This is a genomic window from Desulfobacula sp. (genome assembly GCF_030611305.1).
Classification (GTDB): Bacteria; Desulfobacterota; Desulfobacteria; order Desulfobacterales; family Desulfobacteraceae; genus Desulfobacula.
In genome coordinates, this window is sequence record NZ_JAUWQB010000019.1 from 1 (window position 1) to 48,623 (window position 48,623).

Consider the following 48,623-nt stretch of genomic DNA (forward strand, 5'->3'; position numbering starts at 1 on the left):
TGATAGTTATCGGATGAGAGAAGAGAAAAAGCAATTATAATTTAACCAGGCTGGCAGTTCAAAAACAACGATCTGCCAGTTTTTTTTGCATACATTTTCAAAGCAGGGATTTTATGACATTTTCACGCCGCCGCTCACAAATTTTGTGGGCATACGCTCCTCTTCGAGCCGAGGACAAGACGGACATTAATTTAAACCGGAGAATAGTTTAAGACTTGCTCAGGGCCGTTTCAATCTCTTTAATTACTTTTTGTGCAGCCATGGCAGGATCGTCGGCATCCCTTATGGGCCGGCCAATGACAATCAGGTCACTGCCAAGGGCAACTGCCTCGCCAGGTGTAGTTATCCTTTTTTGATCATCATTTTCAAGAAGTGTCCAGGAAGGCCTGATTCCCGGTGTTACGGCCAGAAATTCATTTCCAAAAGTTTTTTTCACCTGCTGGACCTCTTTACCGGAGCAGACCACGCCTTTGCACCCGGCGTCATATGCCATTCTTGCCCTGTACATGACCAGAAGACTGGGATCTTTTACAAACTTATCTTTAAATCCGGAAGCTTCAACCGTATTGGCATCATTATCCGTTAAAAGGGTGACACCCAGAACGCCTGTTCTTCCCTGCCCGCCCTGCACAGCCTTTTCAAGCATATTTTTTGATGATGAACAATGGACTGTTACAAGATCAACTCCTAAGTTTGCAACCCTTCCCATGGCTTTTAGAACAGTAGCTGAAATATCATGAAGCTTGAGATCAAGAAATATTTTTGCACGGCTCTCTTTTTTTACCATTTGAACCACGGAAGGCCCCTGATCAATAAACAGTTCCAGCCCGATTTTAAACATTCCCACCTTTGCATCAAGGAGTTTCACATACTCTTTTGCTTCCTTTACAGAAGCAAAATCCAATGGAAATACAATATAATCCTTACCTGTTTTTTGCATAACCAAATCCTTATCGATTAATTCAGAATCATGAATATGGCAACACTGATTTTAAAAGAAATATTCATTATCTTACAGAATTTCTATATATTATCTGCATAAACAACGCTGTCTCGCCCAATTTTCTTGGCATGATATAAAGCTGTATCTGCTGCCGCCAGCAATACGTCAGAATTTTCAACACCCGTATATTGGGACACCCCGATACTGACAGTAATTGAGACATTCCCTTTTTCAGTGGAGATTTCACTGTTACAAACGTACTCACAGATCCGTTCAAACATGACGTCCTGTTTTAACCCTTTAGATCCAGAAGCCACAACCAGGAATTCTTCACCCCCAATCCGGCCCACATGGTCATTTAACCGCAACTTGTCCGCGACCAATCGGGTAAAAGCAATCAATACCTCATCACCAATTTGATGGCCATAGGTATCATTCACCTTTTTAAAATAATCAAGATCACACACGCCAACGCACAGACCGGTTTTTTCCCGTTTCGCCCTGGCAATCTCTTTTTCCAGCAGTTCCATAATTGCCCGGCGGTTGTAAATATTGGTTAAAGGATCATGCATGGCTTCATGTTTCAGTGATTTGTATGCATCGACAAGTTCGAATTGGAGCTTTACCATCCGTTTGCCGACATTGATTCTGGCTCTGAGCTCTTGATTATCATAGGGTTTTGAAATAAAATCGTTTGCACCTGCTTCAAGGGCCTTGACGATATCCTTTTTCTCATCTTTTGACGTCAGAACAATCAGGTAGGGTGGATCGGAGGTATCGATTTCACGTATCCTTTGACAAACCTCAATCCCGTTTATTCCAGGCATTTGCCAGTCAAGGATAGCAAGTCTGGGCGCATCTTTAGATTGCATGACATCCCATGCTTCTTTTCCATCGCACGCCAAAACCAGAGTAAAGCCCCATTTTTTTAAAACTGACTCCAACATGATCCGGGAAGTCCTGTCATCTTCGGCAATCAATATTTTCATCAGATCATTTCCTCCATTGTCTTTCTCAATTTATCAAATGCTTCCTCCAATTGGGGCACAAGAAGGATAAGCATACCTAAATCCCCGGCTTTTCCGGCTGTTTCGATGTCATAAGCAATTTCTCTGAGGGCATCAGCTCCAACATTACCTGCTGCACCTTTGATTTGATGTCCCTGTTTTCCTGCATCCTCTGTGTTTTTTTGATGAATAAACCCTTTAAGCGATTCCATCTGTCTTGGTATATCCTCTAAAAAACCTGAAATAACTATTGCAGCCAGCTCTGCATCACCCAGCAAACGATCCATAAAAGCATCTTTATCAAATACCATCAGATCATTTTGTACAATTGTTTTTTGATTCAATGTCTTGTCAGGCGCAAGGTCCAAAAGCGCTGCCACCGACTTCTCTCTGGGTAACCAGCGTTCCAGGGCTTCCAAAAAGAGTTTTGCATCTACCGGTTTAGAGACATAGTCATCCATGCCGGCTGAAATGCATTTATCCCGGTCTTTTTTCATGGCGTGAGCGGTCATTGCGATGATGGGTATTCTTTTTTTACCGGATTCAAATTCTTTTTCCCGAATTTGACGTGTGGCTTCAAGACCGTCCATTTCCGGCATCTGCATATCCATTAAAACAAGATTATAAAAAGATTCTTCAAGTGCTTTTACGGCCTGGACACCATTTGATACCGTTTTTACACCAATAAAGCCAAATTTTTTTAAGAGGCCTGTAGCGACCTGCTGATTTGTAATGTTATCCTCGGCCAGGAGGATACGAATATTCTTTCTTTGCAGTTCTCGAACCGTGTGTCGGGTGATAATGCCACTTTCCTGTTGGGGTTTGGAATCACCGGATATAATAGTTGACAGGCAGTCAAACAGGTCTGAATGGCCCACCGGTTTCATTAAGTAGGCTGCAAATCCTGCTTTTTCAAATAATTTGGCATCCCCCACCTGCCCCATTGAGGTCATCATGATCAGGTGAACTGATTTGAGGTTATCATCTGCTTTAATGACCTTACCTAATGACAGACCGTCCATTCCAGGCATCTGCATATCTAAAATAGCAACTTGAAAGGGATCTTTTTCATTGTCTGCCTGATAGAATTTAAGCAGGGCGTCAGATCCATCCACTGCACTTTTTACCCTGCACCTCCAGGAACCTAACTGGCCCTGAAGTATGTCACGATTGGTCTCATTGTCATCCACCACCAGGATATGGTATCCCTTCATGTCAGGCATGTGCACCGGCATGACGGGCTGTTCGGGCTCTTCCTGTTTTTTAAAACAAGCTGTAAACCAGAATTCAGATCCTTTGTCAACTTCACTGTTTAAACCGATTTCTCCCCCCATCATTTCACAAAATTTTTTGGAGATGGTCAGGCCCAGACCCGTGCCCCCGAATTTCCGGGTAGTGGAAGCATCTGCCTGTCTAAAACTTTGAAAGAGCAAATCATGTTTTTCTTCAGGGATACCGATACCGGTATCTTTTACGGAGAATAAAAGTTTAACCTCTTTTGGGGTCTCTTTTTTCAGGTACGACCGAACTGAAATTTCCCCTTTAGCGGTAAATTTGACAGCATTGCCCACAAGATTGGTAAGAATCTGCCGAAGCCGTCCGGGGTCACCCCGGATCAGGGCAGGCACGTCCGGGGATGCGGCGCAAATAAATTCCAGATTCTTTTTTTGAATACGTAAAGACATCATGGATGCAAAATTATCAAGCAGGGAACGCAGGTCAAAATCGATGACTTCCATCTCAAGCTTACCGGCTTCTATCTTTGAAAAATCAAGGATATCATTAATCACGATTAAGAGGGATTCTCCACTGTTCCGCACGATGTTGGCATAATGACGCTGGTTACTGGTAAGACCTGTATCCAGTAAAAGACCGGTCATCCCGAGGACGCCGTTTAAAGGGGTGCGGATCTCATGGCTCATGTTGGCAAGAAATTCACTTTTGGCAGCGTTGGCAATTTCAGCTCTTTGAGCCATCATGTTTGCCCGTTCAATGGCTTTTTCAAGCTCCTGGTTCATCTGGTTTAATTCATCCTGTACTCGTTTTTCCCGGGTGATGTCCTGAAAATTAACCACAATGCCGTCGGGCTTGCCATGGGCATCCAGAAGCAGTGCCGCACCGATCCGGACTGCAATCGTACTGCCGCTTTTGGTTGTTCGCACCGTCTCAAACCCGAACAAGCCCTCCCCTTTTAAAACCCTGGCAACGGCTTTTTGCGCTGCCGAATTTTCTTTATCCGGAACAAAATCAATCCGATTGCCCAAAAGCTCATCCGAACTCCATCCAAACACACGGGTAAAAGCAGGATTAAGATATGACACCTTGCCTTTTACATCATATACCAGCACCGGGTCTACAATGGTTTTCATCAAAGTTCTAAGCCTTCCTTCGCTTTCTCTCAGTGCTTCCTCGATTTTCCTGCGTTGTGTAACATCTGTAAGCACAGAAATTTTTTGATCCTTTAAAAAAGTGGACCTGAATTCTATGTGTTTTGACTGGCCATCTTTACATCTAATCTTGAATTCTCTATGCTTTCCAAGATATGAATGATTGCTGTCATTGCTCCATACTCCAGAGACCTTCTTGCGATAATTTTTATCTGGATAGGCTTTCTTAAACCAGTCCTCTTTGGTGGGAATATCTTTAAGCGTATATCCTGTAATTTTTGTAAAAAAAGGATTTACATAAAGGTATTCACCATTGTTATCAATCAATGTAATTCCATGGGGTGTGCTTTCAAGAATTGTCGAAAGGGTTTCTTTCTCTTTTTGTCGGGCCTTTTCTTCCTTTTTGCGATGGGTGATATCCCGCCAGATAGTATGAATTTTATGGTTACCTTCCTGGTTGGAAATCGTCGTTAGAAGAACCTCTACAGGGAAAACTTCTCCATTTGCTCTGATGTGATCCCATTCAAACAGATGACTGCCGTTTTTCAGCGCAAGACCCATCATTTTTTTTGCTTTTATGAAAGAGTTTTCGCCATCCGGTTGATTGTCCGGGGAAAGTTCTGAAGGATGAGTTTTAAGAAGTTCTATTTTATTTTTATACCCCATCATATCCACTGTTGCCTGGTTGCAGTCAACAAATTTTTCATTTTCGATTATCAAAATAGCATCCTTTGATTTTTTAAACAGGATACGATATTTTTCCTCACTTTCTATAAGCGCTTGTTCGGTCTTTTTGGGGTCGGTGATGTCATTTCCTGAACTTAAAGATCCAACAATGTCACCATTTGAATCTTTTAAAATAGCGTTGTGCCAGGCAATAATACGCCTTGTTCCATCTTTTCTTAAAACCAAATTTTCATAATACTCAATCGGTTCAACAACACCTGCCATTAATTGATGAAAAATCGTTAAAACTTCTTCCTGAAACCGTTCCGGCAGACAGGTTTTAAACCAGTTTTTACCGACAAGTTCTTCTTTTCGATATCCTAGAGTTTCCAAGCCGTATTCATTAATAAGCGTGATGTTCCCTTCTTTGTCAAGAGCAACAAATAAGACCCTGGCAATAGAAAAATATTTTCGGGCCTGGTACTCACTGTTATGGCTGAAAACCTGCTGTTCTAATTCTTTTACCCTGAGCTCCAGTGCTTCGTAGCTTAGCTTTTTTTTCATACAAAAATTCCATGTATTAAAAAGTGAAAAAATTGCTTATTCTCTCCTATAATCTGGTTAGAGGCTTTAGTCAACAATCTCACCAGTTTATTCTTAGCTTTACAAATCCGCCAATCATTGATACTGATTCAAATTATGAATCAGGACAAATATATACTTACCATGCTGGTAGAAAACGAACCCGGTGTAACAGCCAGAATTGCAGGACTTTTTGCCGGACGAGGCTATAATATTGAAACCATCTGCGGTGCCCCCACAGCCAATCCAAAAATGTCCAGAATCACCATTACAACAAAAGCCAATCCTCTCCAGCTCGAACAATGCAAAAAACAGATTAAGCGCCTTGTAAATGTCATTAAACTCAGAAACATGACAGGAGAAAAAGCTGTAAAACGTGAGATGGCCCTTGTTTGCGTTAAAGTAACGCCTGAAACCCTGAAAAAAATAAAAAAAATTATCACAGCCTTTGACGGCCGCATGATGGATGCGGGTCAGCAATATTATATTTTCGAAGCAACCGGCAATGAGGATACGATTGATGAGCTTCTTGCCCTGCTTGAACCGTTTGGCATCAAGAAAGTTGCAAGATCAGGAGTACTGGCCCTTTATAAAGAATCCAAGGGGGGAAAATGACCTGTTCGGACAAGCACGAAAGCCTCAAGAATTTGCCAGGCGTTGATCATATTCTGGAACTTGTAAAAAAGGACGATCGCTTCCTTGATATCCCCCGAAGTGTGATTCTTGATTCCGTAAGATCCGCCCTTGAAAATATAAGGAAAGATATTCTGGCGGATATTGAAACACCGACAACCGATGAAACCATCCTTATGAAGATGCAACTCCTTGCAAAAGAGAAAATCCGGCCCAGACTTGTTAGTGTCATCAATGCCACCGGCGTAGTTCTCCATACCAATCTCGGTCGGGCTCTTTTATGTGACGATGCATTGAAGAATATAATAAGTGTTGCCCAATCCTATTCCAACCTTGAGCTGAAAATTAAAACCGGCAAAAGAGGGATTCGATATGAAGCGGTGGATGAACTGATCTGTGAATTGACCGGTGCCCAGAGTGCCATTGTTGTAAACAATAATGCCGGCGCAGTATTACTGGCGTTGAACACCGTGGCCAAAGACACACAGGTTGTTGTATCCAGAGGCGAGCTTGTTGAAATCGGCGGGTCTTTCAGAGTACCGGATGTGATGTCAAAAAGCGGATGCATCTTAAAGGAAGTGGGTACCACAAACCGAACACACCTCAAGGATTATGAAAATGCAATATCGGATAACACAGGGCTTTTTTTAAAAGTTCATGCCAGTAATTATAAAATTGAAGGCTTTACTGCCAGTGTTGCCTTAAAAGACCTGGTATTACTTGGAAAAGATACAAACATACCGGTTATGGAAGACCTTGGATCCGGAACCTTAATTGATTTCTCAAAATACGGTCTTCCCCCGGAGCCCACGGTTGCAGATTCTGTTCGTTCCGGCGCAGATGTTGTAACATTCAGCGGGGATAAACTTTTGGGAGGGCCCCAGACCGGAATCATTGTCGGGCGAAAAGAGACCATTGATCAAATCAAAAAAAATCCTTTAACCCGGGCCCTGAGAGTTGATAAACTGACCCTTGCAGCCCTTGAATCAACATTAAAACTTTACAGGGATGAGGAAAAAGCCATCCGGGAAATACCCACCTTAAGAATGCTGACCCTGTCCTTTAAAGATATTTGTAAAAAAGCCACCTTGTTATTCAAAACTATTGAGGATGATATCGGGTCCCTGGCTGATATTGATTTTGCGGACCTGAATTCAAGGCCGGGCGGAGGCTCCTTTCCCGAACTGAATCTTCCGACCCGGTGTATCACCATTCAACCTAAAAACATGTCGGTATCCAAACTTGAAATCAACATGCGTCTGTCAACACCGGCCATTATCGGCAGAATAGAAAATAATAAATATATTTTGGATCCCAGAACGATTCAAACCGGCCAGGAAGTAGTCATCTCTTCAACCTTAGCCAAAGTACTGGTAAAAAAATGACAAGCAAATTCTCTTCAAAAGAAATTCATTTTCTGAAAACCGATTCTGATGGTTTCAACCTAAAACCGCCTGAAACCTATTTTAGTGATCTTCTTCTGGAAAAAACGGTTCAGATCAAAACTTTTGAGAAAAGACTTTCAGAAGCAAAAATTCCTGGAAAAAAATTTTTATGTGCCATACTCCAGATTTCATCGGATGTATCAGACTCTCTTCAGGAAAAAGCAAACGATACGTTTGAAGCCTTCTTTAACTCATTTTTGGATAATGAAAGAGGAATCTGGGAAACCTTAGGAGAAACTTCGTTTGTTCTGGCATTCTGGGACTATGATAGTGAAAAAAAAGCCTCTCGGCTTATTGTTTCATTAAAAAATAAAATGTCGGCTGCCCTTAAGGCAGATATTCTTGTAGGTGTGGCAAAATTTCCCTATCATGACTTTTCAAAATCTCAAACCTTTGCCAATGCACTCAAAGCCATAGATCATGCTGCCTTTTTCACGCCAGCCGCTCTGATACATTTTGATGCCACATCATTAAACATCAGTGGAGATCGACTTTACCAGCTTAATAAATCCGATATGGCAATCATAGAATATGAAAAAGGCCTTGAAATAGAACCCAATGACATTAACCTGATCAACAGCCTCGGGGTCTGTTTCGGTGTCATGGGGAACCTTGATAAGGCAAAACTTGAATTCAAAAAAGCCATGACGATTAACCCCAATGAACTCATGGTAATTTACAATATCGGCCTTCTTTATCAAATTGAAGGTGATCTTGACAAAGCCATCGTCTATTTACGAAAAGCCCATGGCATTGATCCTTGTATTTTTGAAGTTGAACTTCTCCTTGGGCATCTGCTCATAAAAAAAGAACAGCCGGACCAGGCCATGCCTCATCTGGAAACGGCCAGCCGGATAAATCCGAAATCAGGCCTGGCTTTCAGAATGAAAGGTGAAATTTATCTTAATAGAAATCTTCCCGGAAAAGCAGACCGGGAATTTAACAGGGCCATTAAACTGAATCCTTCTGACGCAGTTTCTTTGTCCGGATATGCAAAATCCCTGGAACTCCGGGGGAAAAACCTGAATATCGCTCTTACCTTTGCAAAGAACAGTATTACCTTTGAACCGGACAATAAACTGTTCAAGGAAAGATTAAAAATTATCCAGGAAAAAATTGAAGGCACTACCCCTCACAAAAAAAAGAATAAAATAGCATAATTAACCTATTGAAAAGAATAAACAACCATGAAAAAACTTATTCAACAATCTGTTGATGAGAGTATCCGAGCAAAAAAAGAATTTTTTGCCGGGAATATTGAAAAAATAGAATCCTGTGCATCCATGATGGCCCTCACTCTAAAAAAAGGCAGGAAAATACTCTTATTTGGTAATGGCGGCAGTGCGGCAGACTGCCAGCATATTGCCGCTGAATTTGTCAACAGATTCCAGATGGAGAGAAGACCGCTGCCGGCTATTGCGCTTACCACGGACACATCCATTATCACCAGTATCGGCAATGATTATTCCTATGAAGATATCTTTTTCAAACAACTCCAGGCTCTCGGGAAAAAAGAGGATATTGCCCTTGGCATCTCAACTTCGGGAAATTCCCCAAACGTCATCAAAGCAATGCGGGAAGCAAAACAAATGGGACTTTCCATCATTGGTTTCTCTGGAAACAAGGGAAAATTAAAAGATTTGAGCGATTTTTCCTTTTGTGTTGATTCCAACACCACAGCAAGAATACAGGAAGTTCATATTCTGCTGGCTCACATTTTGTGTGACCTTACAGAAAGGATTCTTTTCAATGAAAGATCCATTTAAACCCTTAGATTACAGCAAATTTAAAGCCCATTCCATCAAGGACAGGCACAGCAAAGTTGATATAAAGGATTTTTCAACACCATGGAAAAAAGGAGGCCGCCTTTCAGCATTTCTTGATACCCTGCCGTCCATCCTGGCCGGCAATGATCTTCGCTGTGTCATAAAAGCTATCAGCCTTGCAGCCAAAAACAAAAGACAGGCCTGCTTTGCCATGGGCGGCCATGTCATAAAAACAGGCATGTCCCCTATAATCATTGATTTGATGGAAAAAAATGTTTTTACTCTGCTCTCCATGAACGGATCCGGCATTATCCATGACCTTGAAACTGCCATGGTGGGAAGAACCTCCGAAGATGTGGCCCAATCACTTGGTGACGGCAGCTTCGGCATGGCAAAAGAGACATCAGCTTTTCTCAACCAGGCCATCAAAAATACAAAAAAACAATCCATTGGACTGGGAAAAGCAGTGGGAGACATGATCCTCAAGGAAAACTTTAAATATAAACATCTGAGCCTGACAGCAAAGGGGTCCGCCCTTGATATCCCCGTCACCGTCCATGTGGCCATTGGTACGGATATCATCCACATGCATCCTCATTTTGATGCAGGGGCCTGTGGAGAAGCGTCTCATTATGATTTTAAGCTGTTTGCCTCACACATCACCGATCTGGAAAAAGGCGTATTTATCAATGCCGGCTCTGCCGTCATCCTGCCGGAAATATTTTTAAAGGCTGTCACCCTTGCCAGAAATCTCGGATTTGTGCTGGATGATTTTACAACTGTCAATCTTGATTTCATCCGCCATTACAGACCCATGACCAATGTAGTGAACCGCCCTACCCTTGGAAAAGGCAAAGGCTTCAGCATTGTCGGACACCATGAAATACTGATTCCTTTGATTGCCGCTGGCGTGATTGAATCCCTATAAAAAAGACCTGGTGAAAAAATTCCGTGTGCCTGTTAGAAAAATGAATCTTTCCTTGTGCTCATTTTGTAAACACGTTAAGAATGGCAAAGAATCCTGGTAAAAATGATCAGGATTCTTTTTTTTTAAATCTAAAAATGGAGACATACTATGAACCGTACCGGCGGACAACCTGGCAGCTTGGATTTTACCGTGGACAAAAGCAATCTCTATCGTGAAGAATCTGTCACAGATCTCAAGATCGCCAACATACAGCGGCTGGTACCTGTGCATCTTGACGGATCAGAAGACAGCAGCAGAGAAACCATTTTTCTGGGAAGAACCCAGCTTAGCACCCCCCAGGGCCCTATACCCATACAGGCAAAACTTGCGGCCAAAACACTTGAAGAAGCCATGGACACATTCCCGAAAGCTATGGAAGCTGAAACCCAGAAGGTAATGGAGAGTTTTAGACAGATGCAGGAACAGAAGAAAAAGGCAGAAGAATCAAGAATTATCATGCCGGGAATGAATAATTGATCTTTATAATTTCCAGCAATATAAGCTGTGTTGTAAATTGATAGTAAACCCTTTTTTCAATTTACATGAAATTCCCCTGAAGTCATAAAAATACTGACTTGAAAATCCTCAATTAAATCCTTATATTGGTTTGTTTAAATAAATTAGGAAAGAGGTGGGGTTAAAAAAATGCCAATCTATGAATATAAATGCAATACGTGTGGAGAAAATTTTGAGACCCTTGTTATGGGGGGCTCAACACCTGAATGCCCGTCATGTGACAGCCAGGATCTATCCCGGCTGATGTCTGCCTGCGGGTTTATTTCAAAATCATCCGGGCCTGGCGGTGAGACACAGGTTAAATCATCTGCTTCATCAGCCTGCGGCAGCTGTTCATCTTCCAGTTGTTCTTCCTGCGGGGTTGGATAGGCTTCCATGAAAAAAAATATACGTATTGGTACCAGAGGAAGTAAGCTTGCTTTGTGGCAGGCTAATTTTATCAAATCAGAAATCGAACGCCTCTTCCCGGATCTTAATGTTGAGCTGAAAATTATCAAGACAACCGGGGACAGGATCACGGACAGACCCCTTGCCATGGTGGGCGGAAAAGGATTGTTTGTCAAGGAAATCGAGAATGCGCTCTTAAATAGCGATATTGATCTTGCCGTTCACAGTATGAAGGACATGCCGGGCAAACTGCCTGAAGGCCTTATCATTGGTGCTGTCCCAAAAAGAGAAAACCCCTTTGATGTTCTCATTTCAAAAGATAATCGCTTGTTAACCGATTATAAAAAGGGTGCTAAAATAGGCACTTCAAGCCTCAGGCGTGCTTCCCAGATCAAGCATATCAGACCGGATGTGGCAATTGTTTCCATCCGGGGCAACCTGGACACCCGGATCAAAAAACTCAAATCCGGTGAATATGATGCCATTGTGCTTGCGGCGGCAGGTCTTCGACGTCTGGGACAGGAAAGTGAAATCACCGAATACCTGGATGAAACTATTATGCTACCGGCTGTGGGACAGGGAGCACTTTGTATTGAAACCAGAAAAAATAATGGTGATATCGCATTAATTATGGAAACTCTGGACCATCATGACACGCGGATCTGTGTGACAGGAGAACGGGCATTTTTAAAACAGATAGAAGGCTCCTGCCATATCCCGGTGGCCTGTTTCGGCAAAATTAAAGATAATCAAGTGGTGCTGACTGCGGTCGTTGCCTCGGAAGACGGCAAAGCGTTAATTAAACAACAAATTGTTTCCCCGATGGATAAAGTGGAAAGCCATGGTCAGACGCTAGCCGACCAGGTCCTTGAAAAAGGCGGGAAAAAAATACTGGAGCATTTGAATTCAAATGACGGATAAGACGGGCACGGTATATCTGATTGGCGCAGGTCCGGGTGATCCGGGTCTTTTAACCATTAAGGCAAAAGAATGTATCGAACATGCAGATGTTGTGGTCTATGATTATCTTGCATCTCCTTTTTTACTGGATTACGCCAAAAAAGATGCCCGGATTATTTATGTGGGGAAAAAAGGCGGGGACCATACCCTTTCCCAGGATAAAATCAACCTGTTGCTGGTGGACAAGGCCAAACAGGGGCTTGATGTGGCCAGGCTGAAAGGCGGTGATCCATTCGTATTCGGCAGGGGCGGTGAAGAGGCCCAGATGCTTTTGAGCCACGGGGTGCCCTATGAAGTGATCCCGGGTGTTACCTCGGCGATTGCAGCACCTGCCTATGCAGGGATTCCGGTAACCCACAGGGATCACACCTCTTTTGTATCATTTATTACCGGTCATGAAGATCCTACCAAAAAAGATACTTCCATGCAATGGGATGTATTTGCAAAATCCAATGCAACCCTTGTATTTTTAATGGGAGTTAAAAATCTTGAAAATATTGTAAAAAATCTGGTTAAACACGGTAAACCATCAGACACCCCGGTTGCCCTGGTCAGATGGGGTACTACTGCCAGGCAGCAGACCGTCACCGGGACGCTTAAAACAATCGTTAATCGGGTTAAAGAAGCAAAACTCACATCTCCGGCCATTATTGTTATCGGTCATGTGGTTTCTTTAAGAGACGAACTTTCCTGGTTTGATAAAAAACCCTTATTTGGAAAACGGATTGTGATTACCAGAGCCCGCGCCCAGGCAAGCGACCTTGTGTCAAAGCTTTCAAAACTTGGAGCCCTGTGCATTGAAATTCCAACCATTCAAATTGCTCCACCTGAAGATACAGCCCCTTTAAAAGAATCCATTAAAAACATAAAGGATTATGACTGGCTCATCTTTACCAGTGTCAATGGTGTTAAATACTTTTTTGATACCTTCTTTGATATGGGCAAAGATGTGAGAGCATTGGGACACCTTAAATTTGCATGTATCGGTCCTGTGACAAAGGAACGGTTAAAAGATTACGGCATTATCAGTGATATCCTGCCTGAAACCTATAGAGCTGAAAGTGTGATTGATGCATTTTCAACCGTTGGAATAAAGAATAAAAAGGTATTGCTGCCAAGGGCAAAACTAGCCAGAACCATTCTGCCTGAAGAATTGACAAAAATGGGGGCTCAGGTTAATGAAGTCGCTGCTTATGAAACCCGGCTCAATGCGGATGGAAAAGAAGAGCTGATTTCTCTTTTGGGAAAGAATGAAATTGATGCAATAACCTTCACAAGTTCTTCCACGGTATCCAATTTTATATCACTGCTTGAATCTAAAGATGCCAAAGAACTTTTAAAAGGAATTATAACAGCCAGTATCGGGCCTATCACCTCAGACACGGCAAGATCCTTTGATATTGAACCGGACATTGAAGCCAAAGAGTATACCATTCAAGGTCTTGTGGATTCTTTGTTAACTTACTATGAAAGCAAAAAATAAAAATGATTGCCGGAAACCGCACCATTAATTATCTTCGCATCTCAGTTACTGACAGGTGTAACTTCAGGTGTCGATATTGTATTCCCTCTTCCCCATTCTCAGTGATTGAACATAAAAAAATTGCCCGGTACGAGGAGCTTTTGCGGATCACAAAACTTGCCTGTGAACTTGGCATAACAAAAGTCAGGATTACCGGAGGAGAACCCTTTGTAAGAAAGGACATCTTTTCATTCCTGGAAAAACTGTGTGCCATTGAAAGCCTCAAAGATATTTCCATTACCACCAATGGATCATTGCTGACCCGGAAAAAAATCGAAAAGCTGGCCTTTCTTGGTATAAAACGGCTCAATTTCAGCCTGGATACCCTGGACCCTGTTAAGTTTGCCCAGATCACAGGCAGGGATAGGTTTAAACAGGTTTGGGAATCCATTTTTACTTCCCATGAACTGGGGATATCACCTGTAAAAATCAATGCCGTTACTTTACGGGGAATTAATGATGACGAGATCGAAGATATTACAGCCTTGACATTAAAATTCCCGTTTCACATCCGGTTCATTGAATACATGCCCATGGGAGATTCTGCAGTCGAAAAACAACAGCAGATATTAACCAGCGAAATTAAGAAAAAAATTGAATCCAGATTTGGAGAACTTGTGCCTGTCAAACGAACTGCCAATGATGGCCCTGCAAAAAAATTTCAAATTTCAGGTGCTAAGGGAATTGTGGGCTTTATCACCCCGATCAGCTCTCATTTCTGTAGTGAGTGCAATAGGTTAAGACTGACATCAAGGGGGACATTACGCCCCTGCCTCTTAAATAACTATGAAAAAGATATTTTAAATCCGCTTCGTAATGGTGCGTCTGATGACGAGTTAAAAAAAATTATCCTTTCTGCACTGACAAAAAAACCAGCCTTTCACGGGTTAACTGATCAGTCCTCCAAAAACATACCCATCAGTCATATGACATCTATTGGCGGATAATTATTGATTTTTTGCCCGAAGCAGTCTGGAAGCCTCCTTATTCGACCCCAATAAGACAGACAGCCATTTTGTGGATTCGCTCCCGCCCAGAGCAATTTTGACGCCCATGGTCAAGGGAACGGAAAGCAGCATGCCCACCGGCCCCAGCACCCATCCCCAAAAAGCCAGAGATAAAAATACCACCAAGGCGGAAAGCCCGGTCCCCTGCCCCATGACCTTGGGTTCAATCACACTTCCCACCAGTATGTTTACAATTAAAAAACCCAAAGAAGCGATGCCAGCAGCCAATGGCCCCAACTGGATGAGGGTAAGGAGAACAGCCGGGACAGCAGCAATGATAGAACCGATATTGGGAATATAATTTAATAAAAATGCAAACACACCCCACATGACGGGAAAATCGACTCCCTGAACAGCCAGCCAGATGAAAATCACAATTCCTGTAGCAAGACTGGTGAGGCTTTTTATTCCCAAATACTTGTTCACGCCGGCTGTAATTTCAGCGTATTTTTTAAGATCTGTATTTTTATCATTTAAAATAGCCCGTAATTTATTGGGAAATCCGGCAGCCTCTGAAAGAATAAAAATAAAAGTTAAAAAAATAAAAAACGTATTGGTCAGAACACCTCCCATCCCATTCAGTGTGTTTGCAACAAGTTTAAGAATATGGCTTGGATTAAATATTTCGGTCAGTTTTTCTATTTCAAGTTCAACACCATACCTTGACAAAAATTGCAAACTTTCAAAGATCAAAGTTTTTAACCGCTCCTGGTAAAAAGGAATATTGCGTGAAAAATCTGCTATTGATGAAGAGACAAGTGTCACTAAAAGCATTTGTATGGCTATCACACCCAGCATCAGGATAAGGATGCCAACAAGGCTTGGAATACCTTTTTTTTGCATCCAGAACAATGGGGGCACACAAATTATGGATAAAAATACAGCCAATAAAAGGGGGACAACAAGCACTGCAGCAGTTTTCATTCCGGCAACAACAATAACAAATGCGGCAAACTTAATTAGGGGGTCATTGCGATAAGGCATTACTTCCATAATGATTATACCTTTTATTATCTTTGATTTTAACCACTTGTATTCAAACTCAATTACAAAGTCAAGAAAATGAAAATATATTTATATGTTTAAACAACACTGTTTAAATGATATGGTTTTATCTCAAGATTGAGGGACTCTTTATAGGTTATGATTTTTAAATATTCGGGGGCAAAATTATGCCAAAATATGTCGGTTCGATAGATCTTGGGACAACCAGTATCAGATTCATTCTCTTCGATAAAAAAGGGAATATTGCTGGTTCAGCGCAGAAGGAGCACCAACAGATTTTTCCAAAACCAGGTTGGGTTGAACATGACCCTGTTGAAATCTGGAAAAACACATGTTCTGTCATTGAAGAAGTGATAGAAAAAACAGCAATTTCTGCAAAATCGATTGATTCGATTGGAATAACCAATCAAAGAGAAACCAGCGTCGTCTGGAATCAGAAAACAGGAAAACCATATTATAATGCGATTGTCTGGCAATGTACAAGAACAGATGATATCTGTAAAAACCTTGCCGCAGAGACCGGGAAGGCGTTTTTCACTGGAAAAACAGGTCTGCCCGTGGCAACCTATTTTTCGGGGCCGAAAGTAAAATGGGTCCTTGACAATATCCCTGATGCAAAAAAAGATATCTTTTCAGGCGATGTTCTGTTTGGAACAATTGAAACCTGGGTTATCTGGTGGCTGACCGGAGGGCCGAAAAAAGGGTCACATATTACAGATGTTTCCAATGCCAGCCGGACCATGATGATGAATATCAACTCCCTTGAATGGGATAAAGAACTTCTGGATGTGCTTGGTATCCCCATATCCATACTACCGGATATAAAGCCTTCCATAGACAGTAATACTTGGGGAAGAACAAAGAGGAACGGCCCTTTCAAAGGTGAAATATCTGTTTGCGGTGCACTTGGTGATCAACAGGCAGCACTTTTCGGTCAAACCTGTTTTTCCAAAGGAGAGGCTAAAAACACCTATGGTACGGGTTGCTTCTTGTTGATGAATACGGGGAATACTCCCATTATCTCACAGCACGGTCTTTTGACCACTGTCGGATATCAGATCAACAATGAAAAAGTCGTGTACTGCCTGGAAGGCTCCATTGCTATTGCCGGAGCTCTGGTACAGTGGATGCGGGACAATCTGGGTATTATTAAATCTGCTTCACAAATCGAAGATTTGGCAAAAACAGTGGAGGATAATGGCGATATTTATTTTGTGCCTGCATTTTCCGGGCTGTTTGCCCCATACTGGCGATCAGATGCAAGAGGCATTATTACCGGGATAACGAGATTTGCAAATAAAGGCCATCTGGCAAGAGCAGTTCTTGAGGCAAACGCCTATCAAACCCGTGATATCACCACTGCGATGAAAAAAGACTCCGGGGTAGAGCTTACGCTGCTCAAAGTTGACGGTGGAATGGTATTGAATGAATTGTTGATGCAGTTTCAGTCCGATATTCTAAATGTACCGATTATACGGCCATCGGTAATCGAAACAACTGCATTGGGTGCTGCATATGCTGCAGGACTTGCCACTGGATTCTGGAATAGTACCCAGGATTTGAAGGCAAACTGGTCAGAGGGTAAAAGATGGCTTCCCTCCATGTCTGAAAAAAATCGCAACGATCTGTATTCCAGATGGGAAAAAGCCGTTGAAAGGTCTTTTGGCTGGGTGTGATTTTTATGTTTGTAATCATGAATTATTAGGATAAATATATCAGATGGTTGATTAAAAAATCACATTATAACACGCTGTGATTTAATAATGACTCCATAATCATATTGCACTTCCTTTAAAAAAGATGTCCCCCATTCTATACCCTATTCCAGCGGAAGGGTTTTAGTGATGTGGTTAAGGCCAGTGCAACCATACATAGGGCTGCCAGAATCAAAAAAACAATTTTGTAGCTATGGGTTACATCGAATATGTATCCGGCCACGAACGGACCAATAGCCCCGCCAATGGTGCTGCAAAAAATGACAATCCCGAAAAGAAGACCGTGAGTTTTTGTCCCGAAAAGCCTTGCGATCAACGGTGAAACCAAAGAAAAAAAACCTCCATGGGCAAACCCATATAAAGTTGCGAATAAATAAAACATCCATAATGTTTTAACTGCCTGCAGCCAACATAGTGCTGTTAATAAAAACAAAAGGCAGATAAACAACGCCGATTTCTCACCGATTCTGTCCCCGGCCCCACCCATCAGAAATCTGCCCGAAATACTCACCCCGCCAATAGTCGCTAAAAGTCCCGCTGCAACTGCCACCGGAATGCCAAGATCAATGGCATGTTGAACAATATGTATCAGGATGGTGTAAACACAGATGAGGATGATGAAATAGATTGCACAAACCGTCCATAATTGTTTGGTATGAAGCGCTTCCTGAAAAGTCAGCCCCTCTTCAGTCTTATTTAAATTCTCCGTTGTATGACTGTTTCTATTGTCAATAAATTGTGCTTTTTGAATCGGATCTCGCACCAGAAACTGAGCAATAAATATTACAGAGACCATGATAATAACTGCTAACACTGCAAATGAGGTGCGCCACCCATAACCTTTTAAAAGCCATGTAATGAAAAAAGGCATGATGAACATTCCAACTCCGGTACCGACTTTGATGATGCCGCTCATCATTCCTCGTTTCTTTTTAAACCATCTTGCCACAGTTGACAAAGGTATAACATCTATACCACCGAGTCCGATACCAGCAATCAGTCCATAGAATAGATACAGCTGCCAGACAGAATTAACTTTTGTCATCAACAAAAAGCCCAACCCAAGGAAGAAACCGCAGGCACTCATAATGAGTCTGGGTCCGAACCTGTCGTTTAGATTTCCCAAGAGAATACTGGCTAAACCATGCACCAGGAAACATAAAGAGGCTGCACCTGAGATAGTCGCTCTCGACCAGCCGAATTCACTTATTAAAGGAACAAAAAATATACCAAAACTGTTACTGGTACCCCAGACAATGGCCTGGATAAAAAAGGAGGCTACGATGATCGTGTAGCCATAAAAAAGGGATGGTTTCTTAATTTTTGTCAACGCTGTCTCGTTTTCATTCAAGATCTCCTAAACAATGCGAAGCTAATATGTCACAAAGAAGGACTTTTTTTCAAGTAAAAAACAAAAAATAATTCCATGATGTCAGAGTTTGGTGGTTTATTTAAAATTTAAAAAAATATACCTGCAATTACCTTGATCAAAATCACGATTAATATTGACTTTCAATGCCATGCAACTTAAAAAAAGGAAATGGTAAAAATAATAGATGTGCAAAAAAACATATGACAATTCCACATTCAGTTTTGGAACGACTCAAAAATAACGAAATCACTGCCAGAAAATTTCATGAAATTGAAATCAGTATTTTGACCATTTTAAATTTCCGGGATTTTATTAAAAAATTGTTGTTCGAAATCAGTTCAAAATTTTCTGTTCCTTATACATGGCTCTCCATTATTGAAGAAAGCTGTATCTCCAAATATATTCAAAATTCAAAATTCTTAAGGGCATCAACAGCATTAATACCCGAAAAAATTTTTTCAGATATAACCCGAAACCGGCTGAAACCATTACTGGCCAACAAAAATCTAAACGAATTCCGTGCATTGATCCCTGAAGCATCGGAATATAAAATCGGTTCCATTGCCATTGCACCCATCACTCTGGATGGCGAAATTGTAGGAAGCATTAATCAGGCTGATAAAAATATTCACAGGTTTGAACCGGGTATTGACACATCTTTATTGGAACAACTGGCACTTAAAGTATCTTTATGTCTTTCCAATGTGACAGCACATGAACAATTAAAGTTTCTTGCATTCCATGATCCATTGACGGGTCTTTTAAACCGGGGGGTAATGGAAAGAGCTCTTGAAAGAGAATTTAAACGGTCCAAACGGTATCACATTGATCTGACAGTTCTCTTCCTGGATCTGGATGATCTTAAATCCATCAACGATACCTTTGGCCATGATAACGGGGATATGGCATTATGTCATACTGCAAATTGCCTGAAACTCCACAGGCGGGATTCTGATATTGTGGCTCGATTTGCGGGCGATGAATTTGTGGTCATTCTGCCTTCCACAAATAAAAGTCAAGCGAAAAACTATATCAACCGAGTAAAACAAAAACTTGCAAGCGACCCTTTGTCTGCCAACAACACCACTTTTTATGTCAAATTAAGCCATGGCCTTTCTTCTGTGTTTGAAAAAGGAATGGATTCATCGGCAATTCTTTTAAAAACAGCGGATAAAAGACTTTATCAAGCCAAACAGAACAAGTAATTTTCACTCAGGCTTTCTTTCTATCATGTCATGGTTGAAACTTGGAAAAATCTGAAAAATAAACGCAAAAATCCCTGGCAACTTTTATCTGCCAGGGATTTTAATATTTTTTTAACTCTTGAGCTGAAATTATTAATCGAAAATCAATTCAATCTGTACCATTGGGGCAACATCCCCTTTTCTGGGGCCTAATTTGATGATCCTAGTATAACCACCCTGTCTTGACCTAAACTTCTCTGAAACTTCATTAAAAAGGGTATGAACAACATCTTTTTCCCGAATTACTGAGAGAGCCTGTCGTCTTGCATGCAAATTCCCTCTTTTGGCAAGCGTTACCATTTTATCTGCAATCTGTCTTAAGCCTTTTGCTTTTGCTTCGGTAGTTTTAATTTTATCATGTTTGAACAGAGAAGTTACCATGTTTCTGAACATAGCCTTTCTATGGCTTGAGGTCCTGTTCAATTTTAATACTGATTTTCTATGTTTCATGGACGTATTCTCCTTCCTGATCGTTCTCATCTTCTGGTGGTTCAAAACCTTCAAGATCCATACCAAGTGAAAGATCCATGGAAGCAAGGACTTCCTTTATTTCATTTAAGGATTTTCTACCAAAATTTTTAGTTTTCAGCATTTCACTGTCTGTTTTTTGTACCAATTGATAAATGGTATGGATTCTGGCATTTTTCAAACAATTGGAACTTCTGACGGATAGTTCAAGCTCATCCACAGGTCTGTAAACATTCTCGTTAAGACCAAGATCTGAATCATTTGAATTTTCATCAACATGATCGGGTTCCATAGCTTCATCAAAATTGATAAATGGATTCATTTGCTCTTTGAGAATTTTTGCAGCATATGCAATCGAATTATCCGGGGTTACGGAACCATCCGTCCATACTTCAAGGGTAAGCTTGTCATAGTCAGTTTTATGTCCGACTCTAGTTGTTCCTACCACATATTTCACGCGCTTAATGGGAGAAAACACACTGTCAACAGGGATGGTTCCAACGGGAGAATCCTCATCCTTGTTAACAGAAGAAAGAGCATAGCCTTTTCCGGTTTTTGCAAGCAGGGTCATGTTTAATACACCCTTTTTGGAAAGGGTGGCAATATGCTGCTCAGGGTTAAGGATCTCAACCTTACCGTCCGGGCTTACAATGTCTGCACCCGTGACTTCGCATTCACCCTTGGCACTCAATGTTAATATTTTGTCTTCCGTGTCTTCAACCCTGAGCTTCAGCTCTTTCAGGTTTAAAATGATTTCGGAAACATCTTCTCTAATATCTGATATCACACTATATTCATGAAGAGCGTCATCAAATTTAACCGATACAATGGCTGGGCCATATATGGATGAAAGAATAATACGTCGCAGAGAGTTCCCGATAGTGATACCATATCCTCTTTCAAGGGGCTCACATACGAATTTACCATATGTTGAAGTTGTTGTAACATCAAGCTTTTCCGGCCTGATCATCTCTCGCCAGTTCACATATGCAAGTTTTTCAGATGACATTTATATCTCCTGAATAAATATTTGGATAAACCATATACTGGATTACCTATTTTGAATAAAGCTCTACAATTAATTGTTCCTGGATAGGAAGAGTGATATCTTCACGTGCAGGAACGCCAAGAACTTCGCCTTTAAAATCTTCTTTTTTTATTTCAAGCCATTGTGGAATACCGCGTCTTACAATGGCATCCAAAGAATCTGAAATCGTCTGAATTTTTTTACTTTTCTCGCGAAGTTCGATCACATCACCCTTTTTAACCTGGTAAGACGGAATATTTACCTTTTTACCATTTACTATAAAATGATTGTGCCTTACAAAGTGTCTGCCCTGATTTCTGGAATTCACAAATCCCATTCTAAAAACAGTATTATCAAGGCGTGTTTCTAAAAGGCTTAAAAGGTTTGTGCCGGTGATTCCTTTTTGTCTATCCGCCTTTTTGAACGAAAGCCTGAACTGTTTTTCTGATATCCCGTAAAGCCTTCTGACTTTCTGTTTTTCTCTGAGCTGAATTCCGTAATCTGATAATTTGCTCCTTCTCTGTCCATGCTGTCCAGGGGGATATCCTCTTCTATCAAAACTGCACTTATCTGAAAAGCATCTATCGCCTTTCAAAAAAAGCTTTATATTTTCGCGTCTGCATTGTCGGCAAACAGAACCTCTATAACGTGACAATGTTTTTCTCCTTTATCAAACCGGTAAACTTATACTCTTCTTCTTTTTGGCGGACGGCATCCATTATGGGGAACCGGGGTAACATCTTTGATCATGGATATAGTGAATCCGAGCGCATGCAATGCCCTTAAAGCGGATTCTCGACCAGGCCCGGGTCCTTTAACATATACACCAATATTTTTCATGCCGTGTTCCATAGCTTTTGCACCGGCATCTTCTGCAACCAGTTTAGCAGCAAAAGGCGTACTTTTTCTGGAACCTTTAAATCCCTGTACACCTGAACTGGACCATGAAATGGTATTTCCATTTTCATCGGCAATTGTGACGATTGTATTATTAAACGTAGATTGAATATGCACAATGCCTGTAGAAATATTCTTTCTTACCCGTTTTTTTGATACATTTTTTTTAGACTTTTTTGCCATAATTAATATACCTTTTGTATTATCCTAGTTTTTCTTTTTAACCGCAGTCCTTTTGGGACCTTTTCTTGTTCTAGCGTTTGTACTGGTTCTTTGACCATGACAGGGAAGGCCTTTACGATGACGTAATCCTCTGTAACAACCCAGATCCATGAATCTTTTAATATTCATTGAAACTTCACTTCTGAGTTCACCTTCAACCTTATACTCCGCATCAATGACTTTTCTGATGTCGTTAACCTGTTCTTCGGTCAGGTTATTTGCTTTTGTAGTAGGATCAATGCCTGTTTTTTCAAGTATTAGCTTTGATCTGCTTGCCCCTATTCCGTAGATATAGGTTAAAGCTATCCATGCATGCTTATCTCTTGGTAAATCTACTCCTGCGATACGTGCCAAATTTCTTTCCCCCTATCCCTGCCTCTGTTTATGGCGTTTATTAATACAAATAACTCTTATGACACCACGTCTTTTTATTATTTTACAATTTCTACAGATTTTTTTTACCGATGCTCTAACTTTCATCCATTAACTCCTAACCTCAAATATTTATATCCTATAAAATCAAATATTTATTTATATCTATATGTAATTCTGCCTCGGCTTAAATCATAAGGTGAAATTTCTACCGTCACCCTGTCCCCTGGTAAGATCTTAATAAAATGCATTCTCATTTTGCCTGAAATATGAGCCAACAATACATGCTTGTTTTCAAGCTCAACTTTAAACATGGCATTGGGTAGTGTTTCAAGTACTTTCCCGTCAACTTTAATGGGTTCTTCTTTTGCCATAGTTTTATTAATCTCCTTTAGTTTGCGCCGTTTAAATCAGGATCTGCCTTTTACTCTTTTGGAACCGGATCTTCCCAAAAAGCCTTCATAATTGCCTGAAATCAGGTGAGACTCAATCTGGGAAATGGTATCAATGGACACCCCCACAACAATCAAAAGAGCAGTGCCGCCAAAATAAAACGGAACATTAAACTTACTCATCAAAAAGGTTGGCAGGACACAAACAGCGGACACGTATAGGGCTCCGCCAACGGTAATTCTTGTCAACACTTTATCAATGTATTCAGACGTTCTTTTACCCGGTCTGATTCCAGGAATATATCCGCCGTTCTTTTTCATATTTTCAGCAACATCTTCAGGGTTAAATTGTATCGCTGTGTAGAAAAAACAAAAGAAAATGATAAATCCTACATAAAGAAGATAGTACCAGATCGTTCCCGGGCTGAACATGGCTGCCACGGTTTTCATCATCGGCATATTGATAAATTGTGCCAAAGTAGTCGGGAACATAATGATAGAGGATGCAAAAATAGGCGGTATAACGCCGGCTGTATTTATTTTCAACGGAAGATGCGAGGTTTGCCCCCCATACATTTTTCGACCCACAACACGTTTGGCATAATGCACCGGTATCCGTCGCTGTGCCTGCTCCATATAAATAATAGCCGCAATAACAGCAACCATGAGAACAGTGAGGATAATAATTATAAAAATCCCCATTTCTCCAGTTGTCATAAGCTGTAAGGTATTCCCCATAGCCGATGGCATACTTGCAACAATACCTGCAAAAATAATCAGGGAAATACCGTTTCCGATGCCTCTTTCGGTAATCTGCTCTCCCAGCCACATGATAAATGAAGTACCGGCTGTAAGCGTAATAATGGTGACAAGTCTGAAACCCCAGCCGGGGTAAGGAACAATCGGAACTCCGGCAGGAGATGTCATGGATTCAAGCCCGACACTGATACCCAATCCCTGGATAATACTCAAAATAACCGTCCCATATCTGGTATACTGAGTCTTCTTTTTACGACCTGCATCACCCTCTTTTTTAAGCTGTTCAAGGTGCGGTACAACTACCGTCATCAGCTCTAAAATAATCGAGGCGCTGATATAAGGCATAATTCCTAATGCGAATATGGAAAATCTTTCCAAGGCGCCACCTGAGAACATATTAAACATGGAAAACAACGTCCCTTCAGCTGCGGCAAAAAAAGAAGAAAGCGCGGCACCGTCAACCCCGGGTGTGGGGACATGAATCCCGACACGGTAAACAAACAGCAATGCGAGTGTAATGAAAATTTTTCTTTTAAGCTCAGGAAGTTTAAATAAATTCTGGTAGCTGTTCTGGATCATTTATTGGTTCCTTACATCACTTCTCATAATAGTTATTCTATACTTCCACCGGCAGATTCGACTTTTTCTTTGGCAGTCTTGGAAACAAGAATATTTTTTAAGGAAAATTTCTTATTTATTTCACCCAGACCAAGAATTTTAACACCGTCAACACGGCCTTTTACCATGCCAGCTTCTCTTAAGGCATCAATATCAATCGTTGCACCATCTTCAAATCTGTCCAGATCTTTTACATTTAAAACCGCGTTATTGGTTTTAAATATATTGAAGAAACCTCTTTTGGGAAGCCTCCTGTAAATCGGCATCTGGCCGCCTTCAAATCCAGGCCTTACACTACCGCCTGATCTTGCTTTCAGCCCTTTGTGACCTCTGGTGGAAGTTTTACCCATCCCAGACCCCGGACCTCTGCCAACTTTTTTTCTTTTTTTTCTGGAACCTGGTGCAGGTGCTAAATCATGAAGCTGCATATTACACCTCCTCCACTTTAACGAGATGAGACACTTTTTTAACCTGTCCCAGAATAACCGGGTCAGCATTATGCTCAACAGTATGATTCATTTTTCTCAACCCTAAAGAGCGAATAATTCGACCATGTTTGGCAGGTCTTCCTATCGTGCTTTTAACTTGCGTGATTCTAATTCTATCAACCATTTTGTAACCTCTTATATATCTTCAGGTCTAAGACCACGACGTTTTGCCACTTCTTCTTTTAAACAAAGTGATTGAAGGCCTGCCATCGTTGCCCGGACAATATTCTGGGTGTTATGTGTTCCAATACATTTTGTCAGGATATCAGTTACTCCGGCTGCCTCAAGGACCGCACGAATCCCGCCACCGGCAATCAGACCGGTACCAGGGGAAGCCGGTTTAAGCAATACCCGGCCAGCGCCTGCTTTACCGACAACTTGAAAAGGAACCGTCCCATTAAGCAAAGAAATTTTAACCATATTTCTTTTTGCCTTTTCCATGCCTTTTTTAATTGCTTCGGGTACTTCCTTTGCTTTTCCAAGACCGTAACCAACGCTGCCTTCACCGTCGCCAACAACGACAAGTGCACTAAAGCTGAAGTTTCTACCGCCTTTTACAACTTTTGCAACACGATTGATTCTGACGACCTTATCAATTAATCCATTATCTTCCATCTGCTGTCTTGCCAAGGGTTTTTCCTCCAAAATTTAAAAATTCAATCCGGCTTCACGGGCTCCGTCTGAAAGCGCTTTAATGCGCCCATGATATAAAAATCCGTTCCTGTCCAGGACTACTTTTTTAATTCCTTTATCAAGAGCTCTCTTGCCGACGAGGTTTCCAACTGCCTTTGCAATTTCTGCCTTTTTGCCCTCTGCCTTGTTTTCCCTGAACTCCTTATCAAGAGTAGAGGCCGATACAAGTGTGCTGCTGCAGGTATCATCAATGATTTGAGCGTAGATATGCTTTGAACTTCTGAATACACTTAATCTTGGGCGATCCTGGTTACCAAAAATATTTTTTCTGATTCTTTTCTTTCTTTTAAGCCTTGATTTAAGCCTTGGTGATGTATTTCCCATAATCTTTATATTCCCGCCTTTTACGTGTGACCTTCAGGTTATTCCTTACCTGCAGTCTTGCCAGCTTTTCTCATAATTCTTTCATCAGCATACATTATGCCTTTGCCTTTATAAGGTTCAGGTGGTCTAATATCTCGTATGTTTGCCGCAGTCTGGCCAAGAGTTTCTTTATCAATCCCTGATAAAGAAATCTGTGTATTCTTTTCAACATTGGCAGAAATCCCTTCGGGAAGTGTAAATTCAACCGGGTTGGAATATCCGACATTGAGTATAAGACTCTTATTTTTTACTTCTGCACGATAACCAATACCGGAAAGCAGAAGTTTTTTCTCATATCCAACAGTAACACCGGTCACCATATTGGAAATCAGGGATCTGAATAATCCTTGCAAAGCAACTTTTTTCTTGTTACTGGTATCTGTTTTAACGATTACAATATCGTCATTTATACTTATTTCGATAGCCGGATGCAGTTGACGTTCGAGATTACCTTTAGGTCCTTTGACTGAAATCATATCCCCCTTTAGGGTGAATTGGACCTTATCTGGAAGCTGAACCGGCTGTTTTCCTATTCTAGACATATATTACTCCTGACCTACCATACGTTACAAAGAATTTCACCACCGACGTTCGCTTCAATAGCCTGTTTATCTGTCATCAATCCTTTGGATGTTGAGACTATAGATATACCCAGGCCATTTAAAACCGGCTTAATCCGTTTTGATTTATTGTAAACCCTGCAAGACGGTTTACTCACTCTTTCAATACCAAAAATTGTGGGCTGCCCTTCGGATACATATTTTAAATAGACACGGATCATCCCTTGTGTCTCATTCTCGAGGAATTTAAAATCCTTGATGTAACCTTGTTCTTTAAGCACCCGCACCATTGCCAACTTAATTTTTGATCCGGGGATATCCACTTTAACAAACTCTGCCTTACCACCATTTCTAATGATTGTCAGCATGTCTGCAATTGGATCACTAATTGCCATTTGAAATCTCCTTAAAATCCGCTGATATAATTTTTTTTAAAATTTGTCAATTACCAACTTGATTTGGTAACGCCTGGAAGCTTGCCTTCTGATGCAAGTTTCCTAAAACAAATTCTGCAAATACCAGCTTTTCTAATAAATGCTCTTGGTCTACCGCATAAAGGGCATCGGTTATATGCACGCACTGAAAACTTAGGTTTTCTTTGCGCCTTTGCGATTAAAGCTTTTTTAGCCAAGCCTTCCTCCTTAAGATCCTTAATTTTTGAAAGGCATTCCCAACATTTTCAAGAATACTTTGCCTTCCTTATCAGTTTTAGCTGTTGTCACAATAGTAATATTAAGACCTTTGATACTGTCGGTCTTATCATAATCTATTTCAGGGAATATAATATGCTCTGTGATACCCAGGGTGTAATTACCCCTGCCGTCAAAAGCCTTTCCGGATATTCCTCTGAAGTCCCTGACACGTGGTAAAGCGATATTCACAAGTCTGTCGAAAAAATCATACATTTTTTCACTGCGCAGGGTAACCTTGCACCCGATGGGCAGGTCAGCGCGAAGTTTAAAATTTGCAATCGGTTTTTTAGCTCTTGTAATTACTGCTTTTTGACCGGCGATCAACGCCAGTTCTGATGCTGCCGGATCAACGATCTTGGGATTTCTGACCGCCTCTCCAAGTCCCATGTTTAACACAATTTTCTCTAGCTTAGGCACCTGTAATTCATTTATATAATTAAAGGTTTCCTTAAGCTGAGGAACCACATCGTTATTGTATTTTTCCTTAAGGGTTGACATGTATTCTCTCCGCCTTTGGTCTTAAGAATCTATCTGCTGATCGCATTTTTTGCAGATTCTTACCCGTTTTCCATCTTCCAATTGTTTCATTCCAATTCTCGTCGGTTTTACGCATGAGTTACACATAACCATAAGATTAGAAATTTGAATCGGCATGGTTTTTTCCACGATACCACCTTGTGGATTTGCCTGTGTTGGTTTCTGATGAACCTTAACAACATTAATATTTTCAACAATGACACGGTTGGTCTTTTTAACGACTTTCAGCACTTTACCGATTTTACCTTTGTCTTTGCCGGTCAGTACTTTAACCTTATCATCTTTTTTCATTCTGATTTTCATTGTTTCCATAAGAATTTTTCTCCAATAACCTGATAATTAAAGAACATCAGGAGCCAGAGAGACGATTTTCATAAATCTTTTTGCCCTTAACTCTCTTGCCACCGGACCAAAGATACGTGTTCCAACCGGTTCATTTGATTTTGTTAAAATAACAGCTGAGTTATCATCAAATCTGATCATTGAGCCATCAAGTCTGGATATTTCCTTTTTGGTTCTGACAATCACCGCCTGAACAATGTCACCCTTCCTTACTTTTGCGTTGGGTATTGCTTCCTTAACAGAGCAAGTGATGATATCACCTATGCTGGCATATCGTCTTTTGGATCCGCCAAGTACCTTGATGCAGTACAATTCCTTTGCACCGGAGTTGTCTGCGACATTTAATCTTGTTTCACTCTGAATCATTTCTCAACTCCTTTAATCAAACAGCTTTTTTAACGATTTCACTGACTCTGAAACGTTTAAGCTTGCTCAAAGGTCTTGTCTCGATGATTTTAACAGTATCACCGATCCTGCATTCATTTTTCCCATCATGAGCATGGTATTTTTTATACCGTTTCATGAATTTTTTATAAATCTTGTGCTGAACAAATCTTTCGATCTGAACGACTACCGATTTATCCATTTTATCTGACACGATAAGACCTATCAACTCTCTTTTATTTTTTTGAATATTTTCCATAGTAGTATCTTCGTAAATTAGCTTATGTTTACGTTCATTTCCTTAGATATTGTGTAAAGCTTTGCAATATCTTTTTTGACATTTGAAAGTGTCGATGTATCCTCAAGCTGTCCAACATCGTTTTGAAAGCGGAGATTAAAAAGCTCTTTTTTTAATTCTACAAGCTTTTCTTTCATCTGGTCTGCTCCCATCTCTCTAATTTCACCTACTTTTATTTTACTGGCTTTCATATGTACTTAGCTCCTTTCCACAAAACGGGTTTTCACGGAAAGTTTTCTGGCAGCTAGTCTCATAGCCTCTTTGGCAACCTCTTTGGGGACACCTTCCATCTCATAAAGAATCTTGCCCGGTTTCACCCTGGCAACCCAAGCATCTGTAGCACCCTTACCCTTACCCATTCTGACTTCTGCCGGTTTTTTCGTAACAGGTTTGTCTGGAAAAAATCTAATCCAGCTTTTACCTGATCTTTTTGCATGGCGGGTTAAAGCAACCCTTGCTGCCTCAATCTGTCTCGCACTTACATATCCGCATTCAGTTGCCTGAAGGCCGAAGTCACCAAAGCTTAATTTATTACCTCTGTCTGGTGATCCCTTTGTTCTGCCACGAAACTGTTTCCGGAATTTTACATTTTTTGGACTAAGCATTTCTTAATTTCTCCTAATCGCCTCTATTTAGCCAACGCTTGTTCACCAGGATTTAATACTTCACCCTTAAAAATAAAAGTTTTAATTCCAATGGTTCCGTATGTAGTTCTTGCTTCAGTAAAGCCGTAATCAACATCAGCCCTTAAGGTATGAAGAGGGATGCGACCTTCTTTGTACCACTCCGTTCTTGCCATTTCAGCGCCCCCCAGTCGACCGGAACAAATAATTTTAATTCCTTTTGCTCCAAACCGCATGGCAGACGACACACTGCGTTTCATCGCTCTTCTGAAGGCAATTCTTCTTTCCAGTTGAAGCGCAATATTCTCTGCAACCAACTGAGCATCAATTTCAGGACGTCTGACTTCTTTGATATCGATCAGCACCGCAGGATCAAGCATTTTCTCAAGTTCCTGTTTAAGCAATGCAATCTCTGATCCTTTTTTCCCGATAATAATACCAGGTCTTGCTGCAAACACTCTAAGTCGAATCTGTTTAGAAAACCGTTCTATTTCTATTTTTGAAATACCAGCGTGAAAGAGTTTCTTTTTCAAAAATTTTCTAACTTTGAAATCTTCTTCAACAAAAGAGGCATATTCTTTGCCCGCATACCATCTGGAATCCCAAGTCCTGATGATACCTAATCTAAATCCGGTTGGATGTACTTTCTGACCCAAGCTTATATCCTCCTATTTGTCAGTTTCTTCAACAATTATAGTTAAATGACTGCTTCTCTTCAAAATCCTGCTTGCTCTTCCCCTGGCTCTTGGTCTGAACCGTTTCATGGTAGGACCATGATCAACAATTATATTTTTGACAATCAGTTTATCCACATCAAGCTCATTGTTATGCTCAGCATTGGCGATAGCTGACTGCAAGGTTTTATAAATGATTCCTGCGGCTTTGAGCGGCATAAACTTTAAAAGCGTCAGGGCCTGTCCGGCGTTTTTGCCTTTTACTTCATTAATGGGCAACCGAAGCTTAAATGGTGAAATCCTTGTATATCTTGTAGTTGCTTTAACTTCCATATCAATATCCTTTAATCAGACAAGAGATTACCTCTTGGATCTTTTATCTCCCGCATGGCCCCAAAACGTTCTAGTAGGTGAAAACTCACCAAGCTTATGACCAACCATATTTTCTGAAACAAAGACGGGTATAAATTTTTTACCGTTATGTACAGCAAATGTGATACCGACCATTTCAGGGAATATAGTGGATCTGCGTGACCAGGTTTTGATAACTTTGTTGCTTTTGGATTTAGTTGCTCCCAAAACTTTCTTTAAAAGTTGCGGTGCGATGTATGGTCCTTTTTTTAATGATCTTGGCATAATTCAACCTATTTATTTTCTCTTGGTATTTATTTTCTCTTAGCTCTTCTTTTAACAATATACTGATCGGTTCTGCTGCTCTTTCTGGTTCTCTTGCCTTTTGTCGGCACACCCCAGGGTGTACACGGCTGCCTGCCGCCTGAAGATCTTCCTTCACCACCACCCATAGGATGATCAACAGGGTTCATGGCAACACCACGGACAGACGGACGTCTTCCCATCCATCGAGACCGACCTGCTTTACCGATCTTTACATCACCATGTTTTTCATTACCCACTCTGCCGACAGTCGCTTTGCATTTCAGGTGAATCATTCTAACCTCACCTGAAGGCAGAAGAACCTGAGCATAACTGCCTTCTTTTGCCATAAGCCGTGCATAACCACCGGCGCTTCTGGCAATCTGGCCACCCTTGTTCTGCTTCAATTCAATATTATGAATCCTTGTACCCGTTGGAATATTTTCAAGGGGCATGCAGTTACCCGGTTTAATATCAGCTTCCGGCCCCGTTTCCAGAATATCACCGACTTTTATATCCAACGGTGCCAGAATATATCTTTTTTCACCATCAGCATAAACCAGAAGAGCAATCCTGGCACTCCTGTTGGGATCGTACTCAATGGCAGATACCTTTGCCGGGATACCTTCTTTATCTCTTCTAAAATCAATAATACGGTATTTCTTTTTTGCTCCGCCACCTCTATGTCTTACAGTAATTCTTCCATAGGAGTTACGACCGGCACGTTTATTTAACTTTTTTGTCAGTCGTCTCTCAGGCTTGGTTTTGGTAATTTCTTCAAAAGAAAGGTATTCCTGAGTCCGTCTTCCGGGAGATGTCGGTTTTGTCTTAATTATTGTTGACATATATAACCTCTTTATTAAACACCTTCAAAAAAATCAATTCTTTGTCCTGGCATCAATGTAATTATCGCTTTTTTCCAGTTTTTTCTTTTGCCGATAATTCTGCCGCGCTGTTTTACTTTTCCTTTTACCTGTACAGTTCGGACCTGCTTTACCTTGGTATTGAAATTTTTCTCAACAGCATTCTTGATTTCAACCCGGTTGGCTCTTTTGTCGACTTTAAGCGTCACCTGATTGTGCAATTCTTTTTGAAGGGTTGTTTTTTCAGTAACCACAGGGCCTCTGATAATATCATATTGTTCCATCTTAGCTTAACCTCCCCTTAATATTATTAATGGTAGATTCTACTAGAAGAAGGTTTTTAAACTTTAAAATATCATATACATTCAGGCCCTCAGTCTTTATCACCTTGACATCCGGAATGTTTCTGGAGGAAAGCCAAAGGTTTGTATCTTCTGCATCAGAAACAATCAGCAGATCTGAAAGCTCTAAAGTTTTGAGTACATTGGCAAATTCTCTGGTCTTAACAGCTTCAAGGTTAAAATCATCAATAATATAAATAGTATTATCTTCCGCCTTAGAACTTAACGCCATTTTCAACGCAAGCTTTCTTACCTTTTTAGGCACCTTTATGGCATAAGATCTTTGAGACGGTCCAAAAATCACTCCACCACCCTTTCTTAAAGGGGATTTTACACTACCGGCACGTGCATTACCGGTTCCTTTCTGCCTGAAAAGCTTTCTGGTACTGCCTTTCACCATACTCCTGGTTTTACACGCAGCCGTCCCTTCCCGTTTTGCAACGAGCTGGGACCGAACGACCTGGTGAAGAACACTTGTTCTAACGGATATGTTGAAAATCTCTTCAGGAAGCTGAGTTTCAGACACTTTTTCACCTGCACTGTTTAATACATCTACAGCAGCCATATTCTTCCTCATAAATTTTGATCAGCTATGCATCACTGCGAAAATATTGCAATACCCATAGCCGCATTTTAGTCTTTTATAAGTTGTAAGTATTGAGTTGTGAAGAACATATAACAGACATTTTTTTCTTCACTTCTCAAGTCTCACTACTTTTTATCAGTCTTTTGTACTTCCAATATTCCTGTTTTAAAACCCGGCACTGCGCCTTTCACCAACAGGAGGTTATCTTTATGCTTAATGTCTACAATTGTGAGATTCTTTACAGTCTCTCTGTTTGTACCCATGTGGCCGGGAAGTTTCTTTCCCTTAAAAACCCTTCCAGGCCAGGCACTGTTTCCAATAGATCCGGGTTTTCTATGATTTCTGCTACCATGTGTTTCAGGCCCACGGCTGAAACCGTGTCTTTTAATCGTACCCTGAAAACCGCGTCCTTTAGAAATTCCGGATATATTTACTTTATCACCTACGGCAAATACATCAATCCCTATGGTAGCACCGGCTTTGACATCTTCAAGGTCATTGGTTCTAAATTCCCGTAAAACACAAAATCCTTTATCGCTAGCTTTTTTCAAATGTCCTGCCATGGGTTTGTTCAGTTTTTCAACTTTTTTCTCATCAAATCCAAGCTGAAGAGCATTATATCCATCGGTTTCTTTTGTTTTAATCTGGGTCACAACGCAAGGGCCTGCCTGCACAACAGTAACAGGAACGAGCTTTCCATCTGAGGAAAACACATTGGTCATTCCGATTTTTTTTCCAAGTAATGCGCTCATAATTGGTTCCTGTTATTGAACTATAATTTAATTTCCACGTCCACGCCCGGCGAAAGGTCGAGCTTCATTAACGCATCAACTGTCTGCTGGGTGGGCTCCAGAATATCTAACATCCTTTTATGCGTCCTGATTTCAAACTGTTCCCGTGATTTCTTGTTCACATGGGGAGAACGCAATACAGTAAATTTATTTATCCGTGTCGGAAGGGGTACCGGTCCAACGATTTTGGCCCCGGTTTTCCTTGCAGTATCAACGATATCTACTGAAGACTGATCAAGAAGTTTATGATCATATGCTCTGAGCCTGATCCTAATTTTAGTTTTCAACATGATCTTCCTAACTTACTCTACAATTTCACCGATAACACCGGCGCCAACGGTACGGCCACCTTCCCTGATGGCAAACCTGAGCTCTTTTTCCATTGCAATGGGGTTAATCAGCTCCACATTAATGCTCGCATTATCCCCGGGCATAATCATTTCAACGCCTTCTTCAAGCGTCAGAATACCCGTAATATCTGTTGTTCTGAAAAAGAACTGGGGTCTGTATCCACTGAAAAACGGGGTATGACGTCCACCCTCTTCTTTGCTCAATGCATACATCTCTGCCTTGAACTTTGTATGAGGTGTAATCGTTCCGGGTTTAGCCACAACCTGGCCTCTTTCCACCTGCTCACGTTTGGTTCCACGAAGAAGTAGACCTACATTATCTCCTGCCTGACCTTCGTCAAGAAGTTTTCTGAACATCTCAACTCCGGTACATACCGTCTTGGCTGTCTCTCTGATTCCGACAATCTCAACCTCTTCACCGGTCTTAACTATACCACGGTCAATTCTTCCGGTAACAACGGTTCCACGGCCTGAAATACTGAATACATCTTCTATGGGCATCAGGAACGGTTTTGCTGTATCTCTTTCAGGTTCCGGCACATATGAATCAAGTATGTCAAGAAGTTCCCAAATAGCCTTGGCGTCTTCACTGTCCATATCATCACTTTCAAGGGCTTTAAGCGCACTGCCTCTGATGACCGGAACCTCTGTAAACTCATAGCCTTCAAGAAGCTCTTCGAGCTCCATTTCAACCAGCTCGATCAATTCTTCATCATCCACCATGTCGCATTTGTTTAAAAATACAACTATTTTCGGAACACCCACCTGGCGGGCAAGAAGGATATGCTCTCTTGTCTGCGGCATAGGACCGTCATCAGCACTGACTACCAGGATTGCGCCGTCCATCTGGGCTGCGCCTGTAATCATGTTCTTAATGTAGTCAGCATGGCCCGGACAATCCACATGTGCGTAGTGACGATTCTCAGTCTCATACTCTACATGGGCTGTGGCTATTGTGATACCACGCTCTCTTTCTTCAGGTGCTTTGTCAATCTCATCAAACGGAACAAACGTTGCATTGCCCTTCATCCCGCAATGCTTGGTGATTGCTGCTGTAAGCGTAGTCTTACCATGGTCAATATGACCGATTGTTCCTATGTTCACATGCGGCTTTGTCCGCTCAAATTTCTCCTTAGCCATCTTCTTAACTCCTCCTGTGGAATGTTATCAGGATATTCAAAATATTAGTTACCATCTGAAATGTGCAAATGCCTTGTTGGCCTCTGCCATTTTGTGTGTATCTTCCTTTTTCTTCATTGCTCCGCCACGTCCGTTGCAAGCATCAAGCAGTTCTGCAGCAAGTTTATTTGCAAATCCTTTTTCAGAACGATTACGGCTGAAGTTAATCAACCAACGAAAAGCCAGAGCTGTCTGCCTGCTGGGTTTGATATCAGTCGGCACCTGATATGTCGAACCACCGATCCTTCTGGATTTAACCTCAACTGCAGGCCTGATATTGTCAATCGCTTTTTTAAGTACGTCCAGAGCCGGCTCATCAATTTTTTCTTGTGCAATCAACAAAGCACTTGTTACTGCTTTGCGAGCTGCGTTCTTTTTCCCTTGTTTCATGACGCAGTTAACAAATTTAGCGGCAATCTTTTCTTCCGGCGTGGCATCTTTTGTTACATTATCAAGGTTGATCTCTTTTACAGCCATTATTCATATCCACCATAACTTAAATTAAAATCTGTTAACATTTATTTAGGCCTTTTTGCTCCGTATTTTGATCGACCCTGTCTTCTGTCATCAACACCTAAGGTATCAAGAGCACCCCTGACGATATGGTAGCGAACACCCGGAAGGTCTTTTACCCTGCCGCCCCTGACCAGAACAACAGAGTGCTCCTGAAGGTTATGGCCCATACCGGGTATATATGCAGCAATTTCCATTCCAGTAGTCAAACGAACCCTGGCCACTTTTCTCAAAGCAGAGTTAGGTTTCTTTGGAGTTGACGTGTACACTCTGGTGCAAACTCCACGCTTCTGAGGTCCGCCTTTCAAAGCAGGTGTGCTCACCTTTTTTTCTGCTTTTTTTCTACCTTTTCTAACCAACTGATTAATGGTCGGCATAACTTTCCTTTACGCTCCTTATCAAATTTAAACCATTGTCATACACGACAAAATATTTAATTCTACTTTCACTTACTAAAAATGTCAAGTTTTTTTATTTTTAAATTAAACTTGTGCAACCTCTCCAAACCCGACTTCAACATCGCTATATCCAGGGAAACCCGTTCCAGCAGGGATAACACGACCCATTACAACATTTTCTTTCAACCCTCTAAGGCTGTCATACTTACCTTCAATGGCAGCAAGCGTCAGCACTTTTGTTGTTTCCTGAAATGATGCAGCAGAAAGAAAACTATCCGTAGACAATGAGGCTTTTGTAATACCAAGAATTAAGGGCTCTCCTTTTGCAGGCTCTCCGCCCGTCATGGCCACTTCCCGGTTTATCTCTTCAAAATGGATTCTATCTACCTGTTCATCGGGAATGAAGTTGGTATCACCCGTACTAATGACTTTTACCCGTCTCATCATCTGACGGATAACCACTTCAATGTGCTTGTCATTAATTCTTACACCCTGAAGCCTGTAAACTTCCTGTACCTCATCCACCAGGTATTTGGCCAATGCCACCTCCCCTTTGATGTTCATGATATCCTGAGGGTTGGCACTTCCTGCAACCAGGGGATCACCCGCTTTAACATAATCACCGTCATAGACCGTGACATGGAGTCCCTTGGGAATGGAATATTCTTTCTTTTCACCGACATCTGAGGGGGTAACGGTGACTTTCTGCCTTCCTTTGGTCCCTTTTAAAACTACCACATACCCGTCAATTGCGGTCAGCACACCGGGGTCTTTGGGCTTTCTGACTTCAAAAAGCTCTGCAACCCTTGGAAGACCACCTGTAATATCCTTTGTTTTAGTGGTTGCCCTCGGCAGTTTGGCAACAACATCACCCGCCATGACCTGATCGTCTTCTTCAACAGTCAGAATTGCATTCACCGGCAGATAGTATCTTGCAGCCATTTTTGAATTGGGAAGTTTAATCCCTTTACCGTCTTTATCTTTTATAGTGATTCTCGGCCTGATCTCAGCCTCTTTTCCCTCAATTATGGTACGGGACACTTTTCCAGTTACAGGGTCAATCTGTTCCTGAACAGTGGATCCCACTTCTATGTCACCAAAACGAACCCTGCCGGAAACTTCTGTGATAATCGGTGTTGTAAACGGATCCCAAGTGGCAATCACATCACCCGGTTCTATTTTCCGCCCATCTTTAATATGGAGGGTAGCACCATAAATCACCGTCTCCTTTGCTCTCTCACGTCCCTCTTCTCCTACGATAGTGATCCCGCCGCCCTTTCTATTCATTAAAATGACCTCATTATTCGCAGAAATTACGGTCTGAATATCTTCATTGTACTTCAATACGCCACCGACCCTTGCCTTGATTTCTGCGGCTTCAACCTTTCTTGAAGCAGTACCACCAATATGGAAGGTTCTCATGGTCAACTGGGTCCCCGGTTCACCAATAGATTGAGCTGCAACAATACCAATGGCCTGGCCGATTTCAACTGTTACACCATGAGCAAGATCTCGCCCATAACATCTGGAACAGACCCCATGTTTTGAATTACAGGTAAGAACGGAACGGATTTTAATCTTTTGGACACTGGCTTCTTCGATCTTTTTAACATGATATTCAGTAAGCTCGGTATCCGCCCCGACAATAAAAGCGCCTGAGTAGGGATCCCGTATGTCTTCCTGGGTAACTCTTCCAAGAATTCTTTCTCCAAGGGTCTGAATAATTTCACCACCCTCGTATAGTGCTTCCACTTCTATACCGTTAATGGTACCACAATCGATTTCAATGATAGTACAATCCTGGCCGACATCGGCCAGACGTCTTGTAAGATATCCAGAGTTTGCGGTTTTCAAGGCGGTATCAGCCAGGCCTTTACGCGCGCCATGGGTTGAGATAAAATATTGAAGTACGGACAGGCCTTCACGGAAGTTGGCTGTAATCGGGTTTTCAATGATCTCGCCGGAAGGTTTAGCCATCAAGCCACGCATTCCGGCCAGCTGACGCATCTGATCCTTACTTCCACGAGCTCCCGAATCTGCCATGACATAAACAGCATTCAATTCTTCCGAACTATCATCATCCGTGGCGCCTGTTGGATTTTTCATGACTTCCATCATGGCATTAGCAATATCATCCGTGCTTTGTGCCCAGATATCAACCACCTTATTATATTTTTCCCCTTGTGTAATCAGGCCTTCTGAGTACTGATCTTTAATATCTTCTATCTGTTTTTCAGCTTTGGAAATCAGCTCCCATTTTTCTTTCGGAATAATCATATCGTCCACGCAAATGGAAAGACCGCCCAAAGTAGAATATTTATACCCGATGTCTTTAAGCCTGTCAGCAAGGATAACGGTCTCCTTTAAACCAATATTACGGTATGCATAATCAATAAGTTTTGCAATGGATGACTTATCCATGAGCTTGTTCACAAGCTTGAACGGCAACGTGGTTCTGCGTTCATCCACCTTAAATATGGTATAATAATCGCCCACTTTTCTGATGCCTGTAAACTGATCCTGTTTCAAGCCATATAGCTGTTCGACAACAATCTCAGACACCTGGAATGTGTTTTTAAATTCCTTTCTGGTTAGAATACCGGTTTTCCCCTTGGTCTTTTTAACTTCACCATCAGAGTATTTTTTTAGAACCTTATCAAATACCTTTCCGGCTTTTAACTCTTCCATTGCAGCTTCGCAATCTTCCAAGGTTTCGGTCCTGATTCTGCTTAATGCCAGGAGTGTATCACCGGGAATCGTTTCCCAGAGAAGAATCCTTCCAGTGGTGGTGTCGTACATTTCACCATCGATCCTGACTTTGATCTTGGCATGAAGTTCCAACTCACCGGCATCAAATGCATATCTGGCTTCTTCAATACTTGAAAATCTGATCCCTTCACCCTTTTGATTACGCACTGCCCGGGTCATGTAATAAATACCCAGAACAATATCCTGAGTTGGTACAATAATCGGCTGACCATTTGCCGGAGACAGGATGTTATTGGTAGACAGCATCATTATCCTTGCCTCAAGCTGGGACTCAAGTGAAAGCGGGATGTGAACCGCCATCTGGTCACCATCAAAATCAGCATTAAACGCAGGGCAGACCAAAGGATGAAGCTGGATTGCTTTGCCCTCAATCAAAACCGGTTCAAATGCCTGAAACCCGAGACGATGAAGGGTTGGTGCCCTGTTGAGCATCACCGGATACTCTTTTACTACCGATTCAAGTGCATCCCAGACCTCGGTTTCCTCACGTTCAACCATTTTCTTGGCACTCTTAACCGTTGAAACAAGGCCTTTTCGCTCAAGATAACTATAAATAAAGGGTTTAAACAGCTCCAGGGCCATCTTTTTGGGGATACCACATTGATGGAGCCGTAGCTCAGAGCCAACGGTAATAACCGTACGACCGGAGTAATCCACACGTTTGCCTAAAAGATTCTGTCTGAAACGCCCCTGTTTTCCTTTTAAGGTATCACTCAATGACTTCAAAGGTCTTTTATTGGTGCCCGTAACCACCCTGCCGTGTCGGCCATTATCAAACAGAACATCAACCGCTTCCTGAAGCATTCTCTTTTCATTTCTGACAATAATATCAGGCGCATTCAGATCAACCAGCCTTTTCAAACGGTTGTTTCTGTTTATTACCCTTCGATACAGATCATTCAAATCAGATGTGGCAAACCGCCCGCCTTCAAGAGGCACAAGCGGTCTTAAATCAGGAGGAAGAATCGGGCACGCCGTCAAGATCATGCGTGTGGGTTCAATACCTGAATTTAAAAATGCATCAATTACCTTAAGCCGTTTGGACATCTTCTGTTTCTTGGCTACCGATTTGGTCAGGCGAATCTCTTCTCTTAATTCATCATGGACCTGTTGAAGATCAATCTCTTCCAGCAGCTTCAAAACAGCCTCAGCGCCGATACCGGCTTCAAACTCATCACCAAAAGCTTCAAGTGCTTCATAATACTGATCATCAGACAAAAGCTGAAGTTTTTTAAGACCTGTATCTTTAGGATCAATAACAAGATAAGAATCAAAATAGAGGACTTTTTCAAGATTCTTTAACGTCAAATCAAGAACATTGCCTATTTTACTGGGAAGACTTTTCAAAAACCAGATGTGAGACACCGGAGAAGCCAATTCAATATGAGCCATTCTCTCCCGGCGCACTTTTGATTGAATCACTTCAACACCGCATTTTTCACAGACAACCCCGCGATGTTTCATGCGTTTGTATTTGCCGCAATTGCACTCGTAGTCCTTGGTGGGACCGAACACTTTTGCACAGAAAAGCCCGTCTCTTTCAGGCTTGAACGTCCTGTAATTTATTGTTTCCGGTTTTTTGATTTCACCATGAGACCACTCTCTAATCTGGTCAGAAGATGCAAGGCTTATCTGAACGCCCTTGTAAATCTTAGGATCTTTTGGTTTTGCGAAGAAATCGTATATATTATCCAATGTCTTCTCCTTATTTGTTTCCTTCTATAAGATTCATATCCAAACCCAGACTATTCAACTCTTTGGTAAGGACCCTGAAAGATTCAGGCATTCCGGGCTCAAGAACACTCTGGCCTTTTACAATTTTTTCATACATTCTGGTTCTTCCTGTCATATCATCGGACTTGACAGTCAAAAATTCCTGCAAAGCATGAGCAGCACCATATGCTTCCATTGCCCAGACCTCCATCTCTCCCAATCTCTGCCCGCCGAACTGGGCTTTACCACCCAGAGGCTGCTGAGTCACCAGAGAATATGGACCAATGGAACGCGCATGAAGTTTATCATCAACCAGATGGTGGAGCTTGAGCATGTACATGGTTCCAACCGTTACCAACTTATCGAAAGGTTCGCCGGTCCTGCCGTCGTAAAGCACGGCTTGACCGGATGGTTCAAATCCAGCCATATTAATCAGCTTTTTGATCTCTTCTTCACTGGCACCATCAAAAACCGGAGTTGCCATATGCACCCCGTTTCTGTAAAGTGATGAAAATTCAATAAGCTTCCTGTCAGACATCTTTTTAATCTCTTTTACGAGAGTATTTTTTCTCTTGTTCGCCTTCTGGACTTCGGTTATGGAAAAAATCTCAATTACCTTTTCCCTTAACTTGTCCAGTTTTCTCTGGTTAAGCAGTTCATCAATTCGCTGCCCCAGACCATAGGCGGCATGCCCCAGATGAATCTCCAATATCTGACCGACATTCATACGAGAGGGAACACCCAAAGGGTTGAGTACCATATCCACCGATCTGCCATCTTCAAAGTATGGTAAATCTTCCACCCTTAAAATTCTTGAAACAACACCTTTGTTCCCATGGCGGCCTGCCATCTTATCGCCGACGGAAAGAACTCTTTCCATGGCAACACTGATTTTGATCATTTTCAAAACACCCGGAGGAAGATCGTCCCCTTTTTCAAACCGGGATACCTGTCTGTTGAAATGCTCTCTGGCTTTCTTGATTTGCTCCTGCGCGCTCTCAAGTATGACCTGCGTCTTTTCAGTGATCACAGCATTTTTTATGGCAACATTAACAAGCACCACGACCGGAATATTTGCAAAAAGCCCAGGCTTTACCTTGGTACCTGATTTGACCAGGACCTTTCCTGTTTTTTCAAGATCTGTGATAATCTTCTTGCCGGTAAGAATGGACTCAACTTTTTCCCGTGCTACATCAGAGATAATTTTAATTTCATCATCCCTGTCTTTTTCAAGTCTTTCTATCTCATCATCTTCAATGAGTCTTGTGCGATCGTCTTTTGTAAGGCCCCTTCTTGAGAAAACCTTGGCATCAATAACCTTACCTTTTACACCCGGTGGCACACAAAGAGACGTATCTTTTACGTCTCCTGCTTTTTCACCAAAAATAGCACGAAGCAATTTTTCTTCAGGGGAAAGCTGTGTCTCTCCTTTTGGTGTAATTTTACCCACAAGAATATCTCCGGATGTAACTTCAGCACCCAGACAGATAATACCGCTTTCATCAAGATTCCTTAAGGCCTCTTCTCCAACATTGGGAATATCACGGGTGATTTCCTCTTTCCCCAATTTTGTGTCTCGTGCAAGAACTTCATATTCTTCAATATGAACAGACGTATAAACACCATCTTTTACCAGCCGCTCGCTCACCAGTATGGAGTCCTCATAATTGTATCCATCCCAGGGCATGAACGCGACCGTCACATTTTTACCAAGGGCTAACTCACCCATCTCGGTGGAGGGGCCGTCTGCAATCACCTGACCCTTTTTTATCTCTTCTCCTTTTACAACGATGGGACGGTGATTAAAACAGGTATTCTGATTGGAACGAACAAATTTTGAACAATTATATATGGATACTGCTTTCTCAAAACTGCCTCTTTCCGTATCATTATTTCGGACAACAATCCGTTTGGAATCCACATCAACAATAGCACCATCGCAATCGGCTACAATAGTAACGCCGGAATCCCGTGCAACAATGCTTTCCATCCCGGTACCGACAAGAGGTGCTTCACTCCTGATCAGCGGAACTGCCTGACGCTGCATGTTTGATCCCATCAACGCCCTGTTGGCATCATCATTTTCAAGGAATGGGATTAAGGATGCAGACACTGATACCAGCTGATTCGGTGAGACATCCATGAATTCAACATCTTTATTTTCAATCATTTCAAATTCACCGCCAACCCGTGAAGAAACCAAGGGATTGATGAAATTATCATCAACGTCAAGGGGTGCATTTGCCTGGGCAATAGGATGTTTCTGTTCTTCAAAGGCTGTCAAATGCTCAATTTCCTTGGATGCATTCCCTTTATTTGCAATCCTGTATGGTGTTTCAATGAAACCAAAATCATTCACCCTTGCATAGGTACACAGAGAAACAATCAAACCGATATTCGGACCTTCGGGGGTTTCAATGGGACAAATTCTTCCATAATGAGACGGATGAACGTCTCTGACTTCAAACCCTGCTCTTTCTCTTGTCAAACCGCCGGGTCCAAGTGCAGACAATCTTCTTTTATGAGTGGTTTCAGACAGCGGATTGGTCTGATCCATGAATTGGGACAACTGGGAGGTACCAAAAAATTCTCTGACGACCGCTGAAACAGGTTTAGGATTAATTAAATCGTGGGGCATCATGGCATCCACTTCCTGCATGCTCATTTTTTCCTTTATGGCCCTCTCCATCCTGACAAGCCCGATTCTATAATGATTTTGAAGCAATTCCCCAACTGCCCGGACACGTCTGTTACCCAGATGATCGATATCATCAACCTGGCCCTGAGTATCTTTTAAATCAATCAATGTTGCAGCCGTTAACATAACATCTTCTTTTCGCAAAGTCTTTACATCGATCTTAGTATCAACACCAAGACGATGGTTCATTTTCAGCCTTCCCACTTTAGACAAATCATAATATGCTTGCCTGAAAAAAAGGTGGTCGACAAAATCCTGGGCAACTTCAATAGTTGCAGGGTTTCCAGGCCTAAGCCGTCTGTAAATATCCATTAAGGCTTCTTCTTTATTCAGGGTTTTATCAGAAACCAGTGTTTTCCTCATGGAATCTGAGTTTGCCGGATCAACATAAAGAATATTAAAATCATTGAGATCTTTTTCCTCTATAAGTTCAAAACCCTCTTCGGTAATCAGATCTCCAGATTTAAATAGGATTTCCCCAGTCTCTTCATCAATAACCTTCTGGGCAAAGGCTTTATCAATCAATTCACTATTTAAAATGGGGATATAATCAAGACCGTCTTCTTCCAGCTGCTTTAACGCTCGTTTTGTAAAAATTCTTCCCTTTTTGATGACAATCTCACTGGTTTTAGGAGATTTAATATCAAAGTTTGCTCGCTGACGTTGCAGATTTTCCGGAGAAAACTTTTTAAAAAACGATCCATCCTTTTTAATAATATGTTCTTTATTATAGAAAAAATCCAAAATATCTTCGCTGGTATAACCAAAAGCCTTAAAAAGGATAGATACAGGGAATTTGCGTCGCCTGTCTATTCTTATATAAACAATGTCCTTGATATCAATTTCCATATCAATCCAGGAACCCCTGACAGGAATTATTCTGGCGTTGTATATAATTTTGCCTGTAGAATATTTTTTCCCTTTATCATGATCAAAAAACACCCCTGATGATCTGTGCAACTGGCTTACAACCGCTCTTTCAGTACCATTAATAATAAAGGTACCCTGTGGTGTCATCAATGGTATGGTGCCGAAATAAACTTCTTGTTCCTTAATATCACGAATCGTTGAAATATCTGTTTCCTTATCGTGATCATAAACAACGAGTCGGACCTTGATATTTACCGGAATGTCATAGGTCATTCCTCTTGAAGTGCATTCTTTCATGGAATGCTTTGATTCACTAAAAGAATACGAAACATATTCCAACGATGATGTATCTGTAAAATCCTTAATGGGAAAAACAGATTTAAAAACGGCATGGAGTCCTTTTTCTTCCCTTTCTTCAGGCAAGACGCCTTTTTGAAGGAAACTCTCATAAGAATCTCTTTGCATTCCTATTAAATCAGGAATATCAATGATTTTTCTTCTGCTGCCAAACTCTTTTCTAATACGCTTATTTGTCAAAAGACTTCCGGTCATGATATCTCCCAGTGTGAGTTTTTCCAACCGTAAAAGCGGAGACATGGCACCATTGCCTTGCCCCCGCATAAATTCTATGCACCTTAAAACTTTGTAAACTAACCTATTTTACAAAATTATTTTACAGAAACCTGTGCGCCGGCTCCTTCTAATTTTTCTTTAATTTTCTGGGCTTCTTCTTTTGGAATTGCCTCTTTAACCGCCTTTGGTGCTTCTTCAACAAGCGCTTTTGCTTCTTTGAGACCAAGGCCTGTAATTGCCCTTACTTCTTTGATAACATTGATTTTCTTGTCACCAAATGTTTCAAGAATAACATCAAATTCAGTCTGTTCTTCTTCAGCAGCAGCATCGCCGCCGGCAGGCATTGCGCCGGCTGCAAAGGCCATAGGTGCTGCAGCAGTTACACCAAATTTATCTTCAAGTTCTTTTACAAATTCAGAAAGTTCAAGAACAGTCATGTTTGATATAAATTCAATAACACCATCTTTTGTGATATCAGCCATTATTTTCTCCTAAATAAAACGATAAAAATATTTTTTAAAATTATAAGTAAAAATGTTTACGCCGCTTCTTTTTGATCTTTAATTGCATTAAGAACATTAACAAAAGATCGGGGAACGCCGGAAAGAACATTAACAAATGAGGTTGGAACCGCATTAAGCGTGTAAACCAGTTTGCCAAGAAGTTCTTCTCTGGACAGCATTGTTGCCAGTTGTTTTATCTCATCAGGATTGAGAAGCTTTCCTGAAAAGACGCCTGCTTTAATTTCGAGTTTCTCGTTGCCTTTAGCAAAACCAACCAAAATTCTTGCCGGAGCGATAGGGTCATCCTTTGATAAAACAATGGCATTGGGCCCTTTGTAAAAATCTTCCATCAAGGCTGCATCTGTGCCTTCCGATGCTCTTTTCAGCAGTGAGTTTTTAACAACTTCTATCCGAACGCCTTCTTTTCTCAGTTGCGAACGAAGATCCGTCATTTTTAATACATCCAGACCTTTATAGTCAATCAGTATTGAGATCTCAGATTCTGAAACTTCTTTGGCGAGCCTTTCAACCAGTTCTTTTTTTTGGGAAATATTCAGCAATTTTCTTACACCTCCTTCCATTTATTATATTTTTTCGAAGGTGCCAACTAAACCAAAATAAAATAATATTATTTTCCATCTCGGCAGGCCGGCAAATCCGATTATGCACTTTTAAAAATAAAGTACACCTACTGTCTATGACAGGTTTAAAAATCTATTTTATCAACCTATTTTATCAATAGCGGATCCACTTTTATACCCGGACCCATTGTTGAAGATACGCTGATTGTTTTTAAGTAAGTTCCCTTGCTTGAAGCAGGTTTTAATGCTACCAATTTATCTAAAAAGGCTTTAGCATTTTCAGTCAATTTTTCTGCTCCGAAAGAGACCTTTCCGATCGGCACATGAACAATACCTGCTTTTTCTACCCGGAAATCAATTTTACCTGCTTTCAATTCGTTGATTGCTTTTTCAAGTTCAAAGGTTACCGTTCCTGTTTTAGCATTCGGCATCAACCCACGTGGTCCGAGTATCCTACCCAGTTTTCCGACAGACCCCATCATATCCGGAGTTGCAATGGCTTTATCAAAGCCAAACCATCCGTCTTGAATCTTTTTAATGGTCTCATCATCGGCAATAAAGTCTGCCCCTGCATCCAGGGCCTCTTTTTCTTTCTCACCCTTTGCAAAAACTAATACTTTTACCTCTTTACCAAGTCCGTTGGGCAATATAACCGTACCCCGCACCATTTGATCGGCATGCCGAGGGTCAACGCCTAATCTCACGGCAACATCAACAGTTTCATCGAACTTTGCATGGCTCGTAGAAACTGCAAGCTCCAAGGCATTCAGTGGATCGTATTGAACCGTTCTATCAACCTGTTTAAGTGCATCTGTCTGTTTTTTACTCAGCTTTGGCATTTTCATCACTCTTTTACTTGAAAGTTAAACTACTTCTATCCCCATGCTTCTTGCTGTACCTGCAATAATCTTCACAGCTGCATCAATATCTGAGGCATTTAAATCTTCTTTTTTGGTTTCGGCAATTGCAACAAGTTGATCCTTGGTAACTTTTCCAACTTTATCCCGATTGGGCTCGCCAGACCCCTTTGTAATCTTCGCTGCAGCCAGCAGCAGTCTGGAGGCCGGTGGCGTTTTAGTAATAAAGCTGAATGATCTATCCTGGTATACGGTGATGACGACTGGAATGATAGACCCTGCGTCATTGGCAGTCTTTGCATTAAAAGCTTTACAAAAATCCATAATGTTGACGCCATGCTGACCTAAGGCCGGCCCGATGGGCGGAGATGGATTTGCTTTTCCTGCTTCAACCTGAAGCTTTATTTGTGTCATTACTTTTTTTGCCATTTTTTTTTAACTCCTGAAGCTTAACTATTTAAGCATACTATATTTTAGTAACCTGTATAAAATTCAGTTCCACAGGGGTTGGACGTCCAAAAATACTTACCAGAACCTTAATCTTTTCCTTGTCAGGTGACACATCTTCCACCGTACCATTGAAACTTGAAAACGGTCCGTCAATAACCCTGACTTCATCGCCTGGTTCAAAAAAGTATTTTGGTTGAGGCTTATTCTTGCCCTGTTGCATCTTGTCAACAATGCTCTGAGCCTCTTTGTCACTTATCGGTGCCGGTTTATTTTTCCCACCCAAAAAACCGGTAACCTTTGCAGTGGAATTTACAATATGCCATGTCTCATTATCCAGATGAATTCTAACGAGAATGTACCCGGGGTAAAACTTTCTTGAAGATTCCCTTTTCTTTCCATTAACAAGTTCAACAATATTTTCAGTCGGAATAAGAATCTCACCAAATTTTTCAGGGTGTTTGGAAGCTTCTATTTTTTCTTCCAGAGCAACTTTTACTTTTTGCTCATGACCTGAATACACATGTACGACATACCATTTTAGAGACATGTTACTTCCCTTGTTTTATGTCAGGACAACCTGAACAAGCTTTGATAGGCTGTAGTCAAAAAGCCCTAGAAAAACTGCAATAACAAAAACAAAAATTATCACAACAATGGTTGTCCCTGTGGTCTGTTTACGAGTCGGCCAAGTCACCTTTTTTAACTCCATCTTGACCTCTCTGAAAAAATCCATTGCTTTTTGGAAAAAATTTGGCTCGCCAGCTTTTTCATCAGTTAAACTTTTTTCTGACTTTGCTTTTAAAGAACTTGCTACTATTGCCGATTTTGAACTTGAAAAACCTGAAGAGATAGCAGACAAATCTGTCGTATTTTCTGCTACAGCCCTTTGCTTTTTCTTTTCACTTATAGGCTTTTTTTTATGTAATCGTGACATACAACTCCTAAGTTTATCTTAGCAACCCGAATCATTTTTTTACATTTGGGTTGCAAGACTAAAAATGTGGCAGGTCAGGAGGGAGTCGAACCCACAACTGCCGGATTTGGAGTCCGGAGCTCTGCCAATTGGAGCTACTGACCTGCAATAACTTTCGCTATTTAATCTTTGTTTCTTTATGCGTTACATGCTTATTGCAAAATTTGCAATATTTCTTAAACTCTATTTTATCTGGAGTTTTCCGCTTGTTCTTAGTCGTTGTATAATTTCTTCTCTTGCACTCTGTACAGGCAAGAGCAATATTTACTCTGTCCACTATAAAACTCCTTTGGAGCTTACTCTACAATTTCACCGATAACACCGGCGCCAACGGTACGGCCACCTTCCCTGATGGCAAACCTGAGCTCTTTTTCCATTGCAATGGGGTTAATCAGCTCCACATTAATGCTCGCATTATCCCCGGGCAT

At 41.4% G+C, this 48,623-nt stretch carries 58 protein-coding genes, 1 tRNA gene and 1 pseudogene; 12 read left to right on the top strand and 48 right to left on the bottom strand.

From position 1 onward, the window contains the following. Positions 1-208: 208 nt before the first annotated feature. From pyrF to QAI40_RS05400, 3 genes are all read right to left on the bottom strand, one after another. Entirely contained in the window at positions 209-940 is a 732-nt protein-coding gene (gene pyrF / locus QAI40_RS05390; protein WP_299980943.1) for an orotidine-5'-phosphate decarboxylase, read from the bottom strand. 83 nt (positions 941-1,023) lie between these two features. Beyond that, on the bottom strand, positions 1,024-1,932 hold the full coding sequence (locus QAI40_RS05395; protein WP_299980941.1) for a GGDEF domain-containing response regulator: 909 nt from the start codon (positions 1,930-1,932) through the stop codon (positions 1,024-1,026). Further along, positions 1,932-5,567 carry a PAS domain-containing hybrid sensor histidine kinase/response regulator gene (locus tag QAI40_RS05400; RefSeq protein ID WP_299980939.1) on the bottom strand — a complete coding sequence of 1,212 codons (3,636 nt, stop codon included), beginning with the start codon at positions 5,565-5,567 and terminating at the stop codon, positions 1,932-1,934. Before QAI40_RS05400 ends, QAI40_RS05395 begins: the two co-directional genes overlap by 1 nt. Positions 5,568-5,702: 135 nt before the next feature. Between QAI40_RS05400 and ilvN the strand changes: the two genes are divergently transcribed. The 10 genes from ilvN to moaA all read left to right on the top strand — a co-directional run bounded on the left by ilvN (position 5,703) and on the right by moaA (position 14,728). Further along, complete coding sequence (gene ilvN / locus QAI40_RS05405; protein ID WP_299980937.1) at positions 5,703-6,200, top strand: acetolactate synthase small subunit; 498 nt, start codon at positions 5,703-5,705, stop codon at positions 6,198-6,200. After that, positions 6,197-7,603 carry an L-seryl-tRNA(Sec) selenium transferase gene (selA, locus tag QAI40_RS05410; RefSeq protein ID WP_299980935.1) on the top strand — a complete coding sequence of 469 codons (1,407 nt, stop codon included), beginning with the start codon at positions 6,197-6,199 and terminating at the stop codon, positions 7,601-7,603. The genes ilvN and selA overlap by 4 nt, the downstream gene beginning before the upstream one ends. Continuing rightward, a complete protein-coding gene (locus QAI40_RS05415; RefSeq protein WP_299980933.1) occupies positions 7,600-8,823 on the top strand; it encodes a tetratricopeptide repeat protein in 1,224 nt (407 codons plus the stop codon). The genes selA and QAI40_RS05415 overlap by 4 nt, the downstream gene beginning before the upstream one ends. Positions 8,824-8,850: 27 nt before the next feature. Continuing rightward, the gene (locus tag QAI40_RS05420; protein WP_299980931.1) at positions 8,851-9,429 is read left to right on the top strand and encodes a D-sedoheptulose-7-phosphate isomerase; all 579 of its coding nucleotides are present in this window, start codon (positions 8,851-8,853) and stop codon (positions 9,427-9,429) included. Then, complete coding sequence (locus tag QAI40_RS05425; RefSeq protein WP_299980929.1) at positions 9,413-10,357, top strand: hypothetical protein; 945 nt, start codon at positions 9,413-9,415, stop codon at positions 10,355-10,357. Before QAI40_RS05420 ends, QAI40_RS05425 begins: the two co-directional genes overlap by 17 nt. Before the next feature lie 147 nt (positions 10,358-10,504). After that, entirely contained in the window at positions 10,505-10,873 is a 369-nt protein-coding gene (locus QAI40_RS05430) for a cytoplasmic protein (RefSeq protein ID WP_299980927.1), read from the top strand. A 168-nt stretch (positions 10,874-11,041) separates the two neighbouring features. Beyond that, a complete protein-coding gene (locus QAI40_RS05435; protein WP_299980925.1) occupies positions 11,042-11,281 on the top strand; it encodes an FmdB family zinc ribbon protein in 240 nt (79 codons plus the stop codon). Positions 11,282-11,287: 6 nt separating this feature from the next. Then, positions 11,288-12,220, top strand: coding sequence for a hydroxymethylbilane synthase (gene hemC / locus QAI40_RS05440; protein ID WP_299980923.1), 933 nt, complete (start codon positions 11,288-11,290; stop codon positions 12,218-12,220). Further along, positions 12,210-13,742, top strand: coding sequence for a uroporphyrinogen-III C-methyltransferase (gene cobA, locus QAI40_RS05445; protein WP_299980921.1), 1,533 nt, complete (start codon positions 12,210-12,212; stop codon positions 13,740-13,742). The genes hemC and cobA overlap by 11 nt, the downstream gene beginning before the upstream one ends. A 2-nt stretch (positions 13,743-13,744) precedes the next feature. Next, the gene (moaA, locus tag QAI40_RS05450) at positions 13,745-14,728 is read left to right on the top strand and encodes a GTP 3',8-cyclase MoaA (RefSeq protein WP_299980919.1); all 984 of its coding nucleotides are present in this window, start codon (positions 13,745-13,747) and stop codon (positions 14,726-14,728) included. On the opposite strand, the gene QAI40_RS05455 is transcribed toward moaA, so the two are convergent. Next, positions 14,729-15,781, bottom strand: coding sequence for an AI-2E family transporter (locus tag QAI40_RS05455; RefSeq protein ID WP_299980917.1), 1,053 nt, complete (start codon positions 15,779-15,781; stop codon positions 14,729-14,731). Positions 15,782-15,960: 179 nt separating this feature from the next. Here QAI40_RS05455 and glpK point away from each other — a divergent pair, with 179 nt between their 5' ends. Then, entirely contained in the window at positions 15,961-17,469 is a 1,509-nt protein-coding gene (gene glpK, locus QAI40_RS05460; RefSeq protein ID WP_299980915.1) for a glycerol kinase GlpK, read from the top strand. Between the two features lie 136 nt (positions 17,470-17,605). Here the strand turns inward: glpK and QAI40_RS05465 are convergent, their stop codons facing one another. After that, positions 17,606-18,859: an MFS transporter gene (locus QAI40_RS05465; RefSeq protein ID WP_299980913.1), complete on the bottom strand. Its 1,254-nt coding sequence runs from the start codon at positions 18,857-18,859 to the stop codon at positions 17,606-17,608. A 221-nt stretch (positions 18,860-19,080) separates the two neighbouring features. On the opposite strand from QAI40_RS05465, the gene QAI40_RS05470 reads away from it, so the two are divergent. After that, entirely contained in the window at positions 19,081-20,085 is a 1,005-nt protein-coding gene (locus QAI40_RS05470; protein ID WP_299980911.1) for a GGDEF domain-containing protein, read from the top strand. A gap of 132 nt (positions 20,086-20,217) precedes the next feature. Here the strand turns inward: QAI40_RS05470 and rplQ are convergent, their stop codons facing one another. From rplQ to tuf (QAI40_RS05685), 43 genes and pseudogenes are all read right to left on the bottom strand, one after another. After that, entirely contained in the window at positions 20,218-20,574 is a 357-nt protein-coding gene (gene rplQ, locus QAI40_RS05475; RefSeq protein ID WP_299980909.1) for a 50S ribosomal protein L17, read from the bottom strand. Continuing rightward, on the bottom strand, positions 20,564-21,601 hold the full coding sequence (locus QAI40_RS05480) for a DNA-directed RNA polymerase subunit alpha (protein WP_299980907.1): 1,038 nt from the start codon (positions 21,599-21,601) through the stop codon (positions 20,564-20,566). The genes rplQ and QAI40_RS05480 overlap by 11 nt, the downstream gene beginning before the upstream one ends. A 46-nt stretch (positions 21,602-21,647) precedes the next feature. Further along, on the bottom strand, positions 21,648-22,274 hold the full coding sequence (rpsD, locus tag QAI40_RS05485; RefSeq protein ID WP_299980905.1) for a 30S ribosomal protein S4: 627 nt from the start codon (positions 22,272-22,274) through the stop codon (positions 21,648-21,650). A gap of 29 nt (positions 22,275-22,303) precedes the next feature. Continuing rightward, entirely contained in the window at positions 22,304-22,699 is a 396-nt protein-coding gene (rpsK, locus tag QAI40_RS05490; RefSeq protein WP_299980903.1) for a 30S ribosomal protein S11, read from the bottom strand. A 24-nt stretch (positions 22,700-22,723) separates the two neighbouring features. Next, positions 22,724-23,092, bottom strand: a complete 369-nt coding sequence (gene rpsM, locus QAI40_RS05495) for a 30S ribosomal protein S13 (RefSeq protein ID WP_291347573.1) — start codon at positions 23,090-23,092, stop codon at positions 22,724-22,726. A 12-nt stretch (positions 23,093-23,104) separates the two neighbouring features. Beyond that, positions 23,105-23,218, bottom strand: a complete 114-nt coding sequence (gene rpmJ, locus QAI40_RS05500; protein WP_299980900.1) for a 50S ribosomal protein L36 — start codon at positions 23,216-23,218, stop codon at positions 23,105-23,107. A gap of 47 nt (positions 23,219-23,265) precedes the next feature. Continuing rightward, positions 23,266-23,484 (bottom strand): translation initiation factor IF-1, encoded by a 219-nt coding sequence (gene infA, locus QAI40_RS05505; protein ID WP_004073836.1) that lies wholly within the window; start codon positions 23,482-23,484, stop codon positions 23,266-23,268. Between the two features lie 36 nt (positions 23,485-23,520). Further along, entirely contained in the window at positions 23,521-24,840 is a 1,320-nt protein-coding gene (gene secY, locus QAI40_RS05510) for a preprotein translocase subunit SecY (RefSeq protein WP_299980890.1), read from the bottom strand. Between the two features lie 32 nt (positions 24,841-24,872). Next, a complete protein-coding gene (rplO, locus tag QAI40_RS05515; RefSeq protein ID WP_299980888.1) occupies positions 24,873-25,307 on the bottom strand; it encodes a 50S ribosomal protein L15 in 435 nt (144 codons plus the stop codon). 1 nt (position 25,308) lies between these two features. Continuing rightward, a complete protein-coding gene (gene rpmD / locus QAI40_RS05520) occupies positions 25,309-25,491 on the bottom strand; it encodes a 50S ribosomal protein L30 (protein WP_299980886.1) in 183 nt (60 codons plus the stop codon). 11 nt (positions 25,492-25,502) lie between these two features. Next, positions 25,503-25,982 (bottom strand): 30S ribosomal protein S5, encoded by a 480-nt coding sequence (rpsE, locus tag QAI40_RS05525; RefSeq protein WP_299980948.1) that lies wholly within the window; start codon positions 25,980-25,982, stop codon positions 25,503-25,505. A gap of 33 nt (positions 25,983-26,015) precedes the next feature. Continuing rightward, positions 26,016-26,384, bottom strand: a complete 369-nt coding sequence (gene rplR, locus QAI40_RS05530; RefSeq protein WP_299980884.1) for a 50S ribosomal protein L18 — start codon at positions 26,382-26,384, stop codon at positions 26,016-26,018. A gap of 38 nt (positions 26,385-26,422) precedes the next feature. Next, positions 26,423-26,965 carry a 50S ribosomal protein L6 gene (gene rplF, locus QAI40_RS05535; protein WP_299980883.1) on the bottom strand — a complete coding sequence of 181 codons (543 nt, stop codon included), beginning with the start codon at positions 26,963-26,965 and terminating at the stop codon, positions 26,423-26,425. 14 nt (positions 26,966-26,979) lie between these two features. Beyond that, on the bottom strand, positions 26,980-27,378 hold the full coding sequence (gene rpsH / locus QAI40_RS05540) for a 30S ribosomal protein S8 (protein ID WP_299980881.1): 399 nt from the start codon (positions 27,376-27,378) through the stop codon (positions 26,980-26,982). Positions 27,379-27,428: 50 nt separating this feature from the next. After that, positions 27,429-27,614, bottom strand: a complete 186-nt coding sequence (locus tag QAI40_RS05545) for a type Z 30S ribosomal protein S14 (RefSeq protein WP_291347566.1) — start codon at positions 27,612-27,614, stop codon at positions 27,429-27,431. A 19-nt stretch (positions 27,615-27,633) separates the two neighbouring features. Beyond that, on the bottom strand, positions 27,634-28,173 hold the full coding sequence (gene rplE, locus QAI40_RS05550) for a 50S ribosomal protein L5 (RefSeq protein WP_299980877.1): 540 nt from the start codon (positions 28,171-28,173) through the stop codon (positions 27,634-27,636). 21 nt (positions 28,174-28,194) lie between these two features. Continuing rightward, a complete protein-coding gene (gene rplX / locus QAI40_RS05555) occupies positions 28,195-28,515 on the bottom strand; it encodes a 50S ribosomal protein L24 (protein WP_442875348.1) in 321 nt (106 codons plus the stop codon). Between the two features lie 36 nt (positions 28,516-28,551). Next, positions 28,552-28,920 carry a 50S ribosomal protein L14 gene (rplN, locus tag QAI40_RS05560; RefSeq protein WP_299980875.1) on the bottom strand — a complete coding sequence of 123 codons (369 nt, stop codon included), beginning with the start codon at positions 28,918-28,920 and terminating at the stop codon, positions 28,552-28,554. A 16-nt stretch (positions 28,921-28,936) separates the two neighbouring features. Next, positions 28,937-29,197: a 30S ribosomal protein S17 gene (gene rpsQ / locus QAI40_RS05565; protein ID WP_299980873.1), complete on the bottom strand. Its 261-nt coding sequence runs from the start codon at positions 29,195-29,197 to the stop codon at positions 28,937-28,939. Between the two features lie 17 nt (positions 29,198-29,214). After that, a complete protein-coding gene (gene rpmC, locus QAI40_RS05570) occupies positions 29,215-29,427 on the bottom strand; it encodes a 50S ribosomal protein L29 (RefSeq protein WP_299980871.1) in 213 nt (70 codons plus the stop codon). Between the two features lie 6 nt (positions 29,428-29,433). After that, on the bottom strand, positions 29,434-29,841 hold the full coding sequence (gene rplP / locus QAI40_RS05575) for a 50S ribosomal protein L16 (protein WP_299980869.1): 408 nt from the start codon (positions 29,839-29,841) through the stop codon (positions 29,434-29,436). A gap of 23 nt (positions 29,842-29,864) precedes the next feature. Beyond that, a complete protein-coding gene (gene rpsC / locus QAI40_RS05580) occupies positions 29,865-30,515 on the bottom strand; it encodes a 30S ribosomal protein S3 (RefSeq protein ID WP_299980867.1) in 651 nt (216 codons plus the stop codon). 12 nt (positions 30,516-30,527) lie between these two features. Then, positions 30,528-30,866, bottom strand: a complete 339-nt coding sequence (gene rplV / locus QAI40_RS05585; protein ID WP_299980865.1) for a 50S ribosomal protein L22 — start codon at positions 30,864-30,866, stop codon at positions 30,528-30,530. Between the two features lie 27 nt (positions 30,867-30,893). Then, positions 30,894-31,169: a 30S ribosomal protein S19 gene (rpsS, locus tag QAI40_RS05590; protein WP_299980863.1), complete on the bottom strand. Its 276-nt coding sequence runs from the start codon at positions 31,167-31,169 to the stop codon at positions 30,894-30,896. A 29-nt stretch (positions 31,170-31,198) separates the two neighbouring features. Then, positions 31,199-32,032: a 50S ribosomal protein L2 gene (gene rplB, locus QAI40_RS05595; RefSeq protein WP_304511472.1), complete on the bottom strand. Its 834-nt coding sequence runs from the start codon at positions 32,030-32,032 to the stop codon at positions 31,199-31,201. A gap of 14 nt (positions 32,033-32,046) precedes the next feature. Then, a complete protein-coding gene (gene rplW, locus QAI40_RS05600; RefSeq protein ID WP_304511473.1) occupies positions 32,047-32,334 on the bottom strand; it encodes a 50S ribosomal protein L23 in 288 nt (95 codons plus the stop codon). Position 32,335: 1 nt separating this feature from the next. After that, positions 32,336-32,956 carry a 50S ribosomal protein L4 gene (rplD, locus tag QAI40_RS05605; RefSeq protein WP_304511474.1) on the bottom strand — a complete coding sequence of 207 codons (621 nt, stop codon included), beginning with the start codon at positions 32,954-32,956 and terminating at the stop codon, positions 32,336-32,338. Positions 32,957-33,102: 146 nt separating this feature from the next. Continuing rightward, positions 33,103-33,729: a 50S ribosomal protein L3 gene (rplC, locus tag QAI40_RS05610; RefSeq protein WP_304511475.1), complete on the bottom strand. Its 627-nt coding sequence runs from the start codon at positions 33,727-33,729 to the stop codon at positions 33,103-33,105. Positions 33,730-33,749: 20 nt separating this feature from the next. Further along, positions 33,750-34,058 carry a 30S ribosomal protein S10 gene (gene rpsJ / locus QAI40_RS05615; protein WP_304511476.1) on the bottom strand — a complete coding sequence of 103 codons (309 nt, stop codon included), beginning with the start codon at positions 34,056-34,058 and terminating at the stop codon, positions 33,750-33,752. Between the two features lie 12 nt (positions 34,059-34,070). Beyond that, entirely contained in the window at positions 34,071-35,258 is a 1,188-nt protein-coding gene (tuf, locus tag QAI40_RS05620) for an elongation factor Tu (protein ID WP_304511477.1), read from the bottom strand. 48 nt (positions 35,259-35,306) lie between these two features. Beyond that, entirely contained in the window at positions 35,307-35,774 is a 468-nt protein-coding gene (rpsG, locus tag QAI40_RS05625) for a 30S ribosomal protein S7 (RefSeq protein ID WP_304511478.1), read from the bottom strand. A 41-nt stretch (positions 35,775-35,815) separates the two neighbouring features. Beyond that, on the bottom strand, positions 35,816-36,187 hold the full coding sequence (rpsL, locus tag QAI40_RS05630) for a 30S ribosomal protein S12 (protein ID WP_031452246.1): 372 nt from the start codon (positions 36,185-36,187) through the stop codon (positions 35,816-35,818). 105 nt (positions 36,188-36,292) lie between these two features. After that, positions 36,293-40,672 carry a DNA-directed RNA polymerase subunit beta' gene (gene rpoC / locus QAI40_RS05635; RefSeq protein ID WP_304511479.1) on the bottom strand — a complete coding sequence of 1,460 codons (4,380 nt, stop codon included), beginning with the start codon at positions 40,670-40,672 and terminating at the stop codon, positions 36,293-36,295. A gap of 10 nt (positions 40,673-40,682) precedes the next feature. Beyond that, complete coding sequence (rpoB, locus tag QAI40_RS05640; protein ID WP_304511487.1) at positions 40,683-44,810, bottom strand: DNA-directed RNA polymerase subunit beta; 4,128 nt, start codon at positions 44,808-44,810, stop codon at positions 40,683-40,685. Between the two features lie 116 nt (positions 44,811-44,926). After that, on the bottom strand, positions 44,927-45,313 hold the full coding sequence (rplL, locus tag QAI40_RS05645) for a 50S ribosomal protein L7/L12 (protein ID WP_304511480.1): 387 nt from the start codon (positions 45,311-45,313) through the stop codon (positions 44,927-44,929). Between the two features lie 56 nt (positions 45,314-45,369). After that, positions 45,370-45,894 carry a 50S ribosomal protein L10 gene (gene rplJ, locus QAI40_RS05650; protein ID WP_304511481.1) on the bottom strand — a complete coding sequence of 175 codons (525 nt, stop codon included), beginning with the start codon at positions 45,892-45,894 and terminating at the stop codon, positions 45,370-45,372. 167 nt (positions 45,895-46,061) lie between these two features. After that, positions 46,062-46,754: a 50S ribosomal protein L1 gene (gene rplA, locus QAI40_RS05655; RefSeq protein WP_304511482.1), complete on the bottom strand. Its 693-nt coding sequence runs from the start codon at positions 46,752-46,754 to the stop codon at positions 46,062-46,064. A gap of 24 nt (positions 46,755-46,778) precedes the next feature. Then, on the bottom strand, positions 46,779-47,201 hold the full coding sequence (gene rplK, locus QAI40_RS05660; RefSeq protein WP_304511483.1) for a 50S ribosomal protein L11: 423 nt from the start codon (positions 47,199-47,201) through the stop codon (positions 46,779-46,781). A 37-nt stretch (positions 47,202-47,238) separates the two neighbouring features. Continuing rightward, positions 47,239-47,769 (bottom strand): transcription termination/antitermination protein NusG, encoded by a 531-nt coding sequence (gene nusG / locus QAI40_RS05665; protein WP_304511484.1) that lies wholly within the window; start codon positions 47,767-47,769, stop codon positions 47,239-47,241. A 15-nt stretch (positions 47,770-47,784) separates the two neighbouring features. Beyond that, a complete protein-coding gene (secE, locus tag QAI40_RS05670) occupies positions 47,785-48,156 on the bottom strand; it encodes a preprotein translocase subunit SecE (RefSeq protein WP_304511485.1) in 372 nt (123 codons plus the stop codon). Between the two features lie 67 nt (positions 48,157-48,223). Then, positions 48,224-48,300 (bottom strand) — tRNA-Trp (locus tag QAI40_RS05675). A 13-nt stretch (positions 48,301-48,313) separates the two neighbouring features. Next, entirely contained in the window at positions 48,314-48,472 is a 159-nt protein-coding gene (rpmG, locus tag QAI40_RS05680) for a 50S ribosomal protein L33 (protein ID WP_304511486.1), read from the bottom strand. A gap of 19 nt (positions 48,473-48,491) precedes the next feature. Next, a pseudogene (gene tuf, locus QAI40_RS05685) lies at positions 48,492-48,623 on the bottom strand (elongation factor Tu); the annotation flags it as partial.

What these genes read in the sequence shown, in the direction of transcription:
- rplQ (WP_299980909.1), bottom strand. Translation starts at nt 20,574, where the DNA reads ATGAAACATAGAAAATCAGTATTAAAATTGAACAGGACCTCAAGCCAT.
- QAI40_RS05455 (WP_299980917.1), bottom strand. Translation starts at nt 15,781, where the DNA reads ATGGAAGTAATGCCTTATCGCAATGACCCCCTAATTAAGTTTGCCGCA.
- rplV (WP_299980865.1), bottom strand. Translation starts at nt 30,866, where the DNA reads ATGGAAGTTAAAGCAACTACAAGATATACAAGGATTTCACCATTTAAG.
- rpsJ (WP_304511476.1), bottom strand. Translation starts at nt 34,058, where the DNA reads ATGTTGAAAACTAAAATTAGGATCAGGCTCAGAGCATATGATCATAAA.
- rpmJ (WP_299980900.1), bottom strand. Translation starts at nt 23,218, where the DNA reads ATGAAAGTTAGAGCATCGGTAAAAAAAATCTGTAGAAATTGTAAAATA.
- rplE (WP_299980877.1), bottom strand. Translation starts at nt 28,173, where the DNA reads ATGTCAACCCTTAAGGAAAAATACAATAACGATGTGGTTCCTCAGCTT.
- rplC (WP_304511475.1), bottom strand. Translation starts at nt 33,729, where the DNA reads ATGAGCGCATTACTTGGAAAAAAAATCGGAATGACCAATGTGTTTTCC.
- QAI40_RS05415 (WP_299980933.1), top strand. Translation starts at nt 7,600, where the DNA reads ATGACAAGCAAATTCTCTTCAAAAGAAATTCATTTTCTGAAAACCGAT.
- rpsS (WP_299980863.1), bottom strand. Translation starts at nt 31,169, where the DNA reads ATGCCAAGATCATTAAAAAAAGGACCATACATCGCACCGCAACTTTTA.
- rplN (WP_299980875.1), bottom strand. Translation starts at nt 28,920, where the DNA reads ATGATTCAGAGTGAAACAAGATTAAATGTCGCAGACAACTCCGGTGCA.
- tuf (WP_304511477.1), bottom strand. Translation starts at nt 35,258, where the DNA reads ATGGCTAAGGAGAAATTTGAGCGGACAAAGCCGCATGTGAACATAGGA.
- rpmD (WP_299980886.1), bottom strand. Translation starts at nt 25,491, where the DNA reads ATGGTTGATAGAATTAGAATCACGCAAGTTAAAAGCACGATAGGAAGA.
- rpsK (WP_299980903.1), bottom strand. Translation starts at nt 22,699, where the DNA reads ATGGCAAAAAAGTCTAAAAAAAATGTATCAAAAAAACGGGTAAGAAAG.
- QAI40_RS05425 (WP_299980929.1), top strand. Translation starts at nt 9,413, where the DNA reads ATGAAAGATCCATTTAAACCCTTAGATTACAGCAAATTTAAAGCCCAT.
- QAI40_RS05395 (WP_299980941.1), bottom strand. Translation starts at nt 1,932, where the DNA reads ATGAAAATATTGATTGCCGAAGATGACAGGACTTCCCGGATCATGTTG.
- rpsQ (WP_299980873.1), bottom strand. Translation starts at nt 29,197, where the DNA reads ATGGAAAATATTCAAAAAAATAAAAGAGAGTTGATAGGTCTTATCGTG.
- rplP (WP_299980869.1), bottom strand. Translation starts at nt 29,841, where the DNA reads ATGCTTAGTCCAAAAAATGTAAAATTCCGGAAACAGTTTCGTGGCAGA.
- rpsH (WP_299980881.1), bottom strand. Translation starts at nt 27,378, where the DNA reads ATGGCAATTAGTGATCCAATTGCAGACATGCTGACAATCATTAGAAAT.
- rplA (WP_304511482.1), bottom strand. Translation starts at nt 46,754, where the DNA reads ATGCCAAAGCTGAGTAAAAAACAGACAGATGCACTTAAACAGGTTGAT.
- QAI40_RS05435 (WP_299980925.1), top strand. Translation starts at nt 11,042, where the DNA reads ATGCCAATCTATGAATATAAATGCAATACGTGTGGAGAAAATTTTGAG.
- rplR (WP_299980884.1), bottom strand. Translation starts at nt 26,384, where the DNA reads ATGGGAAATACATCACCAAGGCTTAAATCAAGGCTTAAAAGAAAGAAA.
- rplD (WP_304511474.1), bottom strand. Translation starts at nt 32,956, where the DNA reads ATGGCTGCTGTAGATGTATTAAACAGTGCAGGTGAAAAAGTGTCTGAA.
- moaA (WP_299980919.1), top strand. Translation starts at nt 13,745, where the DNA reads ATGATTGCCGGAAACCGCACCATTAATTATCTTCGCATCTCAGTTACT.
- nusG (WP_304511484.1), bottom strand. Translation starts at nt 47,769, where the DNA reads ATGTCTCTAAAATGGTATGTCGTACATGTGTATTCAGGTCATGAGCAA.
- rplF (WP_299980883.1), bottom strand. Translation starts at nt 26,965, where the DNA reads ATGTCTAGAATAGGAAAACAGCCGGTTCAGCTTCCAGATAAGGTCCAA.
- rpsG (WP_304511478.1), bottom strand. Translation starts at nt 35,774, where the DNA reads ATGGCTGTAAAAGAGATCAACCTTGATAATGTAACAAAAGATGCCACG.
- secY (WP_299980890.1), bottom strand. Translation starts at nt 24,840, where the DNA reads ATGATCCAGAACAGCTACCAGAATTTATTTAAACTTCCTGAGCTTAAA.
- hemC (WP_299980923.1), top strand. Translation starts at nt 11,288, where the DNA reads ATGAAAAAAAATATACGTATTGGTACCAGAGGAAGTAAGCTTGCTTTG.
- rpsE (WP_299980948.1), bottom strand. Translation starts at nt 25,982, where the DNA reads ATGGAAGATAATGGATTAATTGATAAGGTCGTCAGAATCAATCGTGTT.
- secE (WP_304511485.1), bottom strand. Translation starts at nt 48,156, where the DNA reads ATGTCACGATTACATAAAAAAAAGCCTATAAGTGAAAAGAAAAAGCAA.
- rplK (WP_304511483.1), bottom strand. Translation starts at nt 47,201, where the DNA reads ATGGCAAAAAAAGTAATGACACAAATAAAGCTTCAGGTTGAAGCAGGA.
- glpK (WP_299980915.1), top strand. Translation starts at nt 15,961, where the DNA reads ATGCCAAAATATGTCGGTTCGATAGATCTTGGGACAACCAGTATCAGA.
- rplL (WP_304511480.1), bottom strand. Translation starts at nt 45,313, where the DNA reads ATGGCTGATATCACAAAAGATGGTGTTATTGAATTTATATCAAACATG.
- infA (WP_004073836.1), bottom strand. Translation starts at nt 23,484, where the DNA reads ATGGCAAAAGAAGAACCCATTAAAGTTGACGGGAAAGTACTTGAAACA.
- QAI40_RS05420 (WP_299980931.1), top strand. Translation starts at nt 8,851, where the DNA reads ATGAAAAAACTTATTCAACAATCTGTTGATGAGAGTATCCGAGCAAAA.
- rplW (WP_304511473.1), bottom strand. Translation starts at nt 32,334, where the DNA reads ATGGAACAATATGATATTATCAGAGGCCCTGTGGTTACTGAAAAAACA.
- pyrF (WP_299980943.1), bottom strand. Translation starts at nt 940, where the DNA reads ATGCAAAAAACAGGTAAGGATTATATTGTATTTCCATTGGATTTTGCT.
- rpsL (WP_031452246.1), bottom strand. Translation starts at nt 36,187, where the DNA reads ATGCCGACCATTAATCAGTTGGTTAGAAAAGGTAGAAAAAAAGCAGAA.
- rpmC (WP_299980871.1), bottom strand. Translation starts at nt 29,427, where the DNA reads ATGAAAGCCAGTAAAATAAAAGTAGGTGAAATTAGAGAGATGGGAGCA.
- ilvN (WP_299980937.1), top strand. Translation starts at nt 5,703, where the DNA reads ATGAATCAGGACAAATATATACTTACCATGCTGGTAGAAAACGAACCC.
- rplO (WP_299980888.1), bottom strand. Translation starts at nt 25,307, where the DNA reads ATGCAGCTTCATGATTTAGCACCTGCACCAGGTTCCAGAAAAAAAAGA.
- QAI40_RS05470 (WP_299980911.1), top strand. Translation starts at nt 19,081, where the DNA reads ATGACAATTCCACATTCAGTTTTGGAACGACTCAAAAATAACGAAATC.
- QAI40_RS05430 (WP_299980927.1), top strand. Translation starts at nt 10,505, where the DNA reads ATGAACCGTACCGGCGGACAACCTGGCAGCTTGGATTTTACCGTGGAC.
- selA (WP_299980935.1), top strand. Translation starts at nt 6,197, where the DNA reads ATGACCTGTTCGGACAAGCACGAAAGCCTCAAGAATTTGCCAGGCGTT.
- QAI40_RS05480 (WP_299980907.1), bottom strand. Translation starts at nt 21,601, where the DNA reads ATGTCATCTGAAAAACTTGCATATGTGAACTGGCGAGAGATGATCAGG.
- cobA (WP_299980921.1), top strand. Translation starts at nt 12,210, where the DNA reads ATGACGGATAAGACGGGCACGGTATATCTGATTGGCGCAGGTCCGGGT.
- rpoB (WP_304511487.1), bottom strand. Translation starts at nt 44,810, where the DNA reads ATGACCGGAAGTCTTTTGACAAATAAGCGTATTAGAAAAGAGTTTGGC.
- QAI40_RS05400 (WP_299980939.1), bottom strand. Translation starts at nt 5,567, where the DNA reads ATGAAAAAAAAGCTAAGCTACGAAGCACTGGAGCTCAGGGTAAAAGAA.
- rplX (WP_442875348.1), bottom strand. Translation starts at nt 28,515, where the DNA reads ATGAAAATCAGAATGAAAAAAGATGATAAGGTTAAAGTACTGACCGGC.
- rplB (WP_304511472.1), bottom strand. Translation starts at nt 32,032, where the DNA reads ATGTCAACAATAATTAAGACAAAACCGACATCTCCCGGAAGACGGACT.